Source organism: Amycolatopsis nivea (assembly GCF_004522235.1).
Taxonomy (GTDB): Bacteria; Actinomycetota; Actinomycetes; order Mycobacteriales; family Pseudonocardiaceae; genus Amycolatopsis; species Amycolatopsis nivea.
In genome coordinates this window covers 112,827-169,739 of the sequence record NZ_SDLT01000009.1, presented here as the reverse complement: position 1 = coordinate 169,739, position 56,913 = coordinate 112,827, and the positions used below count along the sequence as shown (strand labels likewise).

Below are 56,913 nucleotides of genomic sequence, written 5' to 3'. Positions count from 1 at the left end.
GGCGTCACCGCCACGGCTGATTCGGTATTCCAAATCGGTTCGATCACCAAGGTGTGGACCGCCACTCTCGTCCTGCAGCTCGCGGACGAGGGCCTGGTCGATCTCGACGCTCCCGTCCGGAACTACCTCCCCGGCCTCAAACTGGGCGACGCGGCCATCACCGTGCGCCAGTTGCTCAGCCACACCGCCGGGTTCGAGGGCGATCTCTTCACCGACACCGGTCCCGGCGACGACGCGGTGGAGAAGTTCGTCGAAACCCTCGACGGCGTCGCCCAGCTGTTCCCGCCCGGAGAGTTGTTCTCCTACAACAACGCCGGGTACGTCGTCCTCGGGCGGCTGGTGGAAGTGTTGCGCGGCAAGCATTACGAGGACTGCCTTCGCGAATACCTCGCCGCCCCGCTGAAGCTCCAGCAGTTCTGTCCGAACGCCCTCGACGCGATCCGCTTCCGTGCCGCGATCGGGCATCTCGAACCCGAGCCGGGCGCGGACCTTGTGCCCGCGCCGTTCTGGTCGATGCTGCGGTCCAACGGACCGGCCGGGTCGTCGCTCGCGATGTCCGCGGCGGATTTGCTCGCCTTCGGCCGCATGCACCTTGCGGGCGGCGCTGGGGTATTGAGCGCGGAGAGCACCGCGGCCATGCTGCAGCGGCAGGTCGGCCTTCCGCCGCTCGGCATCATGGGCGACGCCTGGGGCCTCGGCTGGGAGCTGTTCGACACCCCGACCGGCCAGGTTTACGGCCACGACGGCAACACCGTCGGCCAGGCGGCGTTCCTGCGGCTGGTGCCGGAAAGCGACCTCGTCGTGGCGTTGCTGACCAACGGCGGCGACGCGATGAGCCTGTACGCCGACCTCGTTCCGGCGCTGCTCAAGGAATTCGGGGGCGTCGAGGTGTCGCTGCCGCCCCGTCCGCCCGCCGAGCCGGAGCCGTTCGCCGCCGACCGGTATCTCGGCACCTACGCCAGCACGGTCGCCGATCTCGTGGTCTCCCAGGACGACGACGGCCGGGTCTGGCTAGAGCAACGTCCTAAAGGGACAGCCGCGGAACTGAGCGCCGCCAGCAAATCCGAACTGGTCTTTCTCGAGGGCGACACGCTGATCCTCCGCGAGGCGCAGGGCGGAATCTATCTGCCGCTGGTCTTCCTTGGCGACGACGGTTCGGGCCGCGCGCGATACGTCCATTCGGGGAGGGCGACCCGTCGCGCCGGGTGACCGGACGGCTTTGCCCGAACTGAACGATCCGGAGGCCGTTCCCGGGTAAGGTTTTACCTCGTGGCCGCTGATCTGGGGTGGAATACGGGGCAGACGCGCATCCACGCTGCCGACGGCCGCCTCCTCGGCGCCGGCGTGCTGATCGGCGGCCGGTACGTCCTGACCTGCTCCCGGGCGGCCCGCGACGAAACCGTTTTCCGGGTCGGATCGGCGGGTTCCGCGGCGCTGGCCGGGCTGGTCCCGCCGCTCGCGGGCGCGCGCGGCGACCTGGCGCTGCTCGAACTGGACACTCCGGTGATCGGCGGCGCGACGCTCCGGCGGAAGGTCGGATCCGGGCGGGAAGTCCGGATCCACAGCCTTCCGCTCCGCCTCGGCTACGGCATTTGGGTGCGTGCCACCACCGGTGCGGCCGACGGCGAACGGGTGCCGCTCACTCTGCTGGAGGGCGGCGTCGACCCGGACCTGTCCGGCTGTCCGGCGTTCGACCGCACCACCGGGCGGCTGCTCGGCATCGTGGTGGTCGACACCGCGGTGCGGCTGGTTCCGGCGGACACCGTGCTGGCGTACTTCCCGCAGCTGCGCGAATGGGTGACCGACGATTCGGTGATCGAGGACCGGCTCGACGAACTCCTCGTCCGCACCGGCAGCCGGCCCGCGCCCGGGGACCTCCGGGTCGCGCTGCCGAAAGCGACGCCGCCGGACCCGTTCGGAGCTGTGCTGCCCGACGCGGCACTGCCGGAACGGCACCGGTTCTGCGGGGAATGCGGCAATCCGGTGGGCCGAGGCGAGGCCGGGCGGCCCGGCCGGGTGCGCGGCTACTGCGTGCATTGCGGCACGCCGTTCACCTTCCTGCCGACGCTGGAACAGGGCACGGTCGTCGTCGGCCGGTACCGGGTGCTCGGGTGCATCGCGCACGGCGGGTTCAGCTGGATCTACCTCGCCCGCGACGAGGCCGAAGGCGGCCGGTTCGTGGTGCTCAAAACCCTGGTCGGCGAACGGGACCGCGGCGGCGCGCTGGCCGCCGCGCAGTCCGCTGTCGTCCCGCAGCTGCTGGAACTGGACCATCCGAACGTCGTCCGCACCCTCGCGCACGTCGAACACCCGGACCCGGAAACCGGCAGGCCCAGTGGGTATCTGGTGATGGAGTACGTGCGCGGCATTTCGCTGCGGTCGGTCCTCCAGCGCGCGAAGCGGCTGCGTCCGGAGCATGTCGCCGCATACGGGCTGCAGCTGCTCGAGGCGGTCGGGTACCTGCACGCTCGGGGATTGCTGTACGTCGATGTGAAACCGGACAACGTGTTGCAGGACGGCGATCGGATCACGCTCGTCGACCTCGGCTCGGTACGGCGGCAGAACGACCGGGACAGCGCGATCGTCGGCACGCCGGGCTACCAGCCGCCGCGGTCCGAGCTGGACCGGGAAGGCATCAGCGTCCGGTCGGATCTCTACTCGGTCGGCCGCACCCTGGAAGAGCTGCTGCGGGCGTGTTCCGGGTCGTACGGCGGCCTTGGCCGGGAAATGCTGCAGGTGCTGATCGACCGGGCCACGGCAAGTTACGAGGACCGGTTCGCCACCGCCTACGACATGGCCGAACAGCTGCGCGGGGTGCTGCGGCAGCTGCTCAGCCAGCGCACGCGTGTGCCGCGCCCGGTCGTGTCACGGGTGTTCGCCGAACCTCGCGAGCTCGCCGCGGCGGGGCTCGGGGTTCCGGAGTGGGAAGCCTGGGGGCCGGAACCGCCGTTGCGCGCGGACGATCGCCTTCGGGACGACGACGTGCGGGCCGCCTTGCCCATGGCTCTCTTCACCGCATCCGAGGAGGTCTCGGCGGCCTGGCGCAGCGCTGCGATCCTGCTGGACGCGGGCTCGCTGGACGACGCCGAGAACCAGTACCGGGAGTGCGCGCGGCTGGTGCCGGGCGAGCTGGCACCGTTGCTGGCGCTGGGTTTCTGCGCCGAACTGCGAGGGTTGGCGGCGGCCGCGGCGCGCTACTACGAAGCGGTGTGGGTGTGCGACCGGTCCATGGTCGCGGCGGCGTTCGGGCTTGCCCGGATCCGGCTCGGGCAGGGTGATCGGGTCGGTGCCGCCGCGGCTTTGGACGAAGTACCCGCGGCGTCGGGCTTGGCGGCTCGGATCGGCGCGGTGCGGGCGCTCGCCGCGCTCGTGCCAGGTGAGACGGAACTGCCGAGCCTCGACGAAGCCGCTGCCGCGTGGTCCCGGCTCGGCGACCTGAACCTGGACGAGGACGCGCAGAGCCGGCTCACTGCGGTGGTCGGGGAAACGCTGCTGCGGCTGGCCGCCGAGAATCCCGCAGCTGCCACCCGGTTTCCTGACTTGCGCCAGGTGAAGCACGACCTCGCGCAGGTCTACTGGGAGCAGGCGAACCCGGCGTGGCCAGCGCTGCGGGACCACGCGGGACGGGTGCGCGGCCTCGAGGTGCCGCGACCGGTCTCGGCCGCACAGCCGAAAGTCGTGGTGCACTACCCCCGTTACCTGCCGTCGCGCACCTCCAGCACGACCGTGAAGGTGACGGTCACGGCTGGCTCCGGCGGCGGTCCGATGCGGCTGTTCGTGCGCGATTCGCCGGGTTGTGTGGTGTACCGGGTCAGCCAGCTGGCTCCGCGAGAGTTGCAGAAACCCTTGCCGCAGCGGCGAATCAGCGAGGAAGGGCTCGATCTCGGGCAGTGGACGGCAGGGGAAACCAGGGAGTACGCGCTGAGCTTGCTCGTGCCGTCGGGGTTGGCGATCGAGCGGGACCATCAGCTGGTCGCGATGTGGGCGCAGCAGGGCTCGGTGCAGTCGGAGGCGGAGACCGTTTCCGTGCGGCTGACCGATGATCCGGCGCATCTCGCCCAAGCGCCGGTCGGTCCGCACCTGGGCCTCGGGGCTGCCGTGGATGCCGCGCTTTCCGCGTACCGCAACGGAAACCTGAGTGCCACGCTGGACGCGCTGGGTTCGGCGGCGGCGTTGGCGACCGCGCAGGGCAACGAGGCGGTGCTGGGCCGGTTGCGGTTGCTGGTGGACGTCGTCGACGCGGAGAGCGGGCTGGTCAGCCTGCACGGACCGCTGGCTGGGGAAGAGTTTCTTTCGGAGCGGATTTCGGTGACGTTGCCGCCGCCGGTCACTGCTGATGCCGCGAAGCCCGTTGAGGACATCCAGCTCGAAGGGCCGCAAGCGCCGGTTTACGGCACGGTGCTCAGCGCGCGGGTCGACTCGCGCCGGATTGACTCGCGCCGGGTCGATTCCCGGCGCGTCGACTCCCGTCGGGTGGATTCCCGGCGCGTGGATTCCCGCCGGGCGGATTCGCGGCCCGCTACCTGGCGCACCGGCCGGACCGGGTATCCCGTGCCGGGCGAGGTTTCGGGGCTGCCGCCGTTCTCCTCCCGGCGGGTGCTCTGGGCGGGCAGACGGCCGCCGGACGCGAGACCGCCGGACGACGGCCCGCCGCCGGGACCGGGCCTGCTGGAGGCGACCGTCGAATGCCGGTCTGACGATCCGGTGGTTGTCGGGCGGGCGGTGCGGGTCGCGGTTTCGGTGCGGCGCAAGGAACCCGCGAGCGCGCCGGCTGGTGTCGTGCGCGTCCGGGTGCTGCTCGACGCCGCGCCCGGGGCGGCCCAGCCGATGTCGCGGGTCGGCTGGATCACCGGCGACCGGCTGCGCGAGCCGGCGGAGTTCGACGTCGTCCCGGTCGCGCCGGGGCCGCTGCGGCTGGTGTTCCGGATCTACCGCGAGCACGACGCCCAGCTGCTCCTGGAAATCGCGGCCGCGCTGCCGGTGGAGGTGCCGTCATGACCCGTCAGCTGAGCGCCGAGGTGACCGTCGACAACACCGCCGGGCTGAGCCGCGTCGCGGTGCCGCCGTACAACCGGGCGCGGACGGTCAACCTGCGGTTCCTTGAGTTCCCTGGGGTGCCGGGGCTTCTCGCGCAAGCGTGGGGCAGCGCGTTCCCGGAGGACGGCGGCGGCGGGTACCAGGGCCGGATCGCGCACAGTCTCGGCGAGCTGAACTCCCGGATCGACATCCTCCGCGAAACCTGGCAGCGGCACGTCGTGGACGTCGCCGAGCGGACCGAGCGCGGGCCGCGCCGCCACCCGTTCGCCGACGGCTGGGACCTGTCGCAACGGCCGGAACTGTTGCGCCGCGCCGGTTTCGCGCTCGCGGACGCCGGCTACCTGATGTACCGGCTGCTGTTCGCCGGTCCGGATCGCGGGCTGCAGCGGATCCGGGCGCTGCTGGAACTGGCGCTCGCCGAGGGCGAGAACGTGATCAGCATCGAATCGGACAGCCTGATCGTGCCGTGGGGCATGCTGTACACCTCGCCGCGGCGGCCGGACGAGTACCCGGACGACGAGAACTGGTCGCTCGCCGGGTTCTGGGGCTACCGGCACGTCGTGGAGCACACCTTCTCCCGGGTCGACGACTTCGACGCGCGGATCACCGTGGACGGCGGCAAACCGGTCGTCGGGCTCAACGTCGACCACGGCGTGGACCGGCAATTCCCGGACACGCCCTACATCGCGCCGGTGGTCGACTTCTTCCACGGCCGGGCCGAAGTCGTGCTGCGGCCGGACAAGAGAACGCTCGCCGCGCATTTCCGCAGCCGCGATTTCGCCGACCACGTCACGTATTTCGGCTGCCACGGCAAGGTAAGCGGATCCGGCGGGCTGATCGAACAGCCGTATCTGAAACTCGGCGACGGCGAACGGATCTACGGCACCGATCTGACCGCGTGGCTGGAGGAAGCGCCGCTGCCGACGAAGCCGTTCGTGTACATCGGGGCGTGCCAGGGCGGACAGGTGACGTCGGCGTTCTACTCGGCCTTCGGCAAAGCGTTGCTGGGCAACGGCGGACGCTGCCTGATCGGCCCGCAGATCGACCTGCCGCCCGCGTTCGCGTGCGAGTATTCGCGGCGGTTGTTCACCGAATTCATCGATACGGGCGCGAAACTGGGCGATATCGTGCGCTCGCTGGCGCGGGCGTTCGCCGACGAACACCACAATCCGCTCGGGCTGATGTTTTCGCTGTACCGCGGGATCGACGTGCATCTGTGGCAGGAAGGGCGACCGTGACCGAACCGGTGATCCTGGACCTCGACGAGCGCGGTGATTTCGTGGATCCGGAAACCGGCGAGCCGGTGCCCGCCGAGGCGGTGCCGCGTTTGCTGGCCCGGTGGCTGGAGGTTCCGGCGACGGCGACCGACATCGTCGTGTTCGTGCACGGCTGGCAGAACAACCGGGAGACGGCGGACCGGCGGGCGCGGCAGTTCTTCGGGCTGCTGGAGGAACGGCACGCGGCTGGGTCTTACGAAGGACTCGGTGCGTGGCAAGGGTTTTACGTCATGGTGCGGTGGCCGTCGATGAGCAACCCGTTCCTGACCGGGTACCGGCGGATCCGCGACCGGGCGCATGCGATGACCACCGACGGGCGGGCCGCGGAGGCGCTCGGGCAGTTGCTTGGATATCTGAATGCGGAACGCCAATTGCCCGGCAGCGCGCCGAGTTTGCGGACCGTCACCGGGCAGTACCTGCATTGTGTCGGCCATTCCTTCGGCGGCCGGTTCGTCGTGGAAGCGGTGCAGGCGGCGGCGGGCGACGGTCCGCCGGTTCTCGGGTGGGATCGGGCTGACCCGCGTTATCCGTACACTGTGGACACTCTGTTGGTGTTCCAGATGGCGGCGCGGCCGGACATCTTCACGAACCGGTTCGCTCCGGTGCTGCGTGCCGCGCCGATCAACGGGCCGGTCGTGCTGACCCGGTCGCGGTTTGACCGGGCGACCGGGTTGTGGCACCGGTTGGCGGAGGGCGTGCGAGGGATCGGGAACGTCGGGGTGAAAGCTCCGGCCGACGAGGTCGCGAACACGGTGCTGCACAAGGTATCGGCGGAGTACTCACGGTCCGAAATGGACCGGCGGATCGTCAACGTCGAGTCGGGGTGGCGGTTCCGGCGCGGGCGGTGGTGGAATCCAGCCGGGGCGCATTCGGACATCTGGTACCCGGAGTCGGCGCATTTGCTGCTGTCGCTGGCCGAACTGGCCCGCTGAACGGGACTCGGCAGTCCGAGGCAGACCGCCGAGCCCCGAAAGCGTTCAGTAACCGTAGTGCAGCCAAACGGCCTTCGTCTCGGTGTACGCGTCCAGCGCCCACGGACCCATTTCGCGGCCCCAGCCCGACGCCTTGTATCCACCCCACGGGGCGGCCATGTCCGGGATCGGCGGCATGTTCACGAACACCGCGCCCGCGCGAATCCCGTCCGCATAGCGTTGCGCGGTACGGATGTCGCGGGTCCACACGGTCGCGGCGAGGCCGTACTGCGTGTCGTTCGCGCGCGCGACCAGCTCGTCCGGGTCGTCGTACGGCGTCACCGCCAGCACCGGGCCGAAGATCTCCTCGCGCATGATCGTCATCGAGTCGGTGACGCCCGCGAAGAGCGTCGGCTGGTAGAAGTAGCCGTCGCGGTCGACTTCCGAGCCGCCGGTGATCAGGTCCGCGCCTTCGGAACGGCCGGTCGCCACCAGGTTCGCGACGTGCCTGCGGTGCTTGTCCGACACGAGCGGCCCGACCTGGGTCGTCTCCTCCAAACCGGGGCCGACCTGCAGACCCGCCAGCCCGGCGGCCATTTTCTCCACGAACTCCTGCTCGCGCTTGCGGTCGACGTAGAACCGCGTGTACGCCGCGCAGACCTGCCCGGTGTTCAGCGTCGCGCCGGCGAGGTTGCCCGCAACGGCGGCGTCCAGGTCGGCGTCGGCGGCGATGATGCTCGGGGCCTTGCCGCCGAGTTCGAGGGTGAGCCGCTTGAGGTTGGACTCCGCGCTCGCCGCCGTGATCAGCTTCCCGACCGCGGTGGAACCGGTGTAGGAAACGTGGTCGACGTCGTGGTGCGAACTCAGCAGCGCGCCCACCGGGCCGTCGCCGGTGACCAGGTTGACGACGCCCGCTGGGATACCAGCCTGCTCGGCCAGCTGTACCAGCCGGATGCTGGTCAGCGGGGTGACCTCGCTCGGCTTGATCACCACGGTGTTGCCGGTGGCGAGCGCGGGCGCGAGCTTCCACACGAGGATCATCAGCGGGAAGTTCCACGGCGTGATCAGCGCGTTCACGCCGACCGGCTCGCGGCGCGTGTAGTGCAGGGTGTCGGGGAACGAAACCGGGTTCGTGGTGCCCTGGATTTTCGTCACCCAGCCGGCGAAGTACCGCAGGTGCTCGGCCGCGCCGGTGACGCTCACCTGGCGCGAGATGCCGATCGGCTGGCCCTGGTCGCGGGTTTCCAGCGCGGCGAGTTCCTCGTGGTGCTCGTCGACGAGGTCGGCGAGGCGGAACAGCAGTTTCGCGCGCTGCACCGGCGCGAGCCCGGCCCACTCCGGCGAGGTCAGCGCGCGGCGTGCGGCGGCGACCGCGGCGTCGACGTCGGCCCGCGTCGCCGTCCCGACGTCTTCGAGAACCGTGCCGGTGGCCGGATCGCGGGTCGGGATGGGCTCCCCGCCGGCCTCGGTCCACTGACCGTCGATGAACAGGCGTGTCGCCATGGTGCTCCCTAGTCCCGGTCTTCTGGTCGCTCCCGAGTATCGGCGCGCGGCGGGCGGGCGGTCTTGTCCGCGAGGGCACGCCCGTTGTCGGCGAGTGAAGACAATTCCGGGCGCGGCCGGGGGACCGGCCAGGATCAGGACATGGACGTGATCGTGGTGGGTGCGGGTTCGGCGGGCTCGGTGGTGTGCCGGCGGCTGGTCGACGCGGGCGCGAAGGTGACGCTGCTGGAGGCGGGCGGACCGGACACGAACGCGGCGATCCACGACCCGTCGCGCGCGGGGGAACTGTGGCACGCCGCCGAGGACTGGGACTACTACACGGTGCCGCAGCCGCACGCCGGGAACCGCAGGCTGCACCTGCCGCGCGGCAAGGTGCTCGGCGGCTCGCATTCGCTGAACGCGATGATCTGGGTCCGCGGCGCGGCGGCGGACTACGACGGCTGGGGCCTGCCCGGCTGGACCTGGGACGACGTGCGCCCGGTGTACGAGCGGATCGAACGTGACCTGCTCGACCTCGAACAGCACGATCCGCTGCAGCCGATCCAGCAGTCCATTGTGGACGCAGCGCAGGAGATCGGCCTGCCGTTCAACGACAATTACAACGGCGGCACCCTCGACGGCGTCTCCGTGCAGCAAGTCACCATGTCCGGCGGACGGCGGCGCAACACCTGGCTCTGCTACGCCGAACCGGTCGCCAGCCAGATGACCGTCCACACTGGCGCGCTGGTGCATCGCGTGCTTTTCGAGGGCGACCGCTGCATCGGCGTGCTGGCGGAGGTCGACGGCAAACTGGAGTCGCGGTTCGCCGACCAAGTCGTGCTCGCCGCCGGTGCCCTCGCGTCCCCGGCGATCCTGCTGCGCAGCGGAATCGGCCCGGCTGACGACGTCGCGGCGCTGGGCTTGGACGTCGTCGCGGATCTGCCAGGGGTCGGCGAGAACCTGCACGATCACCTGCTGTCGCCGGTCATCTTCGCCACCGACCGGCGCGCGGTCGCGCCGCCGCAGACCGGGCTTTCGGTGACGCAGACGCATCTGTTCTGGCGCAGCCGCCCGGGCCTGGCGGTGCCGGACACGCAGCCGATCCACTTCAGCGTGCCGATGTACGAACCGTGGATGACCGGTCCGGCGACCGGGTTCTCGCTGATGGCGGGCATGATCACGCCGCACAGCCGGGGAACGCTGCGGCTGCGCAGCACGGATCCGGCCGAGATGCCGCTGATCGACCTGGCCGCGCTGGCACACCCGGCGGACTTCGAAAGCCTGGTCGCGTCGGTGGAACAGTGCCGGTTGATCGGAGGCGCCCCGGCACTGGCCGAGGAATGGGGCGCGCGGGAGCTGTACCCGGGACCGGCGGATATCCGGGAGTACGTCCGGCGAACGGCGATCACGTATCACCACCAGGTGGGCACGTGCCGGATGGGAACCGACGAGCTGGCGGTGACTGATCCGGCGCTGGCGGTGCGCGGAGTGTCCGGGCTGAGGGTCGCGGACGCTTCGGTGCTGCCGCGGGTGATCAGCGGGAACACGAACGCACCCGCGGTGCTGATGGGGGAGCGGGTGGCGGAGTTTCTGCTGGCGTAAATCGCGCGCGGGCGTCAGAAGGCTTGTCGGGTGGATGATCTTCTCGCCGCCGACTATTCGAAGCTCGACGTTTTGGCTGCCGGCCCGTCTTCGGAACGGGCCGCGTTGGCTGTGCGCGCGGGCGAGCTGTACCCGGCGGCGAACGACGACCAGCGGCGGCACCTCCATTACCTGCTGTACCTGCTCGGGACGGACAGCGATCCGGTCTTGCTCGATCTGCTGACCCGGCTCCGCACGGCCAGGCTGCTCGAGGAGGTGGTGCGGCGAGGCCTGCCGGTGCCCGAACCCGTGCTGGATCAGCTGATCAAGGAACTGGGATATCAGCCGCCGGTCATCGACGCGGCGGGGTTGTCCGGCGCCCGGCGGCGGGCGAAAGCGCTCGGTACGCTGCTGAAGGACGACGATCTGTGCGGCCGGGCGGCGCTCGCACTTGCCCGGATCGGTGCGCGCGAATGGACGGTGCCGATCGCCCGGCGGCTTTTCGCGTCCGCCGGGCTCGTGCACACCTTCTTGGCGGTCGCGCTGGAGGAAATGGGCGACCCGGCCGCCGTCCCGGTGCTGCTCGACTGGCTGGCGAACGGCCCGGAGCAGCCTGCCTGGGACGTCCACCGGGCACTGGTCCGGCTCACTGGACGGTCTCCGTTGCTGCCCGCGCCCGACGATATCCGCCGGGTTTGGGCCGCGCTCGACCGCACCGCCGGGCCAGTCCCCGAGGTGCGCGACGTGGTCCCCGATTCTCCTTCCGCACTGCGGTTTTCCGTCGACGAAGGCCGGGCCTGGGTGCGCGTCGAGTTCGACGCGCCGTCGCCGGGACCGACGTGGCCGCGCTGGGATCAGACGCTGTACATCGGGGATCGGGCGCGTTTTGGCGTCGGCTCCGGGTGCGAGACCTGCGAAACCACGCTGCACCTGCTCGGCTTCGGTCCCGCCGAAGCGCTGGCCGGCGCCGACCAGGTACGGGAAGTCCTCGCTGGGCTGCGGGAACTCACCACCGCGACCGTGCGCGCGCTGGAACCGCTGCTGCAGGAGCTGGAGACTGGGCACTACCGGATGCTCTTGGCCGATCTGCCGCTGGAACGAGTACGGACGGCGGAGCAGTCGTGGTGGTGGCTGCGCAGAAGCGAGACGCGCAGTGCGTGGGAGGGGGACCCCGACTGGCCGGGCATCGAGCATTTCCAAGTCCCGCGGGCGATTCCCGGCGAGATGCCGGCGTACGGCAGCGTGGTTCCGTCGCAACCGCTGGACGCGCTGGACCCGGTGACAGTCGGCCGGTACGCCGAAGCCATCGCCCGCGGCGAGCGTCCGGCGGCGTTGCTGCTGGCCTGGGCGGAGGACAGGTACATCAGCGCCGAGTGGCCGGAACGGTTCGTGCTGGGCGTCGTCCTTGACGGACACCACCGGCTGGCCGCCTACGCCGCGGCAGGCGTACCCGCGCGCCTGGTACTGCTGGTGCAAGGGGAGAGCGGCGAGACGGTGGAGGACTTTGTGCGTGGTTATCCCGGTTAGGACCGGGACAACCACGCCCGAGCCCTAGTCCCGCGCGAAAACCCGCTTCCCCCCGAACCACGTCTCCCGCACCGTGATCCCGGCCAGTTCGTTTGCCGGGGTCTTGAACGGATCCTGGTCCAGCACCACGAAATCCGCCGACTTCCCCGGCGTCAGCGACCCCGTCACGTCGTCCAGTCCGCACGCGCGGGCTGAGTTCAGCGTGAACACCTGGATCGCCTCGGCCAGTGTGATCGCCTGCTCCGGCCACAGGCTCCCCGGGTGTTTGCCGTACGGGTCCTGCCGCGTGATCAGGCCCTCGATGCCTTCCCAGGCGTTCGGGGATTCGCTCACCGGCCAGTCCGAACCCCCGGCGACCAGTGCGCCGGTGTCCAGCAGCGTCCGGTTCGGCTGCATGCGCGCCGCGCGTTCGGCGGGGATCACCTGGGCGATGGCGTCCGGGATCACGCCGGGCACCCAGAGGAACGGCGAGATGTCCGCCGACACGTTGAGCGTCGCGAACCGCTCCAGGTCGTCCGGGTGGATGAACTGTCCGTGCGCCACTTGGATTTTCGTCGTGTAGTCGCCGCGGGCGCGGAGGTTTCCGGCAGCGTCCAAGGTGGCCCGGACGGCAGCGTCGCCCGCGCAGTGGATCTTTGCCGAAAGCCCGGCCGCGACGGCGACGTCCAGCCACTTCGCGAGTTCCTCCGGCGGCATCGTGGTGTCGCCGCAAAAACACTCGTGGTGCAGGTACGGCTCGAGGAACGCCGCGGTGTGCGCGGGCGGGGTGCCGTCGAGGAAGATCTTCACGAAGTCCGGCCGGTGGTGCTCGCTGCGGTACGCTGCGGCGCGGTCGAGCAGTGGTTCGCCGATCGGGTCCGCGCCGAAGATCGGGTCGTTGACCAACATCGACGACACCACCCACGCGGCCAGTTCGCCCGCGTCGTCCAGCGTCTTCAACGCGGTGAGGATGTCGAGGGTGGCCCCGGCGTCCTGGAACGCGGTGATGCCGTACGAGTGCAGGATCGCGATCGCCCGCCGCGACGCTTCGGCGTGCTGTTCGGCGGTGAGCGTGCGCGTGTCCCGCATCGCCCGCTCCACCGCCAAGCCCGCGCTCTCGATCAGCAGACCGGTCGGCGCGCCGCTGTCGAGGTCGCGGTGGATCGTCCCGCCGGTCGGGTCCGGAGTGGCCGCGGTGATCCCGGCCAGTTCCAGCGCCCGGCTGCTCGCCCACCGGTTGTGCCTGCTGTCCTCGATCAGCACCACCGGACGGCCGCCCGCCGCCTCGTCCAGTGCCCGCCGCACGGACTCGTGGCCGAGTTCAGGGGCCAAAGTGGACGGCCAGGCGCCGCCGACGACCCATTCGTCCGGACCGAGCCCGGCCGACCATTCCCTGACCGCGGCGAGGATTTCGTCCAGTCCCGCGCCGCTTTCCAGGCGCAGCTCGAACAATTCCCGCCCGGCGAGGGCGTGGTGGCTGTGCACGTCCACGAAACCCGGCAGCACGAACGCGCCGCCGAGATCGACGACCTCGGTGTCCGGACCGGCCTCGGCGGTGCTCACCCGGCCGTTTTCCACCGCGAGCGAGGCCGCCCACGGCCGATCTTCGTCCACTGTGTACACAGTGGCGTTGGTGAGGAGCAGTTCAGGCGCCACGGGTCACTGTCCAGCGGGGTCGTAGTCCGGCGAATAAACAGTGTTGCTGAGCAGCCGGCCGTACGCGCCGAAGGTGAAGTGCGTCGGCGACTTGCCGTCCTCGCCCAGTCCGAACAGCGAACCGTGCGACCGCAGTTCCCGCACGTTCCGGTGGTCGGCCACGGTCACCGACGCGCACGGGATGACCTTCTCGCGCCAGGTGAACACGTAGATCCCGGGCCGGATCTGGTAGACGGAGTTCTCGTCGGTGTCGGCGAGGCCGCGCTCCGGGCCGGAAAGGCACTGCCAGGTGTACCAGTGCGGGGTGAGGTAAACGTGCTCGTACGCGTGCTCTTCGCTGTAGACCCATTGCACGCGGCGGCCGATCAGCGCGGTGCTGGGCGCGATTTCCTCGCCGTGCGCCTCGCGGCCCTGGATGGTCGCGGGACGGAACCGTTGCGTCACGCGGGGAAGTCCGTCGCCGATCGTGCTCGTGACGACCAGTGCGCGGCCCTGGCGCACGTCCAGCAGCAGGCTGTACGAGGTTTCCGCGCCGGGGTGGAACTGCACGTAGAACAGTCCGGCGTCGACGAGGAACGTCTCGGAAGCGGTCTCGCCGGTGGCGCCGTCCTCGTTCCACGACGCGCGGCCGCCGGTGAAGCTGATCGAGAACGTGCCGCCGTCGGCACAGTCCAAAGTGAACGACTGGTTGTCGAGATCGTCCACAGTGGCCGCTTTGTTGGCGTCGAAGCCGGGGGCGAGCCCGTCGAGCGGGAGCCAGGTGGAGGTGTCGGACAGATTGGTCGCGGGCATGGAGCCTTCCTCAGTGTTCGCAGTGGCCGTGGGCGGCCGAGGGCAGGTCGAGTGCCGGGTTCCGGTCGCAGAACCCGTAGGGGCGCACCATGAATCCGGAGTAGTCGACCGGCATGACCGGCCAGTCCTCCGGACGCGGGATGTGCGTGGGGCCGAAGACGTGCCACAGCACGACGTCGGTGTCGCTGACGGAGCGGTCGGCCGCCGTCCACGCGGGCAGACCGGCTCCGCCCGGGTGCGCGTTGGGCCGATCGCCCGCCGGGAAGCGTTCGTCAGGCGCGTAGGGCGTGACCCACAGGTGGTTCGTGGCGAACGTCGCGCGCTGGTACACCGTCGATTCCGGTTGTGCCATCAGGGTTGCCGACGGCCGCGGCACGAGCTGGTACGCGGTCGGCGCGCCGAGCCGGTTGGTGTGCTCGGTGCTGCGGACTTCCCACACCCGCGCGGTCGCCGGGTTCGCGTGCCGCTTCGCTTCCTGTTCGGTGCGCAGTTCGGTGGCCTTCCAGGTGAAGGCGTTGCCATACGGGTTCTTTTCGCCGACCGGAATGCCGACAGCGTCCACTTCGTACACCGAGTTGCGCTGACCGTCGACGGCGAAGTCGAGCCGTGCGCAGAACAGGTGCTGGTGCACCGGCGCGAACAGGCCGGGCGCGATCTCGGACGCGTGCGGACTCGTGGACCCAGGCTCGCCCGCGCCGGAGAAGACGATCCCGGTCGCCTTGGCTTCGCATTCGATGGTGCCGTCGAGGTAGAGATACCAAAAGAAGCCGTAGTCGTAATTGCCGATGGTGGAGATCGACGAGATCACCAGCCGGCGCGAACGGCGGACCTCGGCCTTGCCGTCCAGATCGGTGTGCTTCCACAGGATCCCGTAGTCCTCCTCGTGCATGCAGATCGCGTTCGGCACGCGCACCGGCTGGCCGTGGTCGTCGGCGAGGAAGGCGTCGAAGTAGTGGATCACGCCGAGGCAGTCGCAGCCGAGGCGCAGGCTGTTGCCGTTCTTGCCGAGCAGGTATTCGCCGGCGTCGAAGTAGCTGATCCAGAACCGGCCGATTGACGTATCACCGTAAGGAACAACCATCTCAGGCACCGACGCGCGGTACAGCACCGAGCGGTCCTGGAAGGTCAGCTGGTGCAGGGTCAATCCCTCGCGCGCGTTGAACCCGACGCGCAGCTGCCAGCCCTCCCACGTCACCAGCGAGCCGTCGACCTGGAAGCTCGGGCCTTCCGGCTGGGTGATCTCGATCGGCTTGAGCGTCGTGCGCGCGGGGTGGTGCCCGTACCGGCCGGAGTCCTCCGGGACCGGGGTGTCGCCCTCGTCCTCGACCCGCAGGACGCGCTGTTCGGTCAGGTTGAGGTGCGCGACCAGGCCCTCGACCGGATGCGCCCACGGGCTGTCGGTGTCGTCCTCGCGCAGGAAGGTGAGCGAACGGATGACCCGGCCGGTCTCGTCCTCGCGGCCGAAATAGCCAGGGGCGAGCGGCGCGCAGAACGCGTGCTCGATGCGGTCGCCGAGGCCGCGGCGCGCCATGGCCGCGCGCCATTCCGGCGAGGCCTTCGTGACGGCCTCGGCCAGGTCGTATTCCTCGAAGAGATACGGGGGCTGGCCCTCGCCGCACTTCTCGTGGCTGACCAGCGCCCCGGCGGTCACCGACACGACCGCGTCGGCCGATTCGCCGGTCGCGGTGTCGAGCAGGGTGAACTGGATCCGGCGGTCGGCCGGGGCGCCGGCCAGCACGGCGGCCTTGTCCGGCTCCACCGGGAGGACCTGCGGAAACCGCGTCGTCTCGGTGATCAGCCCCTGTGCCTCCAGCACGGCCCGGCCTGCGGCGAGCTCGTCGGCGGTCAGCGGGTCAAGGGGGTGCGGGTGTGCGTTGCTCATGGTGTCCCTTCGCGCTCCTCGCCGCAGTGTTCGCGGTGCCCCGGGGACAGCGGTAGCCGGGACCCGGGGGTCGTGCGGTCGCTGACAACAAGGATGCACTCGTTGCCAATCCCCGCGGGCGCCGTTGCTGCAGGATTGCCGGATGCGACTCGACCTCGACGGCAAGGCCGTGCTGATCACCGGAGCCGCGTCCGGGATCGGGCTGGCCTGCGCGCGGGCGTTCCTGGACGAGGGCGCGCGGGTCGGGATCCTCGACCGGGTCCGGCCGCCGTCGCTGCCGGGGGACGTCGTCGCGGCGCGGGCGGACATCACCGACGAGGACCAGGTGGCCGCGGGCGTGCGGCTCGTGGCGGAGTCGTTCGGCGGGATTGACGTGGTAGTCGGCTGCGCTGGGATATCAGGGCCGGTCGGACGGCCGCTTTCCGAGACCAGCGCGGCGGACTTCACCTCGGTGATGGCGGTGAACGTGCTGGGCCAGTTCCTGGTCGCGAAGCACGCTCGGCCGTGGCTGGGGGACGGGAGCTCGATCGTCTTCCTGGCCAGCGATTCGGCCTTCGTGTGCGCGCCGGGGATGGTGCCCTACTGCGCGTCGAAGGGCGCGGTGGTGTCGTTGACGCGCGCGTTGTCGGTCGAGTTCGGCGGCGTCCGGGTCAACTGCGTGTGCCCGTCGGTGGTGGACACGCCGATGGCGCGAGGGGATTTGGGAGACCTGCTGGACGAACCGGGATTCCCGGTCCAGGCGGCCGGGGAGGTCGCCCAGCAGGTGGTGTATCTGGCTTCCGCGCGGGCGCGGACGGTGAACGGACAGGCCTTGCTCGCCGACTTCGGCTATTCGGCTCGGTCTGGGTTTCCTGCTTGAAAGGGAGAAATGACGATGGCAGACACGCGGGTCGTGGCGATTACCGGCGGAGGGACGGGCATTGGGGCTGCGGTTGCTCGGCGGTACGCCGGCGAAGGCGCACAGGTCGTGGTTCTGGGCCGGCGGCGCGAGCCGCTGGAGAAGGTCGCTGCGGAGACTGGCGCGCACGTGATCGCCGGCGACGCCAGCGTCCGGGAGGACGCGGAGGCGGCGGTCGCGGAAATCGTCGAAAAGTTCGGGCGGCTGGACGTGATCGTGGCCAATGCCGGCGGGCACGGGCTTTCTTCGGTGGTGGACACCGGCGACGAGGAATGGGAGATCGCGCTTCGGTCCAATTTGTCCAGTGCGTTCGTGTTTTGCCGCGCTGCGTTGCCCTCTCTCGTGAAGAGCGGCGGGCAGGTCGTCATCGTTTCTTCGCTGGCCGGGTTGTTCGCCGGGCCCAATGTCGCCGGGTACACGGTGGCGAAGCACGCGCTGATCGGGCTGACCCGGTCTATCGCCCGGGATTACGGGCCGCGCGGCGTGCGGGCCAACGCGGTGTGCCCGGGCTGGGTGCGGACGCCGATGGCGGACGGGGAGATGGAACAGTTCGCCGAGGCGGCCGGGTTCGACGGCGGGCACGACGAGGGGTACCGGCGGGTGACCGCCGAGGTGCCGCTGCGGCGTCCGGCCGAACCGGAGGAAATCGCTTCCATCGTGCGGTTCCTGGGCTCGTCGGAGTCCTCGTACATCACCGGGGCCGTGCTGGTCGCGGACGGCGGGGCGCACGCGGTCGACTTGCCCACCTTGGCCTTTGAGCGCGCCGGGATGGGGTCGTAGAGCCGCTGGGGTTGGGCGGCACCGCTGACGTGCTGCCCGACTGAGGTACGTGAGGGGAACCCTGACGGAATCAGATTCCCTCAGGGTTCCCCTCACGTACCTCAGCGCAGGCAACGCCGCATCCGTTCGCGACGGCCGGGTCAGCTTGATTCCGCCAGGGTCCGCAGCCATTTCGTGAGCAGCTGGGTTTCCGTCGCGCCCAGAATCTCCGGGTTCGCCGCGGCGTGCTCCAGCACGCGGTGGATTTCGGCGGACCGGTCCCCGGCCGCCGAGGTGCCGGTGATCGCGGCGATCGCGCCTTCCCGCACCGCCACGGACAGCGGGCGGTCTTCCTCGGCGAGGATGATCTGCCGCAGCGTGACGCCGATGTTCGCCACCAGGATGTGCGCGGCCGCCTGGTCCGGCGGGACCGTCAGGCGGCCCTGGTCGGCCGCCGCCTTGGTCAGGGCGCGCAGCATCGCGCTGGGGCGTTCTTGCGCTTCGGGGGCGTGGCCGGGGTGCACCTGGCCGTACATGAGCGTGTAGAAGCCGGGGTTCGCGATTCCGAACGCGACGTGGGCGTCCCAGCCGTCGCGCAGGTCCTGGATCGGGTCGCCGGACGGCTCGTGCGCGCCCTTCTCCGCGAGGTACAGGTCGAAGCCGCGCTCGACGACCGCGTCCAGCAGGCCCTGTTTGCTGCCGAAGAAGTGGTACAGCGTCGGCATTTTCACCCCGGCTTGGGCACAGATCGCGCGCAGCGAGATGTCCTCGCCCGGCGTCGCGGCGACCTGTTCGGCGGCGGCGTCCAGGAGCCGGGTCCGTGTATCCGCGTTCGCAATCTGTGTCACACCGCTATGGTAGCTGCTATTGCACTGCTACAGTGATACATATCAGCGATAAAGAGATGGAGGGGTCCTCATGACCGACCACACCCTCAAGGGCAAGAACGTCCTGGTCGCCGCCGGGGCGAAGAACCTGGGCGGGCTCATCAGCAGGCAGGCCGCCGAGGCCGGCGCGAACGTGGCGATCCACTACAACTCCGAGTCGACCCGGCCGCAGGCGGAGGAGACGCTCGCCGCGGTCGAGGCGGCGGGCGGCAAGGGCGTCGTGCTCACCGGCGACCTCACCGTCCCGGCGAACGTGGAGAAGCTGTTCGCCGACGCGGAGGCCGCGCTCGGGAAGATCGACGTCGCGGTGAACACGGTGGGCAAGGTGCTGCGCAAGCCGATCACCGAGACCACCGAGGACGAGTACGACTCGATGTTCGACATCAACTCGAAGGCGGCCTACTTCTTCATCAAGGAAGCGGGCAAGAACGTCGCGGACGGCGGCAAGATCATCACGATCGTGACCAGCCTGCTCGCGGCGTTCACCGACGGGTACTCGACCTACGCGGGCGGCAAGAGCCCGGTCGAGCACTTCACCCGCGCCGCGGCCAAGGAATTCGCCCCGCGCGGGATCTCGGTCACCGCGGTCGGGCCCGGCCCGATGGACACGCCGTTCTTCTACGGCCAGGAAACCCCGGAACGGGTGGAATTCCACAAGTCGCAGGCGATGGGCGGGCAGCTGACGAAGATCGAGGACATCGCCCCGATCGTGTCGTTCCTCGCGACGTCCGGCTGGTGGATCACCGGGCAGACTATCTTCGCCAACGGCGGCTACACCACCCGCTGAGCAACGACAGCAAGGGAAACGCCATGTCCGAAGTGGAGATTCCGGAACCGGTGGCGTCGTTCGTCGACGCGGTGAACCGGCACGACGAGGCCGCGTTCCTGGACGCGTTCACCGAAAAGGGCGTCGTGGACGACTGGGGCCGGTCGTTCGCCGGACGCGCCGAGATCAAGGGGTGGAGCGACGTCGAGTTCATCGGCTCGCGCGGCGTCCTGACCCCGGAGGAGGTCACGGTCTGCGGCGACGGCGCCGTCACCGTCGTCGGGGATTGGCGCAGCAATCACGCCAACGGACGGTCGAAGTTCGTCTTCGCCGTCGAGGGCGACCGGATCGCCAAGATGACCATCCGGGAAGGCTGACCGGCCGGGGCGTGGGCGTCCCACCGCGGAACGCCCACGCCCCGGGTCAGTTGGTGCCCAGATACGCCTGGTGCAGTGTGTCCGGCTGGTCCAGCAGGGGCTGCGACTCCCCGGCGTAGGTGACCCTGCCGGACGAAACGACCACGGCTTCCTGCGCGACTTTCAGCGCCAGGTGGGTGAACTGTTCCACCAGGAGGATCGCCGCGCCCGCGTTGGCGAATTCGGTGACCGCCGGGAGAAGCCGGGTGAAGACGGCCGGGGCCAGGCCGAGCGACATCTCGTCGATGAGCAGGAACTTCGGTTTCGCGGCGAAGGCCCGGCCCAGTACCACCATCTGCTGCTCGCCGCCGGACAGCAGCGCGGCGGGCGAGTTCTTGCGTTTCTCCAATTCCGGGAACAGGGCGAGGACTTCTTCCACGCCGGCCGGGGTTTTGGCGGTCAGGCGCAGGTTTTCCAGGACGGTCAGGCTGGCGAACACCGCGCGTCCTTGTTCCACGTGCGCCAGTCCGAGCCGCGCTCTGGCTACCCGCGAGTGTTTCGTGACCTCAGTGTGTCCAATGTGGATAGCCCCGGACGCCGCCGGGATCACGCCGGACAGGGCTTCCAGCAGGCTGGTCTTGCCCGCTCCGTTGGGGCCGACCAACGCGGTGATCTTGCCCGGTTCCAGTGTCATTCCGACGTCGGCGATGACTGGGCCCGCGCCGCGCGCGACGGTCAGGTTCTCGATTCGCAGCGTGCTCACAGCATCTCCGTTTCGCCAAGGTAGGCTTTCAGAACCGCCGGATCCGCCAGCACTTCCGCCTGCGGGCCGCTCGCCAGCACCTCGCCGAAGTCGAGCACGGTCAGCGTGTCGCAGACCGACCGGACCAGGTCTAGGTCGTGTTCGATGATCAGCACCGAGACGCCGAACCGGGCCGGGACCTGCCGCAGGCGTTCGCCGAACGCGACGTGTTCCTCGTGCGGGAGACCCGCCGCCGGTTCGTCGAGGAGCAGCACCTGGGGCTTGGCCATGAGGTGGCCGACGACTTCGACCAGCCGGCGCGCGCCCACGTCGACCCGGTCCAGCGGCGTCGCGGCCGGCGGGCAGCCGAAGAACTCCAGCGCGGCAGCGACTTCGGCGGCATCCGGGCGTCGGCGGGCGACGAAGCGGACGTATGCCTCGATGGTCAGGCCCGCGGGGACTCGGTCTTGTTGGAAGGTTCGGCGCAGGCCGGAGCGGGCTCGTTGCGTCGGATTGCCGGTGAGCGGACGGTCGGCCAGTTCGACGGTTCCTTCCGCTTGCGGCAGGAAGCCGCTGATGGCGTCGACCAAAGTGGACTTTCCCGCGCCGTTCGGGCCGATGACGCCTAGGACTCCGCCCTTCGGTACGGCCAAGTCCACTCCGGACAGTGCCTTCACTTGTCCGAAGGTGACACTCAGGCCCCGGACCACCAGTACCGGCTCGCCGGGCGGCAGCCGCGGAGGTTCTTCGCCCAGCGCAGTGATCTGAACCCCAGCGCTGGCCCTCGATCGACGCCGCCACAGCTCGCGGATCGCGGTGCCGAGGTTGCCGCGTCCGGCCAGTGCCTGGATGCCCAGGAGACCAAAGATCACGTAACCCCAGTCTTGCGGGACTCCCCACCGCTTCAACAGCTCTGGTACGGCAACCCAGAGGACAGCACCGAACACTGCCATATCAATCAGGTGCGCACCGGACATGATTGCCAGCACGTACAACGCCAGCGATTGCAGCGGGGCGAAGCTGGTCGGGAACGCGAACCCGACCTGTGCGGTCAGCAGGCCGCCGCTGATACCGCCCAGAGTGGCGCTGACCGCGAAGGCCGACAGCTTGGCCGTACGAACGCTGGCGCCTGCCGCCGCGGTACCGCGCTCGGAGAACGCCACCGCGGCCCAGCTGCTGCCCCACGGACCGCGCCGGAGGAAGTGCACGAGCAAGGCGCAGACGATCAGGACGATGATGCACATGAGGAAGTACGCGTTGTCGTCGGCCACAAAGGACGGACGGTCCACCGAGACGCCGTCCGTGGTGCCGGGGAACTGGATTTCCACCAGGGTGACGTCGGCGGCCGCGGCCAGGCCGAGCGTCACCACCGCCAGGTTGATCCCGCGCAGGCGCAGCGCCGGGAGTCCGATGAGGACACCGACGACACCGGCGGCGAGACCGCCCAGCAGCAGCCAGAAGAAGAAGCCGCCGGGGGCACCGGCTTTGTTCAACGCGGAGACGACCCACGCGCCGATCGCGCCGAAGGTCAGCTGGCACAAGGAAATCATTCCGGCGCTGCCGGTGACGACACCTAAGCCGAGCAAGGCGATCGCGGCTACGACGACGCTGACGCCGAGGTAGGCGAAGTAGCCGTTGAGACCGACGGTCAGGCCGATTCCGACCAGCACCGCGACCACCGCGACGACCAGTGGGGTTCCGAAGCGGGACACTGCGCCCCGGTCAGCGAGCTGCATCCCACACCTCCTTGCGCTGAGACCACACGAGCAGGCCGACGATGGCCAGGAACGGGACGAAATTCCGCACTACCGAAAGCTGGTCGACCTGCGCGAGCGCGCCCTGCAGCATGCCGAGAACGAGTCCGCCGACGACGGCGAGGTCCAGCCTGCGGAACCCGCCGAGCAGGGCCGCCGCGGCCGCGGGCACGACCAGCATGGACAGCGAGGTGGCATCGTTCGATTGGGACGGCGCGACGATCACGATGATGACCGTGCTGATCAGCCCGGTGGCGCCCCACACGGCGGCACTGAGACGTTTCGCGGGGATACCTAACAGCTCAGCTGTCGTCGGGCGTTCCGACAAAGCACGCAGTGAGATACCAACGGGCGTCTTTGTCAGGATCAGCCGCGCGGCGAAGGCGATCACCACCGCCAGCACGACGGTCACGACCGTCACCTGGCTGATCACCACCCCGCCGACGGTGAACGCCGGGCCGGCCAGCAACGCCTGGAACGGCTGCGGTTTGTTGCCGAACAGGATGAACGACAACGAGATCAACAGCAGCAGCACCGCGACAGTGACCGCCGAGCGGGTGCCGGTGCCTGCTTCGGCGAGCCACGTCGAGACGACCCAGCCGATCAGCACGCTCAGCACTCCGCCCAGCAGCACGCCGAGCACCACCGCCAGCCACTCCGGCAGTCCGCCGTGGACGGACAGCGCCACCCCGACGTAACTGCCGAACATGCCGGTCGCCGCCTGCGCGAAGTTGACGACCCGGACCAGCCGCGACATCAGCGTCAGGCACACCGCCAGCACCGCGTAAAGCCCGCCGGCGGCGAGCCCGGCCAGCGCTCCCTGCACCATTGCAGTCTCCTCTTTCCAGAGCGGATCGGGTCAGCGCCGCGGAATCCGCAGCCAGTCGGTACCGGCGATCTCCCACCGGTTCGTGCCCGTCGCGAGCTTCACCGGCCAGCCCGCGATGTTGTCGTGGTGCGTCTGCCCGGGGCCGAACACGTACGGCGTGCCGACCATCGGATCGGAGATCGGCTTCATTTCGCGCAGCGCCTTCGTCACCGATTCCCGCGTGATGTCGCCCGGCATGCCTTCCAGCACCTTCAGGAAGTACTTCGCCGCGAGATAGCCGCCCTGGCTGAACGAGGTCAGCGGAATGTTGTTGCGAGTCATGAGATCCCGCCACTCCTTGGTGCGCGGGCTCGACGGATCGGTGAACGGGTAGAACTCGGCGGGCACGTAGACGCCCTTGCCCGCGTCGGAAACCGCTTTCGCGTACTGTTCACTGTAGACACTCGTGAGCAGCAGCCAGGTCACGTCTTTCCAACCTTGTGCCTGCGCGGCTTTCAGCTGGCCGATCGAGTCGGGCTCCACCGGGTTCACCGTCACCGCTTTGCACCCGGCGGCACGCGCCTTCACGATGTAAGGCGTGTAGTCGGAACCGTTGTACGGCACGGTCGCGTCGACGTACTTCAGTTTCTTGCCGGTGATTTTCGACCATTCGTCAATGGCCGCGCGGTAGTATGGCAACGTGTTCCCGGCGATTTCCAGCAGTGCGCACATGTCTTCCAGGTGCAGCACTTCGGAGCCGTACAGCAGGGTCAGCGTCATGTCGTGGAACGGCCCGACGTTGGCCGGCCCGATGTTCGGGCTGGTGAAGCACGACGGGTCGACGCCGATGCCGGAGATGGAGAGGACTCTTTCCTGCTGGTAGTACTTGGCGTTGATCTGGCATTCGATGAGGCTCGACGAACCGACCAGCGCCACCGCCTGGTCGCCGCCCACGATTTCGCGGGCCGCGGCCGCCGCGGCGGCGGGGTCGCCCTTGTCGTCGATGGCGTGGTATTCGATCTTGCGCCCGTGCACGCCGCCCGCCGCGTTCGCCGCGTCGAAGACGGCCTTGGCGGCCTGGGAGGATTCCGGGAAGGTGGCGGGACCGCTCAGCGCGTTGACCGAGCCGACCACGATCGGTCCGTTCGGATCGGCGGTGCCCGCGCAGCCCGCCGCGACCAGCGTGACGAGCACGGCCGACGCGAGCGCGGGCAGGAACTTTCTCATCATGGCTCGGCTTTCCGGTCCACAGTGACCAGAGGGGGAGGGGAGAGAGAACGGGGGCGGTGCCGGGGGAAGGACCGGCACCGCCGTGGCGCGGCAGGCTCAGTCGGTCGCCGCGGCGACCGGGGCGGAATCGACGATCTGCTCGAAGCTCGCGACCTTGTCGCCGTCGAACTTCCACACGTGCGCCACGCGCGCGGTGAAAGCCTTGCCGGACTTGCGGTTCGTGCCGGTGTACGTGCCGAGCCCGACGATCGAATCACCGGCGTCCAGCAGCGCGGACAGGGAGAACTGGTAGCCGTCCCAGTCGCGGGCGATTGCCTCAAAGACGTTGCGCCGCACCTCGTCCGGCCCGGTGTAGGTGCCCGCGTAAGGGAATCCGGCGGCCTCGGTCCAGGTGGTCTCGGGGCCGATCGGCGCGAGCATGCCGTCGAGGTCGCCGCGGTCGCTCGCCTCGTAGTGCGCGGTGATCACGTCCAAATTGGACACAGGGAAACTCCTTAAACGGGCTGGACGTCGGGGTAGCTGATCGAGCCGAGCGGGTAGATGTGCCCGCCCGCGCGGGAGTGCTCGGACCGGCCGTCGCCGGTGATGCCGAGGAAAACGCCGGTGGTGCGCAGGTCGTAGCCGAGGTCGTGCAGCCACACGCTCGCCACCGCGATCCGGAACTCGCGGAAGCAGAACAGGTACAGGCCGTCGGCGAACTTCCAGACGGTCGACATGTCCACGTCGCCGTGCCCGCGCTGCACGCCCTCGACGCACTGCCAGCAGTAGCGTTCGGAGGAAAGGTAAACGTGCTCGTACAGGTGGTTCGGGCTGTAGCGGTAGACGTTGCGCTTGCCGATGAGGTCCCGCGACGGCCCGGGCACGTCCCCCGTCGGCTCGCCGCCGTCGGTAGTGCCGGCGTGGAAGGTCTGCGAAACCCGCGGCGTGCCTTCGATGTCCTCGTCGCCGATCACCGACCGGATGGTCATCGCGCGGTGCGTGGTCGTCGAGTAGACGATCGTGAGGGCCTCGCCTTCGACGCTCGTCAGCGGCAGATTCACGAAGAAGACGTCAGGACGCACGGCGACCGCGTCGTACGGGTCCTCGACGCCGTTGAGCGTGAGCCGTTCGCCGTCGAGGAACCGCAGCTCGAGCTTCGCGCCGTCATCGAGCGTGACGGTGAGCTCCTGCCCGGTGAGGTCCGCGTTGGGCAGCCGGTAGGTGTCGATCCCGGCGGCGAACTCGTCGTAGGTGCGCCATTCGTCAGGGGAAGGGTCGGACATGCCCATCATGCTCGCCGCGCCCCGGCCCGGGAGCGAACGTTCGTGCGCTGGCGGGCAACTGCCGGACGCTCGCGGTCAATACCAGCGGCTTCGAGGCGAAACGGCAACGGCGCCCCCGGTGATCGGGAGCGCCGTGGATGGTGTGGGAGCCGGGTCAGCCGCGGGCGCGGAGCTCGCTCGGCGACTGTGCGAAGGCCGCCCGGAACACCCGCGAAAAGTGCGCCGCGTCGACAAATCCCCACCGCGCCGCGATTGCCGCCACCGGACGTGCCGCCAGCAACGGATCCCGCAGATCCCGGCGGCAATGCTCCAACCGCCGCTGCCGGATCCACCCAGCGACGGTCGTCCCCTGCTCCTGGAACAACCCGTGCAGATGCCGCGTCGAGATGTAATGCTCCGCGGCGATCTGCGCCGGACCGAGATCAGACCGCGAAAGATTCGCGTCGATGTAACTGCGGATCCGCCGCATCAGGTCATGGTGCGGGTCCGCCGCCGTGCGGTCCAGGTCAAGTTCCGTGGCCAGCATCGTGGTCAGCAGATCGACCGCGTTGTGGGCCAACCGCACGCCCACCGGGCTCGTCAGCACGTCCAGATTCCCGCCCAGCTGCGCCAGGAACGGCACCACGACGTTGCCGACGCCCTCGCGTCCGGACATCCGCACCGCGGTGAGCTGACCAACCAGATCACGTGGCAGGTCAACCTGCTGCTGCGGGAACATCAGCACCAGCGTCCGGAAATTCTCTTCGAACACGAGAGAGTACGGCCGGTTCGTGTCGTACAGCGCGACGTCGCCGGGCCGCAGCACGGCTTCGCGGCCGTCCTGAGTGAGGATGCCGGTGCCGGCCAGCATGACGCTCAGCTTGTAGCACGGGCGGTCGGCGCGGGCGATGAGTTCCGGCGTCCGCTCGACCGCGTGCGGCGACGCGGTGATCTCGGTGAGCGCGATCTCGCCCGCCTCGTGCGTGCGGAGCCTGCCGTGGAACCGGTCGCGGTGCTCGGTGCTCACCTGCAGCGGCACGAACGATCGCAGGACAGCGGACCGGAACTCCGTGAAGTCCTGCGCGACCGTGGTCGGCGTCTGCAAGATAGCCGTCATCATGTCACCTCTCCGTCGAAGTGCCGGTACCGCTGCGTGCCCGGGGAAGGGACCTGGCGCCCCTTCCCCGGACGGGACGCACCTTAGACCTGTTCGCCCAGTTTGAAACCCTGGTCGGCCCCGTCGGCGCGGGTGTAGGAGAACCCGTCCGCGCCGATGGTGACGTCCATTTCCTTCGTCTCGGTGCGTTCCTCGACCGGCTGGAGCTTCCCGTCCAGGTCGAGCACCCGCGAGGCCTCGGTGTACCAGCTCGGCACCACCGGATTGCCCCACCAGTCGCGGCGCTGGTTGTCGTGCACGTCCCAGCTGATCACCGGGTTGTCCGGGTCGCCGGTGTAATAGTCGTGGGTGTAGATCTCGATCCGGTGCCCGTCCGGGTCACGCACGTACAAATAGAACGCGTTCGACACGCCGTGCCTGCCGGGACCGCGCTCGATCTGGTCCGATTTCCGCACCGCGCCGAGGTGGTCGCAGATGTGCAGGATCTGATGCCGCTCGTGCGTCGCGAACGCGATGTGGTGCAGGCGAGGGCCCGCGCCGCCGGTGAGCGCGACGTCGTGCACGGTCGGTTTGCGGAACATCCACGCCGCGTACACGGTGCCCTCGTCGTCCACGATGTCCTCCGACACCCGGAAGCCGAGGCCCTCGTAGTACTTCCGCGCGGCGGGAACGTCCGGCGTGTTCACGTTGAAGTGGTCCAGCCGCGACAGCGCGCCCGGGCCGTGCACGTCGTAGCGCTGGGTGAAGCGCTCGACGTGTTCGGCCTCGTAGAAGAACTCGATCGGGAAGCCGAGCGGGTCCAGCACGCGCACCGCTTCGCCGATGCCGCGCGTGGTTCCCGCCGGGACGCGGCGCACCTCGACGCCGAGTTCCCGGTAGTACGCCTCGGCGACGTCGAGCTCGCCCTCGCCGCGCACGCGATACGCGAGCACGGCCAGCGCCGGTTCCGCGCCCTTGCGCAGGATCAGCGAGTGGTGCAGGTATTCCTCGAACGCGCGCAGGTATATCGCCTGGTCGTCCTCGTATGTCACGACGAGGCCGAGAACGTCCACATAGAACTCTCGCGACGCCTTCAGGTCGCTGACGATCAATTCCGCGTAGGCGCAGCGGATGACGTCCGGCGGGGTCGTGGTCATGCCTTGTCCTTCCCGGCCCCGAAGCGCGCCGTGTGCACGTCGCCGAGCGTGATGTGCACGGCCTGCTGTTCGGTGTAGAAGTCGATCGAGCGGTAGCCGCCTTCGTGGCCGAGGCCGGACGCCTTGACCCCGCCGAACGGCGTGCGCAGGTCGCGCACGTTGTGCGAGTTCAGCCAGACCATGCCGGCGTCGATGCTCTGCGAGAAGTTGTGCGCGCGCGTCAGGTCGGCGGTCCAGACGTAGGCGGCCAGGCCGTACTTGACGTTGTTCGCCAGCTCGAGCGCTTCCTCGTCGGTGTCGAACGGCGTGATCGCCACGACCGGGCCGAAGATTTCTTCCTGGAAGATTCGCGCGTCCGGCTTCACGTCGGCGAACACCGTCGGGGCCACGTAGTTCCCGGTGTCGAGGCCCTCCGGACGGCCGCCGCCAGCGAGCAGTTTCCCTTCCGTCTTGCCGATTTCGATGTAGCTCATCACCTTGTCGAAGTGCTCCGGGTGCACCAAGGCACCGACCTCGGTGGCCGGGTCGTGCGGGTCGCCGACGACGATGTTGCGGGCGCGTTCGGCGTACCGGGCGCAGAACTCCTCGTAAATCGGGCGCTCGACCAGGATCCGGCTGCCCGCCGTGCAGCGTTCGCCGTTGAGCGAGAAGACGCCGAACAGCGTGGAGTCCAGCGCGGCTTCGAAGTCCGCGTCGGCGAACACGACCGCCGGGGACTTGCCGCCCAGCTCCATCGACATGCCCTTGAGGCCGGGCGCGCAGTTGCGGAAGATCGTTTCGCCGGTGGTGGTTTCGCCGGTGAACGAGATCAGCCGTACGTCGGGGTGCTTGACCAGCGCGTCGCCCGCTTCCTCGCCGAGGCCGTTGACGAGGTTGAACACCCCGTCCGGCACGCCGGCCTCGCGGAAGATGTCCGCCCACAGGCTCGCCGACAGCGGTGTGAACTCGGCGGGCTTGAGCACCACGGTGCAGCCGGACGCCAGCGCCGGCGCGAGCTTCCAGCTCTCCAGCATGAACGGCGTGTTCCACGGCGTGATCAGCCCGGCGACGCCGACCGGCTTGCGGTTGACGTAGTTGACCTGCTTGCCGGGGACCTTGTAGGTGTCGTCGGCCTGCGCGACGATCAGGTCGGCGAAGAACCGGAAGTTCTCCGCCGCGCGCTGCGCCTGGCCGAGCGCCTGCTTGATCGGCAGGCCGGTGTCGAAGGTTTCCAGCTCGGCCAGCTGCTTGTCGCGGCTCTCCACGAGATCGGCGATCTTGTTGAGGATCCGGGCGCGCTGACGCGGCGGCATCTTCGGCCACGGCCCGTGGTCGAACGCCTCCTTCGCCGCGGCGACGGCGAGGTCGATGTCCTCGGCCTTGCCCGCCGAAGCCGTCATGTACGGCTTGTTCGTGACCGGGTCGAGCACCTCGAAGGTCTCGCCCGAGACGCTGTCGGCCGGCGCTCCGCCGATGTAGTGGCGGATGTGCTCCGGCAGGTTCTCCGGAACGTAGTGCGCGGTCATGGTCACTTTCCTTCCACGGTGAAGCCGTCGACGGGCGAGAGGTACTGCTCGCCCTGGCGCATCAGTTCGGTGATCCGGGCGATGCCCGGTTCGGTCGGGGTGATCAGCGGCGGGCGCACGAAGCCCGACTTGATCAGGCCGCGCTGCTCCAGCACCCACTTGCCCGGCGCCGGGTTGGTCTCGACGAACAGCAGGTCGACCAGCGGGTGCAGGCCGTAGTGGATCTCGCGGGCGCGGTCGAAGTCGCCCTCGGTCCACGCGCGGTACATCTCGGCGCTGGCGGCCGGGGCGATGTTCGCGGTGGCGCTGACGAAGCCGGTGCCGCCGAGGGAAAGCAGCGGAAGGCACAGCAGTTCGATGCCCGACCAGACGAGCAATTCCTTGCCGCACAAGTGAAGTACGCGGGAGAAGTGCTCGAAGTCCTTGGTGGTCTCCTTGATCCCGACGAAGTTGTCGAAATCGCGGAACAGCCGCGCGACTGTCTCCGGCGCGAGGTCGACCGACGTCCGGCTCGGCACGTTGTAGGCGACGATCGGCAGGTCCGGGAATTCCTTCGCGACCGTGGCGTACCAGCGGTAGAGCGCTTCCTGGGTGGGCCGCGCGTAGTACGGGGTGATGATCAGCGCGGCGTCGATGCCCGCGTCGCGTGCTTCGGAGGTCAGTTCCAGCGTCTCGTCGAGCTTCGCCGAACCGGTGCCGGGCATGAACGGCACCTTGTCGTCCACCGCCTTGGCGACCGTGCGGATCGTCTCCGCGCGCTCGGCCAGCGTCATCGCGCCGGGCTCGCCGGTGGAACCGCCGATCGAGACGCCGTGCGAACCGGACGCGAGCTGCCAGTTCACCAGGTTGGCCAGGCTGTCGTGGTCGACGGCGCCGTCGGCGGTGAACGGGGTCATCAGCGGCGCGATCGAGCCGGTGATGGCGTTCGGGGTACTGCGGAACCTCATGGGGTGGGGTCCTTCCTAGGGAGCTTCGGCGGGCGGGGCGGCCCGCCGGTCGAGGTAGGCGTCGAGGGTGGCGGTGCGGTGCCGGCGCGCGGCCAGTTCGAGTTCCAGCGGGTCGGCGTTCTGCTCGATCAGCACCAGCAGTTGTTCGTGTTCCTTGACCGATTCGTGCGCGCGGCCCGGGACGAAGCTGAACGTCGAATCGCGCAGCGACGCCAGCCGGTGCCAGCCGCGGTGCACGAGGTCGAGCACGTGCGGGTTCGGGCACGGTTCGAAGAGGACAGAGTGGAACTCTTGGTTCAGCTCGGTGAACCGGTGCGGTTCGAAGTTTTCCAGCGACAGGCGCATCTGCTCGTTGACCGCGCGCGCCCGTTCGATGTCCTGAGTGGACAGTTTCGGCGCGGACAGCGAAGTGGCGAAACCTTCCACCAACGCAAGCGTTTGCATGGTGTGCTCGTAGGCGGTCTCGTCGACCATCACCACCTGCGCGCCGACGTTCCGCTCGAACGTGACCAGCCCTTCGGCTTCGAGCAGCCGGATCGCCTCGCGCACCGGGACGACGCTGACGTCCAGTTCCTTGGCGATCTGCCCCAGCACCAGGCGATAGCCGGGACCGAAGGTCCGGTCCGCGATCCGGTCCTTGATCCAGCGGTACGCGCGCTGGGATTTGCTCTCGCCTGCTACGGGCGCCACTGGGCGTACCTGGCCTTCCAGTGCTCGTTCATCGGGTAGAGGCCGTCGACGCTTTCGCCGTTCGCGACCTGCTCCGCGATGAACGTTTCCTGGCGCTCCTGCTCGATCGCCGCGTCCGCGATTTTCTCCACCAGATGCGGCGGAATCACCAGGACGCCGTCGGAATCGCCGACAATCACGTCACCCGGCTGAACTGTCGCGCCACCGCACGCGATGGTGATGTCGACGTCCCACGGAACGTGACGGCGACCGAGCACGGCCGGATGCGGGCCGGAGTGGTAAGTCGGAATGTCCAGCGCTGCCACCGCCGCCAGGTCACGAACGCCGCCGTCGGTGACGATGCCCGCCGCGCCGCGGACCTGGGCACGCAGCGCGAGGATGTCGCCGATCGTGCCGGTTCCCTTTTCGCCGCGGGCTTCCATCACCAGGACGTCGCCGGGGTTGAGGGAATCGATAGCGCGTTTCTGGGCGTTGAAGCCGCCGCCGTGGGATTTGAAGAGGTCCTCACGGAAGGGGACGTAACGAAGCGTCCTCGCGCGGCCGATGAGTTTCGTGTCCGGGCGGGTGGAGCCGAGGCCGTCGATGGAGACGTGGTTGTAGCCGTTTTTGCGCAGCTGGGCGGAAAGCGTTGCCGTGCCTACGCTGGTGAGCTTGGTCTTAAGTTCTTCGGTGAGCACGAATTCCGCCGGGAGCCCTGCGGATTCCCGGTCGCCGTAAGCCTGTTCGCGCTGGTTGTCGTCGATTTTGGGCTGAGCACTGAACTCCGGCAGCGGCGTGGTGCCCTCCACGACCGGCGTGACCAGCCGCCCGGTGGTGAGGTCGCCGTGGCTGACCTCGACCTCGACCGTGTCGCCCGGCTGCACCACGGACGACCCCGCCGGAGTCCCGGTAAGGATGACGTCGCCGGGTTCGAGCGTGCTGAGCTGGGAGAGGTCGGCGACGAGGGTGCCGAAGTCGAAAATGAGGTCCTCGGTGGTGTCGTCCTGGACGAGCTCGCCGTTGACCCAGGTGCGGACGCGAAGATTTTTGGGGTCGACCTCCGCGGCCGGGATGGTCGCCGGACCGAGCGGGGTGAACCCGTCGCCGCCCTTGGAACGGAGGTTGGACCCGCCGTCGGCGTGCCGCAGATCGTATACGCCAAAGTCGTTGGCGGCGGTGACGCTCTCGACGCAGTCCCAGCCCTCATCCGGGCTGACGCGGCGGGCCTGCTTGCCGATGATCAAGGCGATCTCGCCCTCGAAGGCAAGGAGTTCGGTACCCGCGGGGCGCTCGATCGGGGTGCCGGAGGCGCTGATGGAGGTGACGGGTTTGACGAAGTAGGAGGGTTTCGCGGGGGTCCTGCCGCGTTGCTTCGCGCGGGACGGGTAGTTCAGATGAAGCGCAATGACCTTGCCCGGCCGCTCCGGCGGGGTGGTGCTCGATACGGGACTCATGGGGGTTGACCTGCCCGGATGTCGTCGGGAGAGGAAGATATCTCAAAAGATATACGATCCTGGCCGGTTGGGGCAAGGGGTGCGTTCGCTTGGAAGCAGGACTAAGGTGACTCGTGATTCACGGTCCCTTTTTGGGAAGACCGGAAGCGCTGCCTACCAACCAGCGCAGGCTGACTTCCTGTCAGCCGCCGAGTAGCGCCCGGCCTACACGGTTCCGGTTACTGGCCAACCGTGAATCATGACAACCGCAGACAACTCGAAGCAGCACACCGGCACCGGGGTCGGTGTACACCGTTGCGGAGTTGCCTTGCTGTTGCTGGTCATCCCCCTGTGCACGCTGGCTGCCTTCGTCGCAGTGCTCGGTCTCGCCGCGTACATCGTGCACAAGACCGGAGATACCAAAGGGCTACGAGACCTCGCCGTTCTGATCCGAGCCTTGCGTCCGTCGCGGCGACTTATGCGTCGGCCTCGTGAGCGCCCGCCCCGGTGAGAACCGTGACAGACGCTCACGAGGCTTCCTCGACGGCGGACGGTTCCCCGACACGAAAGCCCCGGCTCGCCCGGACGCGGCGCGTACCCAGCCAAGCGCCCAGGCGAGCCCGCCGCGCCTGCTCTAAGCCCCCCACCTCGCCAAGGGAAGCGCCGGAACCCGGTGCCCCCGATGCCCGGTCATCTCCTCGTTCGCCACCAGCGCGTTCAACACCGCCTCCTCCACCGCCTGCACCACCGCCTCGAAGAACGGGTCGATCGCACCCCACGGCACGAACCGCATGCTCTCGTAAGGTTCGTCGCCCGGCCGGGGGAAATGGCTGGTCAGAGCGCCCGCGTTGGCTGTGCTGAACGCCAGGAACAGATCGCCCGAGAAGTGCGACCCGGTGGTTCCGGTGCGGGCCAGCCCCAAAGGCACGCGACGGGCGAGCGCGGTGCACTGTCCGGGCAACAGAGGGGCATCGGTCCCGATCACCACGATCACCGAACCGGCACCGGCAGGAGCTAGCCAGCTGGTGTCGGCCATGGGGTTGTCGTCAGCGAGTTCCGCGCCCAGATGCGAACCGGCCACGGTGAGTTCCGGGCGGCTGCCGAAGTTCGCCTGCACCAGGGCCCCGACGGTGTAGCTGTCCGACCCATGCGCGACAACCCGTGACGAAGTGCCGGTTCCGCCCTTGAAGCCGTAGCAGGTCATGCCGGTGCCACCGCCGACTGAACCCTCCGCGATGGGGCCGGTGGTGGCCGCGTCGATTGCCGCGACTGCGTGGTCGGTCCGGATGGTCGGGGCGTTGACGTCGTTGAGGTACCCGTCCCACGTCTCCGCGACCACCGGCAGCAGCCACTCCGCCGCGGCGTCCGGGCGTTCGCGGACTACCCAGTCGATCGTTCCCCGGTGACACTGCCCGACGGAGTGAGTGCTGGTGATCAGCACCGGCAGCGTCAGCGAACCCGTCTCGGCCAGCCAGGCGCGGCCGGTCATTTCTCCGTTGCCGTTCAACGAAAAGGTGCCCGCGGAGCACGGCACATCGAACTGGGAGCGGCCGCGCGGGAGGATCGCGGTGACCCCGGTCCGCACCGAATCTCCTTCCACCAGGGTGGTGTATCCGACCTCGACGCCTGGGATGTCAGTGATCGCGTTGTGCGGGCCGGGCTTGCCGCCGAGGGCCAGTCCTAGGTCGCGGGCGCGGGTCATGCGGGGTCCTCCAGGGAGCATCGGGTCGAAACGCGGGCATAGGACAAGACCGCGGTCTCGGCGACGGATCGGTCGAGCGGCGGGACGGCTTGGGTCAGGTGCAGGCCGTAGCCGTCTTCGAGGGTGACGAGGTTGCGGGCGATGGTGACCGGGTCGTCGGTCAGGTCGAAAATCCCGGTCGCGGCACCGGCTTCCAGGATGCCGACGTAACCGCGCACCTGGCGTTCGTACAGGGCGATGTGCCGCGCGGCGTAGGCCGGTTCGCGGCGGGCGATGGTGCCCAGTTCGTACAGCAGCACGCACAGTTCGTCGTTCTTGCCGTTGGGCAGTCCGCTGCCGATCATCGCGCGCAGCCGGGCGCGCGGGTCGGCCTCGGCGGCGACGGCGGCTTCGCGCGCTACACAGAAGCGTTCGACGGCCTCCTGCTGCACGTCTTCGAGCAGGTCGCTCAGGGAAGGGTAGTAGTACAACAGGGAACCCGGCGACATGCCGGCGTGGTCCGCGACGTCGCGCAGCTTCAGGTTCAGCACGCCGCGTTCGACGACCGTGTGCCGCGCCGCGGCCACCAGTTCCGCCCGCCGCTCGGGGGCCTTGCTCGGTCTTGCCATGCCTTGATTCTTTGAACAAATCTCGAAAAACGCAACCCCCGATCCGGATCGAGACCGGCGAAGCCTTGACGTAGCGCGCGTGAGGGCCTTAGCTGAACGCCCGGCTGGTTATTTGAGTTCCATTCAAACAACGTACTTGAGCAACGACTTGATGGAGGCCAGCGTTGTCCACCCCCGTCTTGCGCCGCGGGTTGCGCACCCTCGGCATGCTGCTGATCACGCTTTCCGCGATCAGCCCGGCGTCCTCGGTGTTCGTCATCGCACCGGGCGTCCTCACCGGCGCCGGATCGGGCGCCTTCTACGCCTTCCTCGCCGCCGCCGTGGTCGGCGTGTTCATGGCCTTCGTGTACGCCGAACTGGGCTCGGCCTTCCCGAGCGCGGGCGGCGAGTACACGATCGCCGCCCGCACGCTGGGCAAACTGCCCGGATTCATGGTGCTGGGCATCATGATCGTGACGCAGGTGCTGATCGTCGCGGTGATCGCGCTCGGCGTCGGCACCTACCTGAGCGTGGTGCTGCCCGGCGTCTCGCCCGCGGTCGTGGCGTCGGTGACCTGCGTGCTCGCCGCCGTCGTGGCGGTGTTCGACATCAAGCTGAACGCCTGGGTCACCGGCGTTTTCCTCGCGGTGGAGCTGCTCGCGCTGGCCGTGGTCGCGGTGCTCGGGCTGGTCAAGCCGGCCCGTCCGTTCACCGACCTGCTCGCGCATCCGGTCGCCCCCGGCGGCGGCCCGGCGACGATCAGCGCGGTGATGATCGCGACGGCGATCGCGATCTTCGCCTACAACGGCTACGGCTCGGCTGTCTACTTCGGAGAGGAAACCAAGGACGCCGGCCGCGGGGTGGCGCGGGCTGTCCTCATGGGACTCGGGGTCACCGTGCTGGCCGAGCTGATCCCGGTCACCGCGGTGCTGATGGGCGCACCGGATCTCGGCACGTTGTTCAGCTCTCCCAACATGTTGTCGTACTTCGTGCAGTCCCGCGGCGGCAGCACGCTCGACACCGTGCTGAGCCTCGCGGTCGCGCTCGCCATCATCAACGCCGTCCTCGCGATCGTGCTGATCAGCTCCCGGCTGGTGTTCAGCAGCGGCCGCGACCGCGCGTGGCCGAAGGCGATGAACCGCGCGCTCGCCGCGGTGCACCCGAAGTTCGGCACTCCGTGGGTCGCGACGCTGGCGACCGGTTTCATCGCCGCCGCACTGTGCTTTGTGGACCCGCAGATCCTGACCGTCGTGACCAGCACGTCGATCGTCGTCGTGTACGCGGCGCTGTGCCTCGGCGCCATCCTGGGCCGTCGCTCCGGTGCGACGGCGGGGGCGAAGTACCGGATGCCCGGATTCCCGATCGCGCCGGTGGTCGCGCTGGTCGCGCTGGCGTTCGTGCTGTACGTGAACGCGACTGACCCGGTGATCGGACGGCCGAGTCTCATCGTCACCGCGGCGATCGCGTTGCTGGCCTTGGGGTACTACCTCGTGGTGTTGCGCCGCCGCGGCGGCTGGCAGTTGAGCGAAGCGGTGGAGGAAGAAGAGGACGCGGCCGCGCCGGTGCGGGAGACCTCGTAAGCCGCGGCTGGACCGTCCACTTGAGACCGTGGACGGTCCGGTTGTCGTCCCGCATCGGGTCCGGGATGATGCCCGGGCGCGGGTTTCAGTGCTGGACACATCGCCGATCGTCGCGGGGTCGACCGCGCGCGAGGCGCTGCGGCGCACGCTCGACCTGGCCGAACTGGCCGACGAGTTGGGATATCACCGCTACTGGTTGCCCGAACACCACAGCATGCGTGGAGTCGCGAGCGCCGCGCCTGCCGTGGCAGCGGCCCGCATCGCGGATGCCACGAAGAGGATCCGCGTCGGCGCGGGCGGCGTTCTGCTGCTCAACCACCCGCCGCTCGTCGTCGCCGAACAGTTCGGCACGCTCGCCGCGTTCCACCCCGGCCGGATCGACCTCGGACTCGGCCGCGCGCTCGGCGGCCCGCAACGGGTGGCGGACGCGCTGAATCCCGGCCCGGCGAAAAGCTTTCCCGGCCGCGTCAGGGAATTGCTGGAGTATTTCGCCGACGCCGAGCAGCCGCTGCGCGCCACTCCCGCACAAGGCAACGTGCCGGACGTCTGGCTGCTCGGCTCAAGCACGGCAAGCGCTCACCTTGCCGCCGAACTAGGCCTGCCGTACGCGTTCGCCTACCATCTCCGTCCCGCTGAAGCTGCTGCCGCGACGCGAAGCTATCGCGAGAACTTCCGCCCCGGCCGCACCGCCGAACCGTCCATTGTGGTCAGCGTCGCGGTGGTCGCCGCCGCGACCGAGGAGCACGCGGAATGGCTCGCCAGGTCCATTCGGGCTAAAGCATTGAGCCGTTCGCGCGGCGAGCGGATCTTGTTGCCCCGGCCGGAAGACGCGGTGGTCGACCCGGCGATCGGCCCCGGTCCGGTGCTGGCCGGAGCCCCGGCGGCACTGCGGAATTCGTTGCGCACAGTCATCGCCGACAGCGGTGCGGACGAGCTGATGATCACCACCCCGATCCACGACCACGCGGAGCGGAAACGGTCCTATGTCCTGGTCCGGGAGATCTCGGACGCGCTGTCCGCGCAAGTTTGATCCTTTTTGTCCGGTTAATCGGCTGGGCCGCCCGGGGTTTCCCCAACGTTCAACCTGGCGCGGGTTCGCCTGTCACTTGTCGTGCCTAAGTTCCTCACGGCTTCGGAAAGTGGGGATTCATGGGAACCAGCGACGCGGTGCGAGCCCGCGCGATCACCAAGTGTTTCGGCGACGTGCTCGCGCTCGACGGTGTCGATCTCGACGTCGCGCACGGCGAGATCCACGGGCTCGTCGGCCCGAACGGCGCGGGCAAGACCACGCTGCTCGGCCTGCTGCTCGGACTCGCGGTCGCGGACGAAGGCGAACTCGAGATCCTCGGCCGCCCGGTCGGCCGCGCGCTCGCCACCCCGGACGGCATCTCGGGGTTCGTGGACGGGCCGGGGCTGTACCCGTCGCTCACCGCGCGGCAGAACCTCGCCGCGCTGGCCTCGCTGCGCGGCCAGACCGTCGACCTCGACGACCTCCTCGCGCAGGTCGGGCTCACTGACGTCGCCGACGACCGGGCGCGCGGCTTCTCCCTCGGCATGCGCCAGCGCCTCGGCCTCGCCGCCGCGCTGCTGACCAAACCGCGGCTGCTGATCCTCGACGAGCCCGCCAACGGCCTCGACCCGGCAGGCAAGAAACACGTGCACGGCGTGCTCGCCCGGCTCGCCGACGAGGGCACCGCGGTGGTGCTGTCGAGCCACCGGATGGACGACCTCGAAGCGCTCTGCTCGGAAGTCACCATCCTGTCCGCCGGCCGCGTCGTTTTCACCGGCCCGCTGGCGAAACTGTCCGCTGAGGACCGCGAACTGGCCTACCGCCTGGTCACGTCGGACCAGAAGGCCGCGCGCGAGATCGCCGAGAACGTGCCCGGCCTGCGGATCGACGACGCTCAGACCCCGCGCGGACAGGCCGACGTCCTAGTGGTGCGTGGCCTGGTGCCCGCGCTGGACGACCTGGTCGCGCGCGTCGTCGGCAAGGGCATCGGCGTACGGGAACTGGCTCCGGTCGTCTCGCCGCTGGAGGCCGCGTTCCTGGAGTTGACGGAGCAGGGGGAGAAGCGATGACCGTCCTCGACGCACCTGTCGAGCAGCAAGCCTCGGTCGGACTGGGCCGCGGTTACCGGTTCGAACTGGTGAAGCTGTTGTCGCAGTGGCGGATCCGCGTGCTGCTGCTCGCCTGCTGGCTCGCGCCCGCGGTGTTCGTCGCCGCGGTCAGCCAGCAAAGCGACCTGCCGGTGGACACCCTGTTCGGCCGCCTGATGAACGCCACCGGCTGGGCCGGTCCGCTCGTCCTGCTCGGATTCGCCGGCAGCTACGCGCTTCCGCTGCTGACCTCCCTGGTCGCCGGGGACGTCTTCGCCGCCGAAGACCGGCTCGGCACCTGGCGGCACCTGCTGGTGGCGATGCGGTCGTACCGGCGGATTTTCGTCTCGAAAGCACTCGCCAGCCTCACCGTGATCCTGTTGCTGGTCCTCGGTTTGGCGGTGTCCAGCGCGGTCGGCGGTCTCGTCGCGGTCGGCGGGCAGCCGCTCACCGGACTCGACGGACACCTGCTGTCCTCGGGCGACGCGGCGGTGAAGGTCGTGCTCGCCTGGATCTGCGTGCTCGCCCCAACCCTCGCCCTGGCAGGGATCGGCCTGCTCGGCTCTGTCGCATTAGGACGGTCGCCGATGGGCCTGCTGCTGCCCGCGGTGGTCGCGCTCGTGATGGCGGTGGCGCAGCTGCTGCCGCTACCGGTCGTCGTGCGGCTTGCGCTGCCGACGTACGCGTTCATCTCGTGGAACGGCCTCTTCGCCGACCCGGTACAGCTCGGGCCGCTGCTGATCGGCGTCGGAGTGAGCCTGGTCTGGGCAGCGGTCTCGACTGCGCTGGCCTACGCGCTGTTCGTGAGACGCGACTTCACCGATCTGACATACGACGGTGCGGGTCGTCGCGTACTAACCGCGGGCTTGCTGCCGCTGGCCGGGCTGATCGGCGTCACGGTGGCAGTCGTCGCGGTCGCGACGCCGGCGTCGGGTTCGGGCATCGACCAGGCAAAACTGCAGCAGTCGCTGTCCACCGAGTTCGCGCATCTCTACCGGATCCAGGCCGCGCAGCTGCACCGTCCGGACGTCACGGAGGAGCAGCTCGCCGCGAGCACGGAATGCACCAAGGGCGGCGGCCTCGTCGAGGCCGAAGGTCCCGGCAACGACTGGCGCTGCGTCGTCTCCTGGCATCTCCCTGGTATCTCAGCGACCGGGCAGGCGATCTACCAGCTCGATGTCACCTCGGACGGGCGGTACGTCGCCGACGGCGACGGACCGAAGGAAGTGAACGGCTACTTCCAGGTGCGGACCCCGCAGGGGGACCAGCCGAACCCGCTGTGGCAGTTCGACGGCAACGTCGAGCTGCTCTCCTCCACGAAGGGATGAGGACATGCAAGTAACGCGCCGTCGCAGGCGTGGCGGGAAGAAAGAGTTCCGCAGATCCCGCAAAATGCGCTTCGTCACGGCGGGGGCGACCGCGGTCGCTCTCGTCGCCACGGGCTCGGGCATCGGCCTCGCCTCCACCAAGCAGTTCGGCACCGACCAGGTCGGCCAGGAAACCGAGAACGGCCTGACCATCTCCAGCGACCAGTACCTCAAGCCCATCGGCGAGCGGCTCGTCCTGCCGAACGGCAAGATCATGTCCTCGACGGTCAGCCCGGACGGCAGCCACCTCGCCGCGCTGACTACCGACGGCGGCATCGCGCTGACCATCGTCGATCTGAAGTCCTGGAAGGTCCAGCAGCTCGTCGGCAAGGACAAGAAGGCCGACCTGCAACTGCCGGGCAACGACGTCGGCCAGGAAGGCCCGTCGTATTCGCCGGACGGCAAAACGCTGTGGCTGGGCCAAATTGACGGCTACCGCAAGTTCACCGTGAACCCGGACGGCACCGTCGCGAACCCCACGTGGGTCCCGATCCCGGCCGACGGTTCCAAGCATTCCCTCGCCGCGGGCGCGATCTTCTCCGCGGACGGGTCCACTGTGTACTCCGCGGTGAACGGACAGAACCGGGTCGTCGCGATCGACGCGGCCAGCGGCCAGATCAAGCAGAGCTGGACTGTTGGCAACGCACCGCGTGCACTGGTGCAGATCGGCAACCGGATCTACGTCAGCAACGAGGGCGGCCGCGCGGCGAAGCCGGGCGACCCCACGATCAACTCGTACGGCACCGACATCGTCGCCGACCCGAAGACCGGGGCCGCGACCACCGGCACGGTCAGCGTGATCGACCTGGCGAACCCGTCCGCTCCGGTCAAGAACATCGACGTCGGCCTGCACCCGACCGCGTTGCGCGCCAAGAACAACACCTTGTTCGTGGCGAACACCGGCGGCGACAGCGTTTCGGTGATCGACGCCCAGCGCAACGTCGTGGTGCAGACCATCGCGACGCAGCCGTGGCCGGAAGCGCAGGTCGGCTACGAGCCGACCGACATCGCGCTCACCGACGACGGCCACCTGCTGGTGACCCTCGGCCGGGCCAACGCGGTCGCGGTCTACCGCTACTGGTTCCCGCAGGCCCCCGCCGCCTTCATCGGACTGCTGCCGACGGACTACTTCCCGTCTGGTATCTCAGCGTCGGGCAACAACATCCTGGTCGCGAACACCCGAGGCATCGACGCCCGCCGCCCGACCGCCGCGGCCGGGCACGCCACGCACGACACCACGTCGAGCCTCCAGCGGTTCACCCTGCCGACCGACTGGCAGACCTGGGCGCAGACGCGTCAGGTGTTCAAGCAGAACGGCTGGACGCCGGGTTCGGTGCAGACGGGCAACCGCAACGTCAAGCCGGTGCCGGTGCCCCGTCGGCTCGGCGACCCGTCAACGATCAAGCATGTTTTCCTGCTGGTGAAGGAAAACCGGACCTACGACCAGCTCTTCGGCGACATGAAGAAGGGCAACGGCAACCCGGCGCTCGCGCAGTTCGGCCAGGCAGTCACGCCGAACCAGCACGCGTTGGCCACTCAATTCGGCTTGTACGACAACACTTACGACATCGGCACGAACTCGGCCGAGGGCCACAACTGGCTGATGCAGGCGGACAACCCGGAGTACACCGAGTCGTCGGCAGGCGAGTACAAGCGCAGCTACGACACCGAGGACGACGCGCTGGGCCACCAGCGCAGCGGCTTCCTGTGGACCGGGGCGCAGGCGGCGGGCAAGACCGTGCGCGACTTCGGCGAGTTCCACCAGTTCCTGACCAAGCCCGCGGACGCGAGCTGGCAGAACCTGTACTGCGACTCGAAGAACATGGCCGCGACCGGCGAGCCGACCGCGTACCCGCTGGTCTCGTCGTCGCCGATCCCGTCGCTGAACAGCGTTTCGGTGCCGGGCTTCCCGAAGTTCGACACCGCGGTCCCGGACCAGTACCGGTACGAGATCTGGAAGAACGACTTCGAGAAGAACGGCCCGGCGGACCTGAACATGTTCTGGCTGTCGAGCGACCACACCGGCGGGCCGCCGAGCCCGGCCGCGCAGGTCGCCGACAACGACCTGGCCGTGGGCAAGATCGTCGACAAGATCTCGCACAGCCAGTACTGGAAGGACTCGGCGATCTTCGTGGTCGAGGACGACTCCCAGGCCGGGCTGGACCACGTCGACGGGCACCGGGCCCCGGTCCAGATCATCAGCCCGTACGCGCAGCGCGGCGTGACCGACAGCCGGTACTACTCGCAGATCACCATGATCCGCACCATCGAGCAGATCCTCGGGATCCACCCGATGAACCAGAAGGACAGCGCGGCCACCCCGATGGGGACCGCGTTCACGCCGAAGCCGGACAACACGCCGTTCACCGCGGTGCCGAACCAGACGTCGCTGACCGCGGGCCTGAAGACTCCGCCGTCGTGCGGCACGGACAACGTCCCGACGGCCGCCACCGCGGCGGCGTCGGCGGCGGTGCCCGCGGACAAGCAGCAGCTGGCCCAGCAGTGGCAGCAATGGCAGTCCCAGCAGAAGCTGACCGGCCCGAACGCCACGGCGGACTACGCCAACCCCGCGCAGATGGACCACTTCACGTGGTACCAGGTGCACGGATGGACCCAGCCGTATCCGGGCGAGGACAAGATCTTCGCCCCGGACCAGGTTCCGGGCGCGTTCATCCCGTCGGCCGATTCGGACGGCTGATCCGTTAAGCCGCAAGGGAAAGCCCCTGCCCGCCGTTGTGCGGGCAGGGGCTTTTCAGTGACCTGCGATCACCAGCCGATCGGCATCCGGCGCGGGCCGCGCACCGGCATGTCGACCTTCCACTCGATCTCTCCGGCGATCCGCAGCCCCGGCAGCTTGGTCAGCAGCGCGCGGAGGCCTTCCTGGAGTTCGACCCTGGCGAGGTTCGCGCCGAGGCAGTGGTGCACGCCGTGCCCGAAAGCCAGGTGCGAGTTCGCCTTCCGGTCGAAGCGCAGCACGTCGGGATTTTCGAACCGCCGGGGATCCCGGTTGGCCGAGGCGAAGTCGGTCACCACGGGCTCCCCCGCGCGCACCAGCGAACCGCCCACCTCGACGTCCTCCGTCGCGTAGCGAGGAAAGCCCTCCCAATGGCTCAGCGGGACGAACCGCAGGAGTTCCTCGGCCGCGGCAGGCAACAGGCTGAGGTCGGCCCGCAGCTCGGCCAGCCGCTCGGGGCGCTCCAGGAGGACGAAGACCGAGCTGGCGATCAGGGACGCGGAGGTTTCGTGGCCGGCCACCAGAAGCCCGTCGCACAAATCGATCAGCTCCGCCTCGGAGAGCCGGTCGTGCTCGTGGCGGGCCTCGACCAGCGCGGTCATCAGGTCGTCGGCGGGCTCCGCGCGCCGGGCGGCGATCAGCCCGCGCATGTACTCCTGGAGTTCCGCCTCGTTGGCCTCGTACTCCTCGGCGGTGGTCTCGCTCGTGGACAGGATCCCGTCGCTCCAGACCCGGAACTTCGGCCAGTCGGCCATGGGCACCCCGAGCAGCTCGCAGATCACCGACACCGGCAGCGGCAACGAGAAATTCTCCACCAGGTCCGCCGGCCCGCCGCCGGCCGCCATCGCGTCCACGAGGTCCTCGGCCAGCTGCCGGACCCGCCCGCGCAACCGCTGCACCCGGTTCTGGGTGAAGGCTTGGGCCACCAGCTTGCGCAGCCGGCTGTGTTCCGGCGGGTCCATCATGACGATCCCGCCGTCGAGCTTGTGCGGCGTCATCCTCGGCACGTCGGCATCGGCGGCCATGGCCCGGCTGAACCGCCGGTCGCTGAACACCATGCGAACGTCGTCGTAGCGAGTGGCCAGCCACGCCGGCTCGCCGTAGAGCAGTTTGATCCGGATCATCCCCGGCGCGTCGCGTGCCTCCGTGTAGGCCGGGTCGAGGTCGACCCCCTCCGCTGAGCCGAAGGGATATCTGATGGGCTCGATCTGCACATCACTGGTCATTCTTCGTGTGTATCGAGTCCTCCGGGAGGAGAGCACCCCTAACGCGACGCCCCTATGCACACTGGGCACGCCTGGGCAAGCCCCTTTCGGGCCCGCCCAGGCGTTGCGGCATCAGCTTCTCAAGACCCGGCGTGCTGCTCCGGCGCCAGCGAGTTCCCCGCCGCGATGTGCCCGCAGCTGGACGGCGCGGCCTTGCCCGCGAACCGGTCGTTGAGCCAGGCGATCGCGGTCGGCGCCCACACCGGGAGGGCGGTGGCGTGGCTGAGCGCGTCGTACTGCGTGTACTTGATCGAGGTGTTTCCGGTGTCGCAGTACTGATTCGCGAGCGCGCGGACGTCCCCGGCCACCATCACGCCGTCTCCGCCGCCGATGCCCGGTTCGTTGCTGACAGTGCCTTCGAGCGCGCCGTTGCTGGCCTGCCCGATGAACCCGGGGATCGAGGGCGTCGCCGCCGAGCCGATGTTCACCTTGTTGACCGCGTCGACGTACGGGGCCACCGAGTTCGGGTTCGCGTACTCCGGTTTGACCAGCTTCTGCCAGGTCAGCCCGGGGTAGCGGCCGAGCGCGTTGGCGATCGACGCGTGCTCGAGCTCGGCGAGCACCTTGAGGCCGTACTCGCTGGCGTACGGCTTGAGGTCGATGCCGTAGCTGCGCGAGACGCCGATCAGCGCCATCGGGATCACGCCGGACCAGACTGGGCTGCCGCCGACGTATTTGAGGTTGTGCGCGGGGTCGACGAGCACCCCGCCCTCGGCGAACCCGACGAGGTTCTTCTCGACCTCCGGCGCGTAACTCCCGGCGATCGCCGACGCCCAGCCGGTCGCGATCGCACCGCCGGAATAGCCGAGAAGGCCGAATTTCGTGGAATCCGTCATTCCGGTCCCGGACGCGTGCGTCGCGGCGCGAATCGAGTCCAAAGTGGTCTTGCCGTATTCCGGACCGGCCGCGAAATCGGCGGTCGGGCCTTCGGTGTCCGGGATGACGACGCTGTACCCGAGGGCGAGCGCCGGCGCGATGAGCGCCGACTCGGCGTTCGGCAGCACGCCGCCGAGCCGGACGTCGCCCGCGATCGCGCGGGACGGTGCGTCGGCGGGATCGAGCGAGTCGTACGCGGACTGGTACGAGATGGCTTTCCCGTTGCCGCCCAACGGATTTCGGACGACCGAGGTGACGTTCGCGGTGGGATTGCCCTGTGCGTCGGTAGTCCGGTAGAGCAGTTGGGTGGCCTGCACTGGAGTCGGGAAGCCGAAGACGTGATAGCTCAACGTCCGGCTCTTGAGGACGGTGCCCGGAGCGTACGACGAGAGCGGTGTGCTGCCGTCGTAGCTGTAGAAGGAATCGGCCGAAGCCGCGGCGGGCAGCGCGACGGCGGACGTGATCGCGAGAGCGGCGGCGGCGATCAGCGCACGGACGGGTTTCCGGATCATGACTCCCCTTTGAACCATGAAGTGGATCACGACTGGCGGGTAACTTACCAGCGAGTAGGTATCCGCACAACTACGGAAGGTGCAGGCAGTGCCGGTGCGGAGGGCTCAGGCGGGCCCGGCGTAGGCGGCGGCGATCGCCGTGGCGCGCTGGTGCAAGGCGGTACGCAACGCTTGCGGCGCAAGCACTTCCGCGGCTGTGGCGAGCTGCCACAACGCCCATTCGGCGTGCCGGGAATCCTGGAAAGCCGCCTCCAGCTGTAACCATCCGTTCGTCCTGATTTCTTCAGCGCGAATGGCGAGCGCGGTGCGGGCCAATTCTTCCCGCCGTTCCGGGCGAATTCGGACTAGTGCGACGATCTGGTCGCCACCGGTCCGGAACCGCGTGCTGCGTTCCTGCCAGGCCCGGCCCAGGTCCACGCGATCCGGCCGCTGCGCGGGTTCGTCGAGTTCCTCGGCGGCCCGCACCCGGGAGAGCCGGTAAGTCCGGTCCTCGCCTTCGCGGGTCGCCAGCAAATATCCCAGCTCCCGCACGGTGACCAGTCCAATCGGGTGCACTGTGCGCCACTTCGGGGCTTGGCCGACCGCTTGGTAGCGAATGCGCACCTGGTGCCCGGCGAACACCGCGCGCCGGATCTCGGCGACCACGGCGTCGGGCACCTCCTCGGCGACCGAGCGGCGCGAGAGGAGGTCGATCTCGGGGTCGATGAGCAACCGCTCGGCCACGCCCGCGGCCGTGGTCCGATGGCTTTCCGGCAGTGCGTCGACCACCTTGAGCATGGCCGAAGCGAGCGCCGAACCGAGACCGAACGCCTGCGCGCCGCGCCGCGATCCGGCGACCAGCAGAGCGAGCGCTTCGTCGTGGTTCAACCCGGTGAGTTCGGTCTGAAATCCGGGCAGCAGCGCGAAACCGCCGTTCCGTCCGCGCTCGGCGTAGACCGGGACGCCCGCCGCGGACAGCGCGTCGATGTCGCGCAACACGGTGCGCGTGGACACCTCGAGTTCGCGGGCGAGGGTGGCCGCGGACAGCCGGCCGCGCTGGCGCAGCAGCAGGACCAGCGAGACCAACCGGTCGGCGCGCATGCCGAAAACCCTACCTAATACACGACACAGGATGTCGCGTATTGCTTGCGAGGCTGCTCCGCGTACTGCTGAAACGCGAACAGGAGCGAATGGTGGAGAGAGCGACGGTCAACCCGTGGGCGTGGTCGACGGCGATGGGTTATCACCAGGGCGAACTGGTGTCCGGGCCGGTCCGGACCCTGTACTGCTCGGGGCAGGCCGCGATGAACGGCGACGGCGAACCCCAGTACGCCGGGGACATGGCGAAGCAGGTGGCGCTGAGCCTCGACAACCTGGAGGCGGTCCTCGCCGAAGCGGGCATGTCGCTGGAGAACCTGGTCCGGCTCAACGTCTACACGACCGACGTCGACCTGCTTTTCCAGCACTACGGCGTCCTCGCCGGCCGTCTGGCCGCGGCCGGCGCCGCCCCGTCGACCACGATGCTCGGCGTGACGCGGCTGGCGATCCCGACGCTGCTGGTCGAGCTGGAGGGGACCGCGGTCGCTGACGAGTAGGTTCCTTGCTTCGGCCACCAGTATGTATCGCGACGTGATATATATGGACGGGTGACCGAACGAGGCATGTCGGAGCAGGTCTTCCTGATCCTCACCGCGCTCGCCGACGAGCCGAAGCACGGCTACGGCATCGTCCAGGCCGTCGAAAAGCTGTCCGAAAGCCGGGTCCGGCTGCGGGTCGGCACGTTGTACGGCGTGCTGGACCGGCTGGTCGCGGACGGATGGGCGGAGCGGGACAAGGAGGAGATCCACCAGGGGCGGCTCCGCCGGTACTACCGGCTGACCGACCTCGGGGGCCGCACTTTGGCCGAGCAGACCCGGCGGCTGGCCGCGAACGCCGCCGCTGCCGAGTCGGTGTTGCGTGCGCGGGGCTGGGCGCTCGGGGGTGGGGCATGAGCGCTCCTCGGTCGGCCGGGCAGTTGTTTGCGGAGGTCGCGGGATGACCGCGCCGGAGCTGCGATACCGCCGGATGGTGCGGATTCTTCCCCGCTGGTACCGCGCCGACCGTGAGGACGAGATGGTCGGCACCCTGCTGGACGCGCGGGAAGCCGGTCGTCTCGCGGAAGGGCGCGAACTGCTCGCGATGCTGGGGTTGGGCCTGCGCGCTCGGCTGGCTGCTGGCTCAGCCCCGGCTCGTGTGGTCGCATTCGGCGACACTGTCCGGCTGGTAGCCCTGCTCGGACTCCTCTGGGGAGTAATGAAGGGTGCTTTCTCCCTCGGTCACGACTTGTGCGACGCGCTCGGCTACCCGCGAGCGACCGGTCTGTATTCCTCGACCGGCGAGGTGACTCTGTCGCTTTACGCTGCCTCGTCGGCCCAGCAGTTGGGGCAGGATGTCGCTCTGGTCGCCGCCGCGGTCGTCCCTCTCGCGCTCCTTTTCGCCGGACGCCGCCGAGCCGCGCGTTGCGTCGCCGGGGTCGTGCTGGTCGCCGGATTCGCCGCGTTCCTGTACCAGTATTCGTTCAGTTTCAGTCCTGATCTGCTCGGCTATTTCATCCCGCAATGGCTGCCGCTGCTGCTCCTGATCGCCGGATTCCACCTCGGCGCACCGCTGCCGTCCGCGCGAAAATGGTGGATCGCCTTGACCGGGGTCGTGGCTGCCGCTTTTTACTTCGGCTCTTTCGTCGAGTCGGACCTGCGCGGGCTTTCCTGGTTCACGTGGGCGGCCGCGCTTGTAATTCTCGCTTATTTCGCCTTACGGCGACGCACGCCTGCGTGGTCGTTCTCGCTCGCCGTGTGCTGTTCGCTGGTGTTGATTCAGCCGCTTGTCCTCCTCTCAACCATGGCCGCGGACGCCTTCGAGCCGCTGGTTCTCGTGCAGGTCTTCCTGGTGGGCGCGGGCATCGCAGCGTTGACCGCGACCGGAATCGTTGATTACCGGCGGCAAACCGCATAGCGCTCTTTCCGCAAGGAGTTTTAATTGAACACCATGCCAAGGGCGCTTCCGCGCGCCTTGAATCAGCCCGATTCCACGCTTAAGAACAGACGAAGAAACAGCTGGATAATAGTCGGATCCGTCCTCTTGATCGCCATTCTCGGCTACGTCACCCGCTGGATCTGCGACGACGCCCTGATCTTCACCAGAATCGTCGAGCAGATCCTCGCCGGGAACGGTCCGGTCTACAATCTTGGCGAACGCGCCGAAGCTTCCACGAGCACGCTGTGGCAATGGCTGCTGGCGTTCGCCGGATTCGTGTTCGGCCAGTCGGACACCTCGACGCTGTCCTGGATACTCGGCCTCCTGCTCACTGCCGCCGGGTTCGGCTTCGCGGTCAGCGCGACGATCCGGTTGCACGGTGGGCGCGTCGCGGCGATGGTGCCGTGCGGCGTCCTCGTGCTGCTGGGGGTGCGGCCGGTGTGGCAGTACGCGACGTCCGGGCTGGAGACCGGACTGAACACGTTCTGGATGGCGCTCTGCTGGTGGCTGCTGGTCCGCTTCCGAGGCAGCACCTCGGCCAAACACGTTGTCACCGCGGCGTTCGTGATGGGATTGGGCCCGCTCGTCCGTCCAGAACAGACGCTGGTGGCAGCGGTATTCCTGGTCGCACTGTGGCTGGTGACCAAACCGAACTGGCGGGTCGTCTGCGCCGCGGTCGCGGTTGCCGGAGCGCTGCCGGTCGGGTACGAGATCTTCCGCATGGGTTTCTACGGCATCCTCGTGCCGATGCCCGCGCTCACCAAAAACGCGAGCGAATCCTTCTGGGGCCGCGGATTCGGGTACGTCGGCGATTTCGTGAACCCGTACCTGCTGTGGTTGCCGCTGGTGCTCTGCACGGTCCTGCTCGCCGGGGTCCTCAGGCGGCAAAGCACCGATCGGATCGTCACCCTCACCCCGGTGGTTGCCGGTGTGCTGTCGCTGGGATACCTGCTGAAGATCGGCGGCGACTACATGCACGCGCGCATGGCGCTGCCGATCTTCTTCCTGCTGATGCTGCCGGTGCTGGTGCTCCCGGCGGCGAAGAAGACGCGCGTGCTCGGCGCCGTCCTGCTGGCGTGGGCGGTTCTCTGCGCCGGCATCGGCCAGTTCGTCCCGCAAGACGGCAAGCTCATCGACGACGAGCGCGGCTACTACCACGCGTGGACCGGTCAGTCGTATCCCACCGAGTCGGCGGATTTCACCCCGAGGATGAAATATCTCAACGACGCCGTCAGTCCGCGCACCCTGACCTACGAAGGACCGCGGCAGCAGATCCTGACGACACCACTGCGCGCGGACGTCCCGTCGAAGTCCATGATCATCGGGGTGTATCTGGGGACAGTCGGGGTCATGTCGCCGGTGGACGTCGGCGTCGTCGACTTCTGGGGCCTCGCCAACCCGATCGGCGCGCGCTTCGAGTTCCCCACGGTGAAACCAGGGCACTCGAAACCGCTGAGCAACGCCTGGCTGCTGGCGGATTACGCGGACCCGGCGGCCCCCGTCCTCAGCCCGGGCAACTTCGCCCTGCGCGCCGACATCACCGCGGACCAGGTCGCCGCCGCCCGGCACGCGCTGAGCTGCGGAGACCTGGCGGAGATCCAGCGGTCGACCCGCGAGCCGATGTCGCCGGGCCGGTTCTGGGCCAACCTGACCGGAGCCGTGCACCGGACCGGGGTGACCGTCCCGCCGGACCCGTTCGAGGCGGAGCGAACGTTCTGCGGAAGCCCGTGATCCGTCCGGTGGAACTGCTCTTGCCCAGGTCAGAGCGGTAGCGCATGCTGGAGTCCGCAGCGACGCGGAGGTGAGGGGATGGCGGCAGCGCCGACCTTGATCGGGTCCGTGCAGCGCGCCCTGCACCTGCTCGACGCGGTCGGCGCGAGCGAGCGGCCGGTGCCCGCCAAGGTGCTCGCGCGGACGGTCGGGTTGCCGCTGCCCACGACGTATCACCTGCTGCGCACCCTCGTCCACGAGGGATACCTGTGCAAACTCGACGACGGTTACGCCCTCGGCAGCCAGGTGAGCGAACTGCGCCAGCACACGTCGCTGCACGCGCTGCTGCCGAAGATCCGCCCGGTGCTGCGAGCCCTGCGAGACGAGGTGCACGGCGCGGCGTACCTCTCGCTGTACTCCGACGGCGACATCAAACTGATCGACATCGCCGACGGCCCGACCGCCCCGTCGGTCGACCTGTGGGTCGGCGTGCACGAATCGGCGCACGCGACGGCTTTCGGCAAGTGCATCCTGTCCGGCCTCGACACCGAAGGCCGCCGCGACTACCTGTCGCGGCATCAGCTGGCGGACCTCACTCCGCACACCATCACCGACAGCCGGGTCTTGGAGCAACGGCTGTCGCAGAGCGGGGACGTGTTCAACGATCGTGAGGAGTACCTGCTGGGCACGGCATGCCTGGCGACGACGGTCCGCACGCCGGGCGCGTTGGGCGCGGTGGCGATCTCGTTGCCCGCGCGCCGCCTGGGTTCGGCGCCGTTGCAATCCCTGCGCCGAACAGCCCAACGGGTGTCTCGCGCCCTAGCCATCACACCCTGAACCCGCCGGTTATCACCATCTGAAATCCCGCCCGTTGTCCGGCGGACCGCGCCCGGCGAAAGTGGCCTCCAGAGCGAACGGGAGGTCCCATGGAAGCGCAGGACAGGCTCGACCTGTACCGCACGATGGTCCTGATCCGCACCTACGAGGAGGCCATCCTCCGCGAGTACCACGCCGACAAGAAACCCGTATTCGACATCGGCGCCGGTCTCGTCCCCGGCGAGATGCACCTGTCCGCGGGGCAGGAGCCGGTGGCGGCGGGCGTCTGTGCGCATCTCACCGGCGACGACGCGGTCACCGCGACGCACCGGCCGCACCATTTCGCCATCGCGCATGGCGTCGACCTGAACCGGATGACCGCGGAGATCTTCGGGCGGACTACCGGACTCGGCCGGGGACGCGGCGGGCATATGCATCTGTTCGACCCCGCCGTGCACTTCTCCTGCTCCGGCATCATCGCCGAGGGCTACCCGCCCGCGCTCGGGCAGGCGCTCGCGTTCCAGCGGCGCGGGACAGACCGGGTCGCCGTCGCGGTCACCGGCGAGGGCGCGGCTAACCAAGGGGCGTTCCACGAATCGCTCAACCTCGCGGCGTTGTGGCAGCTCCCGGTGATTTTCCTGGTGGAGGACAACGACTGGGGCATCTCGGTACCGCGCAGCGCGTCCACCTGTGTCACGTCGAACGCGGACCGCGCCGCTGGGTACGGGATCCCGGGTGTGCGCGTCGAGGACAACTCGGTCGAGGCGGTCCACGAAGCGGCGGGCCAGGCGGTCGCGCGGGCTCGGGCCGGGGAAGGGCCGAGCCTGATCGAGGTGCACACGTTGCGGCTGTGGGGGCATTTCGAGGGCGACGCGCAAGGATATCGGTCCGATTTGGACGGTGTGCCGGGCCGGGATCCGTTGCCCACCTACGAGAACCAGCTGCGCGCCGACGGCGATCTCGACGACGCGAAGGTCGCGGAATGCAAAACCGCGGCCAGTGAGCGGGTCGAAGCGGCGATCGCGTTCGCCAAAGAGAGCCCCGAGCCGGATCCCGCCACCGCGCTGGATTTCGTGTTCGCGCGAGCCTGACGACACAGCGAGGAGAAGCAGCAATGACGCTCACCGAACCCTCCGCGCCCGCCGGGCGGAAACTCAGCACCGCGAAGGCCATGGTCGAGGCCATCGCCCAGGAAATGGACCGCGACGAGCGGGTGTTCGTGCTCGGCGAGGACGTCGGGTCCTACGGCGGGATCTTCAGCTCCACCACCGGATTGCTCGACCGGTTCGGCCCGCGCCGGGTGCTCGACACGCCGATTTCCGAGACCGCCTTCATCGGCACCGCGATCGGAGCGGCGGTCGAGGGCCTGCGGCCGGTGGTCGAGCTGATGTTCGTCGACTTCTTCGGCGTCTGCATGGACCAGATCTACAACCACATGGCGAAAATCCACTACGAGTCCGGCGGCAACGTGTCCGTGCCGATGGTGCTGACCGCGGCGGTCGGCGGCGGGTACTCGGACGGGGCGCAGCATTCCCAGTGCCTGTGGGGAACGTTCGCGCACCTGCCCGGGATGAAGGTCGTCGTGCCGAGCAATCCCGCTGACGCCAAGGGATTGATGACCTCCGCGATCCGCGACGACAACCCGGTGGTGTACCTGTTCCACAAGGGAGTCATGGGCCTGCCGTGGATGGCGAAGAACCGCCGGTCGATCGGCCCGGTGCCGGAAGGCGACCACGAGGTCCCGATCGGCAAGGCGAATGTCGTGCGGCCGGGCAGCGATGTCACCGTCGTGACGCTGTCCCTGTCGGTGCACCACGCCCTCGACGTCGCCGACGATCTCGCCGGACAGGGCGTCGACTGCGAGGTCATTGACCTGCGCAGCCTGGTGCCCCTGGACACCGGCACGATCCTCGATTCGGTCGGCAAAACCGGCCGGTTGCTCGTGGTCGACGAGGACTACCTGTCGTTCGGCCTGTCCGGCGAGGTGATCGCCCGCGTGGTGGAGCGGGACCCGAGCCTGCTGCGCGCCCCGGCCGCGCGCGTAGCGGTGCCGGACGTGCCGATTCCGTACGCTCGTCCGCTGGAGTACGCGGTGCTGCCGACGCCGGCGCGGATCCGCCAAGCCGTCCTCAACCTGGTGGGCGCATGACCGACGTCCCGTTCCCCGTCCTGTCCGAGAACGACCCGGACGGCGAGGGAGTCCTCGCCACCTGGTTCGCGACGGACGGCGCGACCGTCCGCGAGGGCGAGCTGATCGCGGAGGTCGCGGTGGACAAGGTCGACGCGGAGGTCCCGGCCCCCGCGACCGGCGTGGTGCGGTTCCTGGTGGGGGAGGGCGAGGTGGTGAAGCAGGGCGCGCCGATCGCCCGCATCGAGTAAGCGCACGGGTCGCCCCGTGCTGGAACGGGCCGCCGCCGGGTCCCACCGTTGCCCGGCGGCGGCCCGCGCTCGCCTCAGCTGACCGTCGCGAACTGCCCCGGCTGGTACAGCCCCGCTGGCATGCGGACGATGACGTTCATCCGGTTCGCCGCGTTGATCAGTCCGATCAGACATACCAACGCGGCGAGCTGGTCGTCGTCGTAGTGTTCGCGAGCCTGCGCCCACGTTTCGTCGGAAACGCCGCCGCCGTCCGCGATCCGGGTGCCCTCCTCGGCCAGCGCGAGCGCGGCCCGCTCGGCGGGGGTGAACACGGTCGCCTCGCGCCAGACGGCGACCAGGTGGAGCCGTTCCGCGGTCTCGCCGGCCGCGGTCGCGTCCTTGGTGTGCATGTCGACGCAGAAGCCGCAGCCGTTGATCTGGCTGGCCCGCAACGAAACCAGCTCCTGCGTCGCCTTCGGCAGCGCCGTGTTGTTCAGCAGCATCGCCAGCCCCGCGAACCGCTTGCCGAGCGACTTGCCGAGGTCGTTGTTCATCAGGTCGAACCGTGCGCTCATCAGATCCTCCAGTGGTGTGTAGCGGATGCCCATGAGATGCCGGCCGTCCGCCGGATGTGACAACTCTGGATGTGACCCGCGTCGCACCCGGCCAGCCCGCTGCGCGAGAGGTCCGTGAGGGCGCTGCCGAGACGGGGGCTGCGGAAAACCGGTGGCTCAGTCGCCGCGCCGGGCCGCAGAATGCGGAGATGGCCGACCAGGGCGGTACCGCGCGGGCGACCGGGCTGAGCCTGGTCTCCTGGGCGCTGTTCGCGAGTTCCGGTCCGCTCGCCAAGGCGGTGCTGGACGCGGGCTGGAGCCCGGCCGCGGTCACCGCGGTGCGGATCGGCCTCGCCGCGGTTCTGCTGACGCCCGGCGTCGTGCTGCTGCGGCCGCGGGCGTTGCGGTTTCGCCGCGCTGAACTGTGGCTGCCGCTCGGCTACGGACTGCTCGGCGTCGCGGGCGTGCAACTGTTCTTTTTCGTTGCGGTGTCCCGGATTCCGGTCGCGGTGGCGATGGTGCTGGTGAACCTGTCGCCGGTGCTGGTCGCACTGTGGGTGCGCGTCGTCCGCCGGACGCGCCTGCCCGCGGCGGTGTGGCTGGGCATCATGCTGGCGATCGCCGGACTGGTGCTGATCGCCGGTCTCGGACCCGGGGCGCAGCTGGATTTCCTCGGCGTCGCAGCAGGATTGGCGTCGGCGGTCTGCTCCGCCGGATACTTCCTGCTCGGCGAACGCGGTGCGCGACAGCACGATCCGCTCGGAATGACCGCTGCGGGACTGGCGATCGGGGCGGTGGCGACTCTCGCGGTAAGTCCATTGTGGACTCTAGTGACCGCCGCGAATCCGGTATCGCTGGGCGGCGCGACGATCCCGGTCTGGCTGGCCCTGCTGATTCTGGCCGTCTTCGGCACTGTGCTGCCGTACCTGGCCGGGCTGCACGCGCTCAGCGGCTTGCCGGTCGCCCTGGCCGGAGTCCTGGCGCTGGCCGAACCTCTGGTCGCCGCCCTGCTCGCGTGGCTGCTGCTGGGCGAGGCCTTGGGTCCGGTGCAGCTCATCGGAGTAGCGGTGCTGATCGGCGGCGGAACGCTGGTACAGACGGGAAAACTTGCCCCGCAACCGGAATCGGCTGCGGGGCAAGCGAACCCGGTCACATCTTCGCGGCGCCGGCCTTGATCGCCTCGCGGATCCGCGAGTACGTGCCGCAGCGGCAGACGTTGCGGATCTCGTCCAGGTCGGCGTCGTTGATCTCGCGGCCCTTCGCCTTGGCCTCCTTGACCTTCGCGACCGCCGCCATGATCTGGCCGGGCTGGCAGTAGCCGCACTGCGCGACGTCGTTCTCCAGCCAGGCTTCCTGCATCGGGTGCAGGTCGGCCTTCACGGTGTCCGGCAGGCCCTCGATCGTGGTGATCTCGTCCGTGGCCTTGATGTCGGCCACCCGCACCGAACACGGGTTGAACGCCTTGCCGTTGAAGTGCGACGTGCAGGCCTTGCACACGTTGATGCCGCAGCCGTACTTCGGGCCGCGGACGCCGAGCACGTCGCGCAGGACCCACAGGAGCCGCACATTGTCGTCGACGTCGACGGACACCGGCTTCCCGTTGAGGATGAAGGTGTGCTTGCTCATCGTGCTCCTCAGTAGGTGTGGCTCAGGCCGTCGGTCGGCGATTCGGGAACGGGCGGGACGAACGACTTGACCTCGAAGGCGATCGGGTCGTCGTGGTTGATCGGGAACCGCTTCGGGACCTTCCCGGTCGCGCGGGCGTACGCGCACGCGACGGCCGCGACGGAGCAGGCGACGCCCGCCTCGCCGGCGCCGCCCGGCTGCTCCCCGTTGGACGGCATCGCGATCGCGGTGAAGTCCTGCGGGATGTTCCACTGCCGGGTGTAGAAGTAGTTGTCCCAGCTGGCTTCCAGGAAGTGCCCGTCCTTCAGGTGGACACTGCTGGTCAGCGCGAGCGCCAGCCCGTCGGCGAAACCGCCCATGATCTGCGCCTCGATGCCGCGCGGGTTGATCACGAGCCCGGCGTCGAGGGCGATGACCGCCTTGGTCACGCGCGGGCCGGCGACGCCGTCGCGGATCTTGCGGTTCACCGTCTCCGGGCGGCAGTCGATTTCCACCAGGCAGGCGCTCGCGCCCTTGTATTCCTTGTGGATCGCGATGCCCTGCGCGGTGCCCGGCGCCATCTTCTTGCCCCAGCCGCCGACCTCGGCGACCTTGCGCAGCACGCCCTTCACCTTGTCGTTCTTGAGGAACTCCATCCGGAAGTCGTACGGGTCCTTGCCCATCGCCTTGGCGAGCATGTCCACGACCAGCTCGTTGGCGCAGCCGACGTCGGGCGAGTAGACGTTGCGCATCGACCCGGTGTTGAACCGCTGGTCGGTCTCGGTGAGCGTCTGGTCGACGACGCCGAAGTTGTACGGCATTTCCTGGCTCAGCACGAAAACCGCCTCGGCGACGCCGAGGTTGCCCAGCCCGGTCGGGAGTTTCGTCGCGACCGAGGTCAGCATTTCGCCGAGCCCGTGCCGGAACGACGTTTCGACCGAGGTGTGCCGCTGCTCGAAGGTGAGCACGTTCCCGGCGAGCACGGTCGCCCGGATCCGCGACGTCGCCATCGGGTGCAGCCTGCCTTGCCGCGGCTCGTCGGCGCGGTGCCACATCAGCCGCACCGGCTTGCCGAACGCCTTCGACGCCTGCGCCGCTTCGACGGCGTGGTTGCCGAACAGCTTGTGGCCGAAGGAACCGCCGCCGGTGACGACGTGGACCTTCACCTTGCCCTGCGGCAATCCGATCGCCTGCGCGACCTCGCCCTGCGCCACGATCGGCGACTTCAGCCCGGCCCAGATCTCTGCGCTGCCGTCGCGGACGTCGGCGACCGCGCAGTACGGCTCCAGCGCGGCGCTCGAGCGGAACATGAACTCGAAATCCGCTTCGACCGTCTTGGCCAGCACCGGAACCTTCGGCACCGCCAGCGGAAGCTCGGCGCGGCGCAGGTTGGCGAGCACGGATTCGTCGTTCTGGCCCTCGACGCTGCCGGGGCCCCAGTCGACCTGCAGCGCGCGCACGCCGTCGATGCACTGGCCGAACGTCTCCGCGCGGACCGCGACGCCGGTCGGGATGATCGCGATGTCGGTGACGCCGGGCAGCTTCAGCACGTCGGCCTTGTTGCGGACGGCCTTCGGCGTGCCGTTGAGCGTCGGCGGACGGCAGATCATCGTCGGCAGCGCGCCGGGGATGTCCAGGTCCATCGCGAACTGCTTCTTGCCGGTCACGATGTCGTGGGCGTCGAGGCGGTTCTGCGGCTTGCCGAGCACCTTGAACTCGCTGGAGCCCTTGAGCTTGCTCGGGTCCAGCTGCACCTGCTTGGTGGTGCTGGACGCGGCCTTCGTCGC

The 56,913-nt window shown here is 69.0% G+C and carries 49 protein-coding genes (2 of these 49 running past the window's edge); 24 read left to right on the top strand and 25 right to left on the bottom strand.

The genetic code is table 11. The annotated features are described in order from the left end of the window. The 4 genes in view from EIZ44_RS13595 to EIZ44_RS13580 are tightly spaced (at most 60 nt apart) and all read left to right on the top strand, a layout consistent with a single transcriptional unit that may run on beyond the window. A protein-coding gene (locus tag EIZ44_RS13595) for a serine hydrolase domain-containing protein (protein WP_134728885.1) crosses the window boundary here: on the top strand, positions 1-1,209 show its 3' portion. It extends 147 nt beyond the left edge of the window; the window shows 1,209 of its 1,356 coding nt (coding positions 148-1,356); the start codon falls outside the window, past its left edge; its stop codon occupies positions 1,207-1,209. 60 nt (positions 1,210-1,269) lie between these two features. After that, positions 1,270-4,998 carry a serine/threonine-protein kinase gene (locus tag EIZ44_RS13590; protein ID WP_134728883.1) on the top strand — a complete coding sequence of 1,243 codons (3,729 nt, stop codon included), beginning with the start codon at positions 1,270-1,272 and terminating at the stop codon, positions 4,996-4,998. Then, positions 4,995-6,275 carry a hypothetical protein gene (locus EIZ44_RS13585; RefSeq protein ID WP_134728881.1) on the top strand — a complete coding sequence of 427 codons (1,281 nt, stop codon included), beginning with the start codon at positions 4,995-4,997 and terminating at the stop codon, positions 6,273-6,275. Before EIZ44_RS13590 ends, EIZ44_RS13585 begins: the two co-directional genes overlap by 4 nt. Continuing rightward, complete coding sequence (locus tag EIZ44_RS13580) at positions 6,272-7,246, top strand: alpha/beta hydrolase (RefSeq protein ID WP_134728879.1); 975 nt, start codon at positions 6,272-6,274, stop codon at positions 7,244-7,246. The genes EIZ44_RS13585 and EIZ44_RS13580 overlap by 4 nt, the downstream gene beginning before the upstream one ends. A gap of 45 nt (positions 7,247-7,291) precedes the next feature. On the opposite strand, the gene EIZ44_RS13575 is transcribed toward EIZ44_RS13580, so the two are convergent. Further along, the gene (locus tag EIZ44_RS13575; RefSeq protein WP_037817773.1) at positions 7,292-8,728 is read right to left on the bottom strand and encodes an aldehyde dehydrogenase family protein; all 1,437 of its coding nucleotides are present in this window, start codon (positions 8,726-8,728) and stop codon (positions 7,292-7,294) included. A 141-nt stretch (positions 8,729-8,869) separates the two neighbouring features. On the opposite strand from EIZ44_RS13575, the gene EIZ44_RS13570 reads away from it, so the two are divergent. Both EIZ44_RS13570 and EIZ44_RS13565 read left to right on the top strand, forming a co-directional pair. Beyond that, positions 8,870-10,309, top strand: coding sequence for a GMC family oxidoreductase (locus EIZ44_RS13570; RefSeq protein ID WP_134728877.1), 1,440 nt, complete (start codon positions 8,870-8,872; stop codon positions 10,307-10,309). A 30-nt stretch (positions 10,310-10,339) separates the two neighbouring features. Further along, positions 10,340-11,815: a hypothetical protein gene (locus tag EIZ44_RS13565; protein ID WP_134728875.1), complete on the top strand. Its 1,476-nt coding sequence runs from the start codon at positions 10,340-10,342 to the stop codon at positions 11,813-11,815. A gap of 24 nt (positions 11,816-11,839) precedes the next feature. On the opposite strand, the gene EIZ44_RS13560 is transcribed toward EIZ44_RS13565, so the two are convergent. From EIZ44_RS13560 to EIZ44_RS13550, 3 genes are read right to left on the bottom strand one after another with little or no spacing between them, the layout of a single operon-like run. After that, on the bottom strand, positions 11,840-13,450 hold the full coding sequence (locus EIZ44_RS13560; RefSeq protein WP_134728873.1) for an amidohydrolase: 1,611 nt from the start codon (positions 13,448-13,450) through the stop codon (positions 11,840-11,842). A gap of 3 nt (positions 13,451-13,453) precedes the next feature. After that, positions 13,454-14,242 carry a molybdenum cofactor biosynthesis F family protein gene (locus EIZ44_RS13555; protein WP_134664934.1) on the bottom strand — a complete coding sequence of 263 codons (789 nt, stop codon included), beginning with the start codon at positions 14,240-14,242 and terminating at the stop codon, positions 13,454-13,456. A 10-nt stretch (positions 14,243-14,252) separates the two neighbouring features. Further along, positions 14,253-16,124 carry a primary-amine oxidase gene (locus EIZ44_RS13550; protein WP_134728871.1) on the bottom strand — a complete coding sequence of 624 codons (1,872 nt, stop codon included), beginning with the start codon at positions 16,122-16,124 and terminating at the stop codon, positions 14,253-14,255. 142 nt (positions 16,125-16,266) lie between these two features. Here EIZ44_RS13550 and EIZ44_RS13545 point away from each other — a divergent pair, with 142 nt between their 5' ends. Next, positions 16,267-16,983 (top strand): SDR family NAD(P)-dependent oxidoreductase, encoded by a 717-nt coding sequence (locus EIZ44_RS13545; RefSeq protein ID WP_134728869.1) that lies wholly within the window; start codon positions 16,267-16,269, stop codon positions 16,981-16,983. Between the two features lie 15 nt (positions 16,984-16,998). Continuing rightward, complete coding sequence (locus tag EIZ44_RS13540) at positions 16,999-17,802, top strand: SDR family NAD(P)-dependent oxidoreductase (protein WP_134728867.1); 804 nt, start codon at positions 16,999-17,001, stop codon at positions 17,800-17,802. A 140-nt stretch (positions 17,803-17,942) separates the two neighbouring features. Here the strand turns inward: EIZ44_RS13540 and EIZ44_RS13535 are convergent, their stop codons facing one another. Then, positions 17,943-18,629 (bottom strand): TetR/AcrR family transcriptional regulator, encoded by a 687-nt coding sequence (locus EIZ44_RS13535; protein ID WP_037817783.1) that lies wholly within the window; start codon positions 18,627-18,629, stop codon positions 17,943-17,945. A 70-nt stretch (positions 18,630-18,699) separates the two neighbouring features. Here EIZ44_RS13535 and EIZ44_RS13530 point away from each other — a divergent pair, with 70 nt between their 5' ends. Both EIZ44_RS13530 and EIZ44_RS13525 read left to right on the top strand, forming a co-directional pair. Further along, positions 18,700-19,455: an SDR family oxidoreductase gene (locus EIZ44_RS13530; protein ID WP_037817784.1), complete on the top strand. Its 756-nt coding sequence runs from the start codon at positions 18,700-18,702 to the stop codon at positions 19,453-19,455. Between the two features lie 23 nt (positions 19,456-19,478). Next, on the top strand, positions 19,479-19,811 hold the full coding sequence (locus EIZ44_RS13525) for a nuclear transport factor 2 family protein (RefSeq protein WP_134728865.1): 333 nt from the start codon (positions 19,479-19,481) through the stop codon (positions 19,809-19,811). A gap of 46 nt (positions 19,812-19,857) precedes the next feature. On the opposite strand, the gene EIZ44_RS13520 is transcribed toward EIZ44_RS13525, so the two are convergent. The 14 genes from EIZ44_RS13520 to EIZ44_RS13455 all read right to left on the bottom strand — a co-directional run bounded on the left by EIZ44_RS13520 (position 19,858) and on the right by EIZ44_RS13455 (position 34,682). Beyond that, the gene (locus EIZ44_RS13520) at positions 19,858-20,553 is read right to left on the bottom strand and encodes an ABC transporter ATP-binding protein (RefSeq protein ID WP_134728863.1); all 696 of its coding nucleotides are present in this window, start codon (positions 20,551-20,553) and stop codon (positions 19,858-19,860) included. Further along, positions 20,550-22,268: a branched-chain amino acid ABC transporter ATP-binding protein/permease gene (locus EIZ44_RS13515; RefSeq protein WP_134728861.1), complete on the bottom strand. Its 1,719-nt coding sequence runs from the start codon at positions 22,266-22,268 to the stop codon at positions 20,550-20,552. Before EIZ44_RS13515 ends, EIZ44_RS13520 begins: the two co-directional genes overlap by 4 nt. Further along, the gene (locus EIZ44_RS13510) at positions 22,255-23,115 is read right to left on the bottom strand and encodes a branched-chain amino acid ABC transporter permease (protein ID WP_037817791.1); all 861 of its coding nucleotides are present in this window, start codon (positions 23,113-23,115) and stop codon (positions 22,255-22,257) included. The genes EIZ44_RS13515 and EIZ44_RS13510 overlap by 14 nt, the downstream gene beginning before the upstream one ends. Positions 23,116-23,145: 30 nt before the next feature. Continuing rightward, positions 23,146-24,324 (bottom strand): ABC transporter substrate-binding protein, encoded by a 1,179-nt coding sequence (locus EIZ44_RS13505; RefSeq protein WP_238604664.1) that lies wholly within the window; start codon positions 24,322-24,324, stop codon positions 23,146-23,148. A 96-nt stretch (positions 24,325-24,420) separates the two neighbouring features. Then, positions 24,421-24,807: a nuclear transport factor 2 family protein gene (locus tag EIZ44_RS13500; RefSeq protein WP_037817792.1), complete on the bottom strand. Its 387-nt coding sequence runs from the start codon at positions 24,805-24,807 to the stop codon at positions 24,421-24,423. An 11-nt stretch (positions 24,808-24,818) separates the two neighbouring features. Further along, positions 24,819-25,586, bottom strand: coding sequence for a MoaF C-terminal domain-containing protein (locus EIZ44_RS13495; protein WP_205673135.1), 768 nt, complete (start codon positions 25,584-25,586; stop codon positions 24,819-24,821). A 154-nt stretch (positions 25,587-25,740) separates the two neighbouring features. Continuing rightward, positions 25,741-26,682: an AraC-like ligand-binding domain-containing protein gene (locus EIZ44_RS13490; RefSeq protein ID WP_107051170.1), complete on the bottom strand. Its 942-nt coding sequence runs from the start codon at positions 26,680-26,682 to the stop codon at positions 25,741-25,743. Between the two features lie 83 nt (positions 26,683-26,765). Then, entirely contained in the window at positions 26,766-27,818 is a 1,053-nt protein-coding gene (gene hpaD, locus EIZ44_RS13485; protein WP_134728857.1) for a 3,4-dihydroxyphenylacetate 2,3-dioxygenase, read from the bottom strand. Next, complete coding sequence (hpaE, locus tag EIZ44_RS13480) at positions 27,815-29,323, bottom strand: 5-carboxymethyl-2-hydroxymuconate semialdehyde dehydrogenase (RefSeq protein ID WP_134728855.1); 1,509 nt, start codon at positions 29,321-29,323, stop codon at positions 27,815-27,817. The genes hpaD and hpaE overlap by 4 nt, the downstream gene beginning before the upstream one ends. A gap of 2 nt (positions 29,324-29,325) precedes the next feature. Continuing rightward, a complete protein-coding gene (dapA, locus tag EIZ44_RS13475; RefSeq protein ID WP_037817798.1) occupies positions 29,326-30,270 on the bottom strand; it encodes a 4-hydroxy-tetrahydrodipicolinate synthase in 945 nt (314 codons plus the stop codon). A 15-nt stretch (positions 30,271-30,285) separates the two neighbouring features. Then, entirely contained in the window at positions 30,286-30,960 is a 675-nt protein-coding gene (locus EIZ44_RS13470) for a GntR family transcriptional regulator (protein WP_167754113.1), read from the bottom strand. Then, entirely contained in the window at positions 30,948-32,393 is a 1,446-nt protein-coding gene (locus EIZ44_RS13465; RefSeq protein ID WP_134728853.1) for a fumarylacetoacetate hydrolase family protein, read from the bottom strand. The genes EIZ44_RS13470 and EIZ44_RS13465 overlap by 13 nt, the downstream gene beginning before the upstream one ends. A 613-nt stretch (positions 32,394-33,006) precedes the next feature. Then, positions 33,007-34,074 carry a DmpA family aminopeptidase gene (locus EIZ44_RS13460; protein WP_134728850.1) on the bottom strand — a complete coding sequence of 356 codons (1,068 nt, stop codon included), beginning with the start codon at positions 34,072-34,074 and terminating at the stop codon, positions 33,007-33,009. Further along, entirely contained in the window at positions 34,071-34,682 is a 612-nt protein-coding gene (locus EIZ44_RS13455) for a TetR/AcrR family transcriptional regulator (protein WP_037817810.1), read from the bottom strand. The genes EIZ44_RS13460 and EIZ44_RS13455 overlap by 4 nt, the downstream gene beginning before the upstream one ends. A 164-nt stretch (positions 34,683-34,846) precedes the next feature. On the opposite strand from EIZ44_RS13455, the gene EIZ44_RS13450 reads away from it, so the two are divergent. From EIZ44_RS13450 to EIZ44_RS13430, 5 genes are all read left to right on the top strand, one after another. Continuing rightward, a complete protein-coding gene (locus EIZ44_RS13450) occupies positions 34,847-36,241 on the top strand; it encodes an APC family permease (protein ID WP_134728848.1) in 1,395 nt (464 codons plus the stop codon). 28 nt (positions 36,242-36,269) lie between these two features. Next, positions 36,270-37,271 (top strand): MsnO8 family LLM class oxidoreductase, encoded by a 1,002-nt coding sequence (locus tag EIZ44_RS13445; protein ID WP_134728846.1) that lies wholly within the window; start codon positions 36,270-36,272, stop codon positions 37,269-37,271. Positions 37,272-37,390: 119 nt separating this feature from the next. Then, the gene (locus EIZ44_RS13440) at positions 37,391-38,320 is read left to right on the top strand and encodes an ABC transporter ATP-binding protein (RefSeq protein ID WP_037817817.1); all 930 of its coding nucleotides are present in this window, start codon (positions 37,391-37,393) and stop codon (positions 38,318-38,320) included. Next, positions 38,317-39,666: an ABC transporter permease gene (locus EIZ44_RS13435; protein WP_134728844.1), complete on the top strand. Its 1,350-nt coding sequence runs from the start codon at positions 38,317-38,319 to the stop codon at positions 39,664-39,666. The genes EIZ44_RS13440 and EIZ44_RS13435 overlap by 4 nt, the downstream gene beginning before the upstream one ends. A gap of 4 nt (positions 39,667-39,670) precedes the next feature. Next, the gene (locus EIZ44_RS13430; protein ID WP_134728842.1) at positions 39,671-42,403 is read left to right on the top strand and encodes a bifunctional YncE family protein/alkaline phosphatase family protein; all 2,733 of its coding nucleotides are present in this window, start codon (positions 39,671-39,673) and stop codon (positions 42,401-42,403) included. Between the two features lie 68 nt (positions 42,404-42,471). On the opposite strand, the gene EIZ44_RS13425 is transcribed toward EIZ44_RS13430, so the two are convergent. The 3 genes from EIZ44_RS13425 to EIZ44_RS13415 all read right to left on the bottom strand — a co-directional run bounded on the left by EIZ44_RS13425 (position 42,472) and on the right by EIZ44_RS13415 (position 46,172). After that, positions 42,472-43,665, bottom strand: a complete 1,194-nt coding sequence (locus tag EIZ44_RS13425; protein ID WP_134728841.1) for a cytochrome P450 — start codon at positions 43,663-43,665, stop codon at positions 42,472-42,474. 119 nt (positions 43,666-43,784) lie between these two features. Beyond that, entirely contained in the window at positions 43,785-45,092 is a 1,308-nt protein-coding gene (locus EIZ44_RS13420) for a lipase family protein (protein ID WP_134728839.1), read from the bottom strand. 105 nt (positions 45,093-45,197) lie between these two features. Then, the gene (locus EIZ44_RS13415) at positions 45,198-46,172 is read right to left on the bottom strand and encodes a helix-turn-helix transcriptional regulator (protein ID WP_134728837.1); all 975 of its coding nucleotides are present in this window, start codon (positions 46,170-46,172) and stop codon (positions 45,198-45,200) included. Between the two features lie 92 nt (positions 46,173-46,264). On the opposite strand from EIZ44_RS13415, the gene EIZ44_RS13410 reads away from it, so the two are divergent. The 8 genes from EIZ44_RS13410 (at position 46,265) to EIZ44_RS13375 (ending at position 52,988) form a co-directional block, all read left to right on the top strand. Continuing rightward, entirely contained in the window at positions 46,265-46,666 is a 402-nt protein-coding gene (locus EIZ44_RS13410; protein WP_134728836.1) for a RidA family protein, read from the top strand. Positions 46,667-46,717: 51 nt separating this feature from the next. Continuing rightward, positions 46,718-47,062: a PadR family transcriptional regulator gene (locus tag EIZ44_RS13405; protein WP_238604677.1), complete on the top strand. Its 345-nt coding sequence runs from the start codon at positions 46,718-46,720 to the stop codon at positions 47,060-47,062. A gap of 43 nt (positions 47,063-47,105) precedes the next feature. Beyond that, positions 47,106-48,062 carry a hypothetical protein gene (locus EIZ44_RS13400; protein ID WP_134728834.1) on the top strand — a complete coding sequence of 319 codons (957 nt, stop codon included), beginning with the start codon at positions 47,106-47,108 and terminating at the stop codon, positions 48,060-48,062. 126 nt (positions 48,063-48,188) lie between these two features. Then, positions 48,189-49,814, top strand: coding sequence for an ArnT family glycosyltransferase (locus EIZ44_RS13395; RefSeq protein WP_205673134.1), 1,626 nt, complete (start codon positions 48,189-48,191; stop codon positions 49,812-49,814). 78 nt (positions 49,815-49,892) lie between these two features. Then, positions 49,893-50,630, top strand: a complete 738-nt coding sequence (locus EIZ44_RS13390; protein ID WP_134728832.1) for an IclR family transcriptional regulator — start codon at positions 49,893-49,895, stop codon at positions 50,628-50,630. Positions 50,631-50,719: 89 nt separating this feature from the next. Beyond that, entirely contained in the window at positions 50,720-51,700 is a 981-nt protein-coding gene (locus EIZ44_RS13385) for a thiamine pyrophosphate-dependent dehydrogenase E1 component subunit alpha (RefSeq protein ID WP_134728830.1), read from the top strand. Between the two features lie 23 nt (positions 51,701-51,723). Continuing rightward, positions 51,724-52,758 carry an alpha-ketoacid dehydrogenase subunit beta gene (locus tag EIZ44_RS13380; protein WP_134728828.1) on the top strand — a complete coding sequence of 345 codons (1,035 nt, stop codon included), beginning with the start codon at positions 51,724-51,726 and terminating at the stop codon, positions 52,756-52,758. Continuing rightward, on the top strand, positions 52,755-52,988 hold the full coding sequence (locus EIZ44_RS13375; RefSeq protein WP_037817837.1) for a biotin/lipoyl-containing protein: 234 nt from the start codon (positions 52,755-52,757) through the stop codon (positions 52,986-52,988). The genes EIZ44_RS13380 and EIZ44_RS13375 overlap by 4 nt, the downstream gene beginning before the upstream one ends. 74 nt (positions 52,989-53,062) lie before the next feature. Here the strand turns inward: EIZ44_RS13375 and EIZ44_RS13370 are convergent, their stop codons facing one another. Continuing rightward, a complete protein-coding gene (locus EIZ44_RS13370) occupies positions 53,063-53,542 on the bottom strand; it encodes a carboxymuconolactone decarboxylase family protein (RefSeq protein WP_037818008.1) in 480 nt (159 codons plus the stop codon). A gap of 188 nt (positions 53,543-53,730) precedes the next feature. On the opposite strand from EIZ44_RS13370, the gene EIZ44_RS13365 reads away from it, so the two are divergent. Beyond that, entirely contained in the window at positions 53,731-54,696 is a 966-nt protein-coding gene (locus EIZ44_RS13365) for an EamA family transporter (protein WP_134728827.1), read from the top strand. Here the strand turns inward: EIZ44_RS13365 and EIZ44_RS13360 are convergent. Beyond that, a complete protein-coding gene (locus tag EIZ44_RS13360) occupies positions 54,671-55,147 on the bottom strand; it encodes a (2Fe-2S)-binding protein (protein WP_037817840.1) in 477 nt (158 codons plus the stop codon). The genes EIZ44_RS13365 and EIZ44_RS13360 overlap by 26 nt on opposite strands. A gap of 8 nt (positions 55,148-55,155) precedes the next feature. Continuing rightward, positions 55,156-56,913: the 3' portion of a molybdopterin cofactor-binding domain-containing protein gene (locus EIZ44_RS13355; protein ID WP_134728825.1), read on the bottom strand. 579 nt of this gene lie beyond the right edge of the window; the window shows 1,758 of its 2,337 coding nt (coding positions 580-2,337); the start codon falls outside the window, past its right edge; it ends in the stop codon at positions 55,156-55,158.

Excerpts from the sequence above, each read along its gene's own strand:
- EIZ44_RS13585 (WP_134728881.1), top strand. The coding sequence starts at position 4,995 with ATGACCCGTCAGCTGAGCGCCGAGGTGACCGTCGACAACACCGCCGGG.
- EIZ44_RS13575 (WP_037817773.1), bottom strand. The coding sequence starts at position 8,728 with ATGGCGACACGCCTGTTCATCGACGGTCAGTGGACCGAGGCCGGCGGG.
- EIZ44_RS13570 (WP_134728877.1), top strand. The coding sequence starts at position 8,870 with ATGGACGTGATCGTGGTGGGTGCGGGTTCGGCGGGCTCGGTGGTGTGC.
- EIZ44_RS13555 (WP_134664934.1), bottom strand. The coding sequence starts at position 14,242 with ATGCCCGCGACCAATCTGTCCGACACCTCCACCTGGCTCCCGCTCGAC.
- EIZ44_RS13550 (WP_134728871.1), bottom strand. The coding sequence starts at position 16,124 with ATGAGCAACGCACACCCGCACCCCCTTGACCCGCTGACCGCCGACGAG.
- EIZ44_RS13545 (WP_134728869.1), top strand. The coding sequence starts at position 16,267 with ATGCGACTCGACCTCGACGGCAAGGCCGTGCTGATCACCGGAGCCGCG.
- EIZ44_RS13540 (WP_134728867.1), top strand. The coding sequence starts at position 16,999 with ATGGCAGACACGCGGGTCGTGGCGATTACCGGCGGAGGGACGGGCATT.
- EIZ44_RS13530 (WP_037817784.1), top strand. The coding sequence starts at position 18,700 with ATGACCGACCACACCCTCAAGGGCAAGAACGTCCTGGTCGCCGCCGGG.
- EIZ44_RS13525 (WP_134728865.1), top strand. The coding sequence starts at position 19,479 with ATGTCCGAAGTGGAGATTCCGGAACCGGTGGCGTCGTTCGTCGACGCG.
- EIZ44_RS13515 (WP_134728861.1), bottom strand. The coding sequence starts at position 22,268 with ATGCAGCTCGCTGACCGGGGCGCAGTGTCCCGCTTCGGAACCCCACTG.
- EIZ44_RS13510 (WP_037817791.1), bottom strand. The coding sequence starts at position 23,115 with ATGGTGCAGGGAGCGCTGGCCGGGCTCGCCGCCGGCGGGCTTTACGCG.
- EIZ44_RS13505 (WP_238604664.1), bottom strand. The coding sequence starts at position 24,324 with ATGATGAGAAAGTTCCTGCCCGCGCTCGCGTCGGCCGTGCTCGTCACG.
- EIZ44_RS13495 (WP_205673135.1), bottom strand. The coding sequence starts at position 25,586 with ATGTCCGACCCTTCCCCTGACGAATGGCGCACCTACGACGAGTTCGCC.
- EIZ44_RS13490 (WP_107051170.1), bottom strand. The coding sequence starts at position 26,682 with ATGACGGCTATCTTGCAGACGCCGACCACGGTCGCGCAGGACTTCACG.
- hpaD (WP_134728857.1), bottom strand. The coding sequence starts at position 27,818 with ATGACCACGACCCCGCCGGACGTCATCCGCTGCGCCTACGCGGAATTG.
- hpaE (WP_134728855.1), bottom strand. The coding sequence starts at position 29,323 with ATGACCGCGCACTACGTTCCGGAGAACCTGCCGGAGCACATCCGCCAC.
- dapA (WP_037817798.1), bottom strand. The coding sequence starts at position 30,270 with ATGAGGTTCCGCAGTACCCCGAACGCCATCACCGGCTCGATCGCGCCG.
- EIZ44_RS13465 (WP_134728853.1), bottom strand. The coding sequence starts at position 32,393 with ATGAGTCCCGTATCGAGCACCACCCCGCCGGAGCGGCCGGGCAAGGTC.
- EIZ44_RS13460 (WP_134728850.1), bottom strand. The coding sequence starts at position 34,074 with ATGACCCGCGCCCGCGACCTAGGACTGGCCCTCGGCGGCAAGCCCGGC.
- EIZ44_RS13455 (WP_037817810.1), bottom strand. The coding sequence starts at position 34,682 with ATGGCAAGACCGAGCAAGGCCCCCGAGCGGCGGGCGGAACTGGTGGCC.
- EIZ44_RS13440 (WP_037817817.1), top strand. The coding sequence starts at position 37,391 with ATGGGAACCAGCGACGCGGTGCGAGCCCGCGCGATCACCAAGTGTTTC.
- EIZ44_RS13435 (WP_134728844.1), top strand. The coding sequence starts at position 38,317 with ATGACCGTCCTCGACGCACCTGTCGAGCAGCAAGCCTCGGTCGGACTG.
- EIZ44_RS13430 (WP_134728842.1), top strand. The coding sequence starts at position 39,671 with ATGCAAGTAACGCGCCGTCGCAGGCGTGGCGGGAAGAAAGAGTTCCGC.
- EIZ44_RS13425 (WP_134728841.1), bottom strand. The coding sequence starts at position 43,665 with ATGACCAGTGATGTGCAGATCGAGCCCATCAGATATCCCTTCGGCTCA.
- EIZ44_RS13420 (WP_134728839.1), bottom strand. The coding sequence starts at position 45,092 with ATGATCCGGAAACCCGTCCGTGCGCTGATCGCCGCCGCCGCTCTCGCG.
- EIZ44_RS13415 (WP_134728837.1), bottom strand. The coding sequence starts at position 46,172 with ATGCGCGCCGACCGGTTGGTCTCGCTGGTCCTGCTGCTGCGCCAGCGC.
- EIZ44_RS13400 (WP_134728834.1), top strand. The coding sequence starts at position 47,106 with ATGACCGCGCCGGAGCTGCGATACCGCCGGATGGTGCGGATTCTTCCC.
- EIZ44_RS13390 (WP_134728832.1), top strand. The coding sequence starts at position 49,893 with ATGGCGGCAGCGCCGACCTTGATCGGGTCCGTGCAGCGCGCCCTGCAC.
- EIZ44_RS13385 (WP_134728830.1), top strand. The coding sequence starts at position 50,720 with ATGGAAGCGCAGGACAGGCTCGACCTGTACCGCACGATGGTCCTGATC.
- EIZ44_RS13380 (WP_134728828.1), top strand. The coding sequence starts at position 51,724 with ATGACGCTCACCGAACCCTCCGCGCCCGCCGGGCGGAAACTCAGCACC.
- EIZ44_RS13375 (WP_037817837.1), top strand. The coding sequence starts at position 52,755 with ATGACCGACGTCCCGTTCCCCGTCCTGTCCGAGAACGACCCGGACGGC.
- EIZ44_RS13370 (WP_037818008.1), bottom strand. The coding sequence starts at position 53,542 with ATGAGCGCACGGTTCGACCTGATGAACAACGACCTCGGCAAGTCGCTC.
- EIZ44_RS13365 (WP_134728827.1), top strand. The coding sequence starts at position 53,731 with ATGGCCGACCAGGGCGGTACCGCGCGGGCGACCGGGCTGAGCCTGGTC.
- EIZ44_RS13360 (WP_037817840.1), bottom strand. The coding sequence starts at position 55,147 with ATGAGCAAGCACACCTTCATCCTCAACGGGAAGCCGGTGTCCGTCGAC.